The 54,148-nt window shown below is 73.1% G+C and carries 54 protein-coding genes, 1 tRNA gene, 1 pseudogene and 1 riboswitch (1 of these 57 only partly in view); of the genes and pseudogenes, 23 read left to right on the forward strand and 33 right to left on the reverse strand.

The genetic code is table 11. From position 1 onward, the window contains the following. Window positions 1–91: 91 nt before the first annotated feature. Both AB0L29_RS03380 and AB0L29_RS03385 read right to left on the reverse strand, forming a co-directional pair. Window positions 92–1,171, reverse strand: a complete 1,080-nt coding sequence (locus tag AB0L29_RS03380; RefSeq protein ID WP_365822825.1) for an NlpC/P60 family protein — start codon at window positions 1,169–1,171, stop codon at window positions 92–94. Between the two features lie 153 nt (window positions 1,172–1,324). After that, the gene (locus AB0L29_RS03385; protein ID WP_365822827.1) at window positions 1,325–2,137 is read right to left on the reverse strand and encodes a class I SAM-dependent methyltransferase; all 813 of its coding nucleotides are present in this window, start codon (window positions 2,135–2,137) and stop codon (window positions 1,325–1,327) included. Between the two features lie 215 nt (window positions 2,138–2,352). On the opposite strand from AB0L29_RS03385, the gene mshA reads away from it, so the two are divergent. Then, a complete protein-coding gene (mshA, locus tag AB0L29_RS03390; RefSeq protein WP_365822829.1) occupies window positions 2,353–3,690 on the forward strand; it encodes a D-inositol-3-phosphate glycosyltransferase in 1,338 nt (445 codons plus the stop codon). Beyond that, window positions 3,683–4,186: a YbjN domain-containing protein gene (locus AB0L29_RS03395; protein ID WP_365822831.1), complete on the forward strand. Its 504-nt coding sequence runs from the start codon at window positions 3,683–3,685 to the stop codon at window positions 4,184–4,186. Before mshA ends, AB0L29_RS03395 begins: the two co-directional genes overlap by 8 nt. Before the next feature lie 78 nt (window positions 4,187–4,264). Here the strand turns inward: AB0L29_RS03395 and AB0L29_RS03400 are convergent, their stop codons facing one another. Then, the gene (locus AB0L29_RS03400) at window positions 4,265–5,077 is read right to left on the reverse strand and encodes an AraC family transcriptional regulator (protein ID WP_365822833.1); all 813 of its coding nucleotides are present in this window, start codon (window positions 5,075–5,077) and stop codon (window positions 4,265–4,267) included. Between the two features lie 49 nt (window positions 5,078–5,126). Here AB0L29_RS03400 and AB0L29_RS03405 point away from each other — a divergent pair, with 49 nt between their 5' ends. Then, window positions 5,127–5,555: a DUF2000 domain-containing protein gene (locus AB0L29_RS03405; protein ID WP_365822834.1), complete on the forward strand. Its 429-nt coding sequence runs from the start codon at window positions 5,127–5,129 to the stop codon at window positions 5,553–5,555. 91 nt (window positions 5,556–5,646) lie between these two features. Here AB0L29_RS03405 and AB0L29_RS03410 read toward each other — a convergent pair whose 3' ends face one another. The 5 genes from AB0L29_RS03410 to AB0L29_RS03430 form a co-directional block, all read right to left on the reverse strand. After that, window positions 5,647–6,033, reverse strand: a complete 387-nt coding sequence (locus AB0L29_RS03410; protein ID WP_365822836.1) for a toxin-antitoxin system, toxin component, PIN family protein — start codon at window positions 6,031–6,033, stop codon at window positions 5,647–5,649. Beyond that, complete coding sequence (locus AB0L29_RS03415) at window positions 6,023–6,679, reverse strand: DUF433 domain-containing protein (protein WP_365822838.1); 657 nt, start codon at window positions 6,677–6,679, stop codon at window positions 6,023–6,025. Before AB0L29_RS03415 ends, AB0L29_RS03410 begins: the two co-directional genes overlap by 11 nt. An 85-nt stretch (window positions 6,680–6,764) precedes the next feature. Beyond that, entirely contained in the window at window positions 6,765–7,700 is a 936-nt protein-coding gene (locus AB0L29_RS03420; RefSeq protein WP_365822840.1) for a hypothetical protein, read from the reverse strand. Window positions 7,701–7,981: 281 nt separating this feature from the next. Next, window positions 7,982–8,113: a DUF397 domain-containing protein gene (locus tag AB0L29_RS03425; RefSeq protein WP_365822842.1), complete on the reverse strand. Its 132-nt coding sequence runs from the start codon at window positions 8,111–8,113 to the stop codon at window positions 7,982–7,984. Beyond that, a complete protein-coding gene (locus AB0L29_RS03430; protein ID WP_365822844.1) occupies window positions 8,076–8,990 on the reverse strand; it encodes a helix-turn-helix transcriptional regulator in 915 nt (304 codons plus the stop codon). Before AB0L29_RS03430 ends, AB0L29_RS03425 begins: the two co-directional genes overlap by 38 nt. Before the next feature lie 177 nt (window positions 8,991–9,167). Between AB0L29_RS03430 and AB0L29_RS03435 the strand changes: the two genes are divergently transcribed. Then, window positions 9,168–9,677, forward strand: coding sequence for an ATP-binding protein (locus AB0L29_RS03435; RefSeq protein ID WP_365822846.1), 510 nt, complete (start codon window positions 9,168–9,170; stop codon window positions 9,675–9,677). Window positions 9,678–10,034: 357 nt separating this feature from the next. Here the strand turns inward: AB0L29_RS03435 and AB0L29_RS03440 are convergent, their stop codons facing one another. The 3 genes from AB0L29_RS03440 to AB0L29_RS03450 form a co-directional block, all read right to left on the reverse strand. Continuing rightward, window positions 10,035–10,670, reverse strand: a complete 636-nt coding sequence (locus tag AB0L29_RS03440; protein WP_365823417.1) for a response regulator transcription factor — start codon at window positions 10,668–10,670, stop codon at window positions 10,035–10,037. Beyond that, the gene (locus AB0L29_RS03445) at window positions 10,670–11,893 is read right to left on the reverse strand and encodes a sensor histidine kinase (protein WP_365822848.1); all 1,224 of its coding nucleotides are present in this window, start codon (window positions 11,891–11,893) and stop codon (window positions 10,670–10,672) included. The genes AB0L29_RS03440 and AB0L29_RS03445 overlap by 1 nt, the downstream gene beginning before the upstream one ends. A gap of 92 nt (window positions 11,894–11,985) precedes the next feature. After that, complete coding sequence (locus tag AB0L29_RS03450) at window positions 11,986–12,648, reverse strand: DedA family protein (protein WP_365822850.1); 663 nt, start codon at window positions 12,646–12,648, stop codon at window positions 11,986–11,988. 205 nt (window positions 12,649–12,853) lie between these two features. Between AB0L29_RS03450 and AB0L29_RS03455 the strand changes: the two are divergent. Then, window positions 12,854–13,435 (forward strand): annotated as a pseudogene (locus AB0L29_RS03455) (site-specific integrase); the annotation flags it as partial. A gap of 676 nt (window positions 13,436–14,111) precedes the next feature. Here the strand turns inward: AB0L29_RS03455 and AB0L29_RS03460 are convergent. Next, entirely contained in the window at window positions 14,112–14,873 is a 762-nt protein-coding gene (locus AB0L29_RS03460) for a phosphoglyceromutase (RefSeq protein WP_365822852.1), read from the reverse strand. Window positions 14,874–15,055: 182 nt separating this feature from the next. Between AB0L29_RS03460 and AB0L29_RS03465 the strand changes: the two genes are divergently transcribed. Beyond that, complete coding sequence (locus tag AB0L29_RS03465) at window positions 15,056–16,318, forward strand: MFS transporter (protein ID WP_365822854.1); 1,263 nt, start codon at window positions 15,056–15,058, stop codon at window positions 16,316–16,318. 152 nt (window positions 16,319–16,470) lie between these two features. Here AB0L29_RS03465 and AB0L29_RS03470 read toward each other — a convergent pair whose 3' ends face one another. Both AB0L29_RS03470 and phoU read right to left on the reverse strand, forming a co-directional pair. Beyond that, window positions 16,471–16,626, reverse strand: coding sequence for a hypothetical protein (locus AB0L29_RS03470; RefSeq protein ID WP_365822856.1), 156 nt, complete (start codon window positions 16,624–16,626; stop codon window positions 16,471–16,473). A gap of 186 nt (window positions 16,627–16,812) precedes the next feature. After that, on the reverse strand, window positions 16,813–17,502 hold the full coding sequence (gene phoU / locus AB0L29_RS03475; RefSeq protein WP_365822858.1) for a phosphate signaling complex protein PhoU: 690 nt from the start codon (window positions 17,500–17,502) through the stop codon (window positions 16,813–16,815). Window positions 17,503–17,692: 190 nt separating this feature from the next. Here phoU and AB0L29_RS03480 point away from each other — a divergent pair, with 190 nt between their 5' ends. Both AB0L29_RS03480 and AB0L29_RS03485 read left to right on the forward strand, forming a co-directional pair. Next, window positions 17,693–18,985, forward strand: coding sequence for an ATP-binding protein (locus AB0L29_RS03480; RefSeq protein ID WP_365822860.1), 1,293 nt, complete (start codon window positions 17,693–17,695; stop codon window positions 18,983–18,985). Further along, window positions 18,982–19,662: a response regulator transcription factor gene (locus tag AB0L29_RS03485; RefSeq protein ID WP_365822862.1), complete on the forward strand. Its 681-nt coding sequence runs from the start codon at window positions 18,982–18,984 to the stop codon at window positions 19,660–19,662. Before AB0L29_RS03480 ends, AB0L29_RS03485 begins: the two co-directional genes overlap by 4 nt. A gap of 164 nt (window positions 19,663–19,826) precedes the next feature. Here AB0L29_RS03485 and AB0L29_RS03490 read toward each other — a convergent pair whose 3' ends face one another. Then, window positions 19,827–20,510: a DUF461 domain-containing protein gene (locus tag AB0L29_RS03490; protein WP_365822864.1), complete on the reverse strand. Its 684-nt coding sequence runs from the start codon at window positions 20,508–20,510 to the stop codon at window positions 19,827–19,829. Window positions 20,511–21,100: 590 nt separating this feature from the next. On the opposite strand from AB0L29_RS03490, the gene AB0L29_RS03495 reads away from it, so the two are divergent. The 6 genes from AB0L29_RS03495 to AB0L29_RS03520 all read left to right on the forward strand — a co-directional run bounded on the left by AB0L29_RS03495 (window position 21,101) and on the right by AB0L29_RS03520 (window position 27,480). Next, window positions 21,101–21,583: a CarD family transcriptional regulator gene (locus AB0L29_RS03495; RefSeq protein ID WP_003953493.1), complete on the forward strand. Its 483-nt coding sequence runs from the start codon at window positions 21,101–21,103 to the stop codon at window positions 21,581–21,583. A 296-nt stretch (window positions 21,584–21,879) separates the two neighbouring features. Further along, window positions 21,880–22,632: a 2-C-methyl-D-erythritol 4-phosphate cytidylyltransferase gene (ispD, locus tag AB0L29_RS03500; protein WP_365822866.1), complete on the forward strand. Its 753-nt coding sequence runs from the start codon at window positions 21,880–21,882 to the stop codon at window positions 22,630–22,632. Continuing rightward, window positions 22,622–23,119: a 2-C-methyl-D-erythritol 2,4-cyclodiphosphate synthase gene (ispF, locus tag AB0L29_RS03505; RefSeq protein ID WP_365822868.1), complete on the forward strand. Its 498-nt coding sequence runs from the start codon at window positions 22,622–22,624 to the stop codon at window positions 23,117–23,119. The genes ispD and ispF overlap by 11 nt, the downstream gene beginning before the upstream one ends. Window positions 23,120–23,234: 115 nt before the next feature. Continuing rightward, window positions 23,235–24,632 (forward strand): cysteine--tRNA ligase, encoded by a 1,398-nt coding sequence (gene cysS, locus AB0L29_RS03510; protein WP_365822870.1) that lies wholly within the window; start codon window positions 23,235–23,237, stop codon window positions 24,630–24,632. A gap of 101 nt (window positions 24,633–24,733) precedes the next feature. Next, window positions 24,734–25,669 (forward strand): 23S rRNA (guanosine(2251)-2'-O)-methyltransferase RlmB, encoded by a 936-nt coding sequence (gene rlmB, locus AB0L29_RS03515; protein ID WP_365822872.1) that lies wholly within the window; start codon window positions 24,734–24,736, stop codon window positions 25,667–25,669. 119 nt (window positions 25,670–25,788) lie between these two features. Next, entirely contained in the window at window positions 25,789–27,480 is a 1,692-nt protein-coding gene (locus AB0L29_RS03520) for a DoxX family membrane protein (protein WP_365822874.1), read from the forward strand. Window positions 27,481–27,757: 277 nt separating this feature from the next. On the opposite strand, the gene AB0L29_RS03525 is transcribed toward AB0L29_RS03520, so the two are convergent. The 3 genes from AB0L29_RS03525 to ugpC all read right to left on the reverse strand — a co-directional run bounded on the left by AB0L29_RS03525 (window position 27,758) and on the right by ugpC (window position 30,386). Further along, window positions 27,758–28,489 carry a nucleotidyltransferase family protein gene (locus AB0L29_RS03525; protein ID WP_365822876.1) on the reverse strand — a complete coding sequence of 244 codons (732 nt, stop codon included), beginning with the start codon at window positions 28,487–28,489 and terminating at the stop codon, window positions 27,758–27,760. A 90-nt stretch (window positions 28,490–28,579) separates the two neighbouring features. Continuing rightward, window positions 28,580–29,038 carry a hypothetical protein gene (locus tag AB0L29_RS03530; RefSeq protein ID WP_365822878.1) on the reverse strand — a complete coding sequence of 153 codons (459 nt, stop codon included), beginning with the start codon at window positions 29,036–29,038 and terminating at the stop codon, window positions 28,580–28,582. A gap of 259 nt (window positions 29,039–29,297) precedes the next feature. Beyond that, window positions 29,298–30,386, reverse strand: a complete 1,089-nt coding sequence (ugpC, locus tag AB0L29_RS03535; RefSeq protein WP_365822880.1) for a sn-glycerol-3-phosphate ABC transporter ATP-binding protein UgpC — start codon at window positions 30,384–30,386, stop codon at window positions 29,298–29,300. Window positions 30,387–30,623: 237 nt separating this feature from the next. Here ugpC and AB0L29_RS03540 point away from each other — a divergent pair. Next, window positions 30,624–30,697, forward strand: a tRNA-Thr gene (locus AB0L29_RS03540). A 122-nt stretch (window positions 30,698–30,819) separates the two neighbouring features. Here AB0L29_RS03540 and AB0L29_RS03545 read toward each other — a convergent pair. The 3 genes from AB0L29_RS03545 to AB0L29_RS03555 form a co-directional block, all read right to left on the reverse strand. Further along, entirely contained in the window at window positions 30,820–32,322 is a 1,503-nt protein-coding gene (locus AB0L29_RS03545; RefSeq protein ID WP_365822882.1) for an MFS transporter, read from the reverse strand. A 145-nt stretch (window positions 32,323–32,467) separates the two neighbouring features. After that, window positions 32,468–33,448, reverse strand: a complete 981-nt coding sequence (locus tag AB0L29_RS03550; RefSeq protein WP_365822884.1) for a zinc-binding dehydrogenase — start codon at window positions 33,446–33,448, stop codon at window positions 32,468–32,470. Window positions 33,449–33,514: 66 nt separating this feature from the next. After that, entirely contained in the window at window positions 33,515–34,675 is a 1,161-nt protein-coding gene (locus AB0L29_RS03555; protein ID WP_365822886.1) for an NAD(P)-binding protein, read from the reverse strand. Window positions 34,676–34,811: 136 nt separating this feature from the next. Between AB0L29_RS03555 and AB0L29_RS03560 the strand changes: the two genes are divergently transcribed. Then, window positions 34,812–35,507, forward strand: coding sequence for a pentapeptide repeat-containing protein (locus AB0L29_RS03560; RefSeq protein WP_365822888.1), 696 nt, complete (start codon window positions 34,812–34,814; stop codon window positions 35,505–35,507). Window positions 35,508–35,814: 307 nt separating this feature from the next. Here the strand turns inward: AB0L29_RS03560 and AB0L29_RS03565 are convergent, their stop codons facing one another. Continuing rightward, window positions 35,815–36,315, reverse strand: a complete 501-nt coding sequence (locus tag AB0L29_RS03565) for a hypothetical protein (protein WP_365822890.1) — start codon at window positions 36,313–36,315, stop codon at window positions 35,815–35,817. 468 nt (window positions 36,316–36,783) lie between these two features. Between AB0L29_RS03565 and AB0L29_RS03570 the strand changes: the two genes are divergently transcribed. Then, complete coding sequence (locus AB0L29_RS03570; protein WP_365822892.1) at window positions 36,784–38,196, forward strand: M1 family metallopeptidase; 1,413 nt, start codon at window positions 36,784–36,786, stop codon at window positions 38,194–38,196. A gap of 32 nt (window positions 38,197–38,228) precedes the next feature. Here AB0L29_RS03570 and AB0L29_RS03575 read toward each other — a convergent pair whose 3' ends face one another. Together AB0L29_RS03575 and AB0L29_RS03580 are read right to left on the reverse strand one after the other, a co-directional pair. Then, entirely contained in the window at window positions 38,229–38,756 is a 528-nt protein-coding gene (locus AB0L29_RS03575; RefSeq protein WP_365822894.1) for a GNAT family N-acetyltransferase, read from the reverse strand. A gap of 76 nt (window positions 38,757–38,832) precedes the next feature. Next, window positions 38,833–39,408, reverse strand: coding sequence for a TerD family protein (locus tag AB0L29_RS03580; RefSeq protein WP_365822896.1), 576 nt, complete (start codon window positions 39,406–39,408; stop codon window positions 38,833–38,835). A 159-nt stretch (window positions 39,409–39,567) separates the two neighbouring features. On the opposite strand from AB0L29_RS03580, the gene arfB reads away from it, so the two are divergent. Further along, window positions 39,568–40,005, forward strand: coding sequence for an alternative ribosome rescue aminoacyl-tRNA hydrolase ArfB (arfB, locus tag AB0L29_RS03585; protein WP_365822898.1), 438 nt, complete (start codon window positions 39,568–39,570; stop codon window positions 40,003–40,005). A gap of 243 nt (window positions 40,006–40,248) precedes the next feature. On the opposite strand, the gene AB0L29_RS03590 is transcribed toward arfB, so the two are convergent. Together AB0L29_RS03590 and AB0L29_RS03595 are read right to left on the reverse strand one after the other, a co-directional pair. Next, window positions 40,249–40,734, reverse strand: coding sequence for a GNAT family N-acetyltransferase (locus AB0L29_RS03590; protein ID WP_365822900.1), 486 nt, complete (start codon window positions 40,732–40,734; stop codon window positions 40,249–40,251). A gap of 118 nt (window positions 40,735–40,852) precedes the next feature. Next, window positions 40,853–41,344, reverse strand: coding sequence for a flavin reductase family protein (locus tag AB0L29_RS03595; protein WP_365823419.1), 492 nt, complete (start codon window positions 41,342–41,344; stop codon window positions 40,853–40,855). 461 nt (window positions 41,345–41,805) lie between these two features. On the opposite strand from AB0L29_RS03595, the gene cdgB reads away from it, so the two are divergent. Beyond that, window positions 41,806–43,467: a diguanylate cyclase CdgB gene (gene cdgB / locus AB0L29_RS03600; protein ID WP_365822902.1), complete on the forward strand. Its 1,662-nt coding sequence runs from the start codon at window positions 41,806–41,808 to the stop codon at window positions 43,465–43,467. A 119-nt stretch (window positions 43,468–43,586) separates the two neighbouring features. Further along, window positions 43,587–44,525, forward strand: a complete 939-nt coding sequence (locus AB0L29_RS03605; RefSeq protein ID WP_365822904.1) for a carbohydrate-binding protein — start codon at window positions 43,587–43,589, stop codon at window positions 44,523–44,525. Window positions 44,526–44,603: 78 nt separating this feature from the next. Here AB0L29_RS03605 and AB0L29_RS03610 read toward each other — a convergent pair whose 3' ends face one another. The 4 genes from AB0L29_RS03610 to AB0L29_RS03625 form a co-directional block, all read right to left on the reverse strand. Further along, the gene (locus AB0L29_RS03610; protein ID WP_365822906.1) at window positions 44,604–44,951 is read right to left on the reverse strand and encodes a peptidase inhibitor family I36 protein; all 348 of its coding nucleotides are present in this window, start codon (window positions 44,949–44,951) and stop codon (window positions 44,604–44,606) included. A gap of 132 nt (window positions 44,952–45,083) precedes the next feature. Beyond that, the gene (locus tag AB0L29_RS03615; RefSeq protein WP_365822908.1) at window positions 45,084–46,001 is read right to left on the reverse strand and encodes a 1-phosphofructokinase family hexose kinase; all 918 of its coding nucleotides are present in this window, start codon (window positions 45,999–46,001) and stop codon (window positions 45,084–45,086) included. Between the two features lie 118 nt (window positions 46,002–46,119). Continuing rightward, window positions 46,120–47,265 carry an N-acetylglucosamine-6-phosphate deacetylase gene (gene nagA, locus AB0L29_RS03620; RefSeq protein ID WP_365822910.1) on the reverse strand — a complete coding sequence of 382 codons (1,146 nt, stop codon included), beginning with the start codon at window positions 47,263–47,265 and terminating at the stop codon, window positions 46,120–46,122. Next, on the reverse strand, window positions 47,265–48,206 hold the full coding sequence (locus AB0L29_RS03625; RefSeq protein WP_365822912.1) for an ROK family protein: 942 nt from the start codon (window positions 48,204–48,206) through the stop codon (window positions 47,265–47,267). The genes nagA and AB0L29_RS03625 overlap by 1 nt, the downstream gene beginning before the upstream one ends. Before the next feature lie 107 nt (window positions 48,207–48,313). Between AB0L29_RS03625 and AB0L29_RS03630 the strand changes: the two genes are divergently transcribed. After that, complete coding sequence (locus AB0L29_RS03630) at window positions 48,314–49,597, forward strand: extracellular solute-binding protein (protein ID WP_365822914.1); 1,284 nt, start codon at window positions 48,314–48,316, stop codon at window positions 49,595–49,597. 58 nt (window positions 49,598–49,655) lie between these two features. After that, window positions 49,656–49,961 (forward strand): DUF3263 domain-containing protein, encoded by a 306-nt coding sequence (locus AB0L29_RS03635; protein ID WP_365823421.1) that lies wholly within the window; start codon window positions 49,656–49,658, stop codon window positions 49,959–49,961. Window positions 49,962–49,968: 7 nt separating this feature from the next. Here the strand turns inward: AB0L29_RS03635 and otsB are convergent, their stop codons facing one another. From otsB to AB0L29_RS03650, 3 genes are all read right to left on the reverse strand, one after another. After that, window positions 49,969–50,838, reverse strand: coding sequence for a trehalose-phosphatase (gene otsB, locus AB0L29_RS03640; RefSeq protein WP_365822916.1), 870 nt, complete (start codon window positions 50,836–50,838; stop codon window positions 49,969–49,971). 163 nt (window positions 50,839–51,001) lie between these two features. Then, window positions 51,002–52,405 carry a trehalose-6-phosphate synthase gene (locus AB0L29_RS03645; RefSeq protein ID WP_365822918.1) on the reverse strand — a complete coding sequence of 468 codons (1,404 nt, stop codon included), beginning with the start codon at window positions 52,403–52,405 and terminating at the stop codon, window positions 51,002–51,004. A gap of 72 nt (window positions 52,406–52,477) precedes the next feature. After that, complete coding sequence (locus AB0L29_RS03650) at window positions 52,478–53,422, reverse strand: glucosyl-3-phosphoglycerate synthase (protein ID WP_365822920.1); 945 nt, start codon at window positions 53,420–53,422, stop codon at window positions 52,478–52,480. 157 nt (window positions 53,423–53,579) lie between these two features. Then, window positions 53,580–53,748: riboswitch (SAM riboswitch) on the forward strand. 18 nt (window positions 53,749–53,766) lie between these two features. On the opposite strand from AB0L29_RS03650, the gene thrC reads away from it, so the two are divergent. Next, window positions 53,767–54,148 carry the start of a threonine synthase gene (gene thrC, locus AB0L29_RS03655; protein ID WP_365822922.1) on the forward strand. The gene runs 908 nt beyond the window's last position, so the window shows 382 of its 1,290 coding nt (coding positions 1–382); its start codon is at window positions 53,767–53,769; the stop codon falls past the right edge of the window.

Here is a 54,148-nt window from a genome sequence, read left to right on the forward strand (position 1 = left end):
GGGGGGCCCGGGGCCCCGCCGGGGGGGCCCCGGCCCCCCCCGCGCCCCCCGCGGCCCCCGGGGCCCCCCGGGGGGCGCCCGCACGGCGGGGTCACGCGTCCGGGCGCACCACCCCGAGTATCGGCATGGACCCCGCGCCCGTGACCGTCACCGCCCGCCCGGGCCGCGGGGCGTGCACGATCGAGCCGTCGCCGATGTACATCCCGACGTGGCTGGCGTCGTCGAAGTAGAGGACGAGGTCGCCGGGCCGCATGTCCTGGACGTCGACGCGTTCGAGCTGCTTCCACTGCTGCTGCGAGGTCCGCGGAACGTCCCGCCCGGCCGCCGCCCAGGCCTGTGAGGTCAGCCCGGAGCAGTCGTACGCCTTCGGTCCCTCGGCGCCCCACCGGTACGGTTTGCCGGTCTGGGCGAGGGCGTACTCGACCGCCTTCCTGCCCCGCTCGGACGCCTTGCCGGTGACCTCGTCGAGGACGCCGGAGTCCAGCCAGGCGGTCTGCGCCCGCTGGGCGGCCCTGCGCTCCAGCTCGGCGAGGCGCTCGCGCTCCTCCTTCGCCAGCTCGGACTCGAGCTTCTCGGCCGCCGCGATCCGCTTCTCGATCTTCTTCTGCGCCGCGGCCTTGGCCTTGCGCCCCGCCTCCAGCCTCCGCCACTGCGCGGCGGCGTCCTTCGCGTACTGCTCCAGGTCCTCCTGGGCACGGGTCAGCTCGCCGAGCAGGCCCTTGGTGGCGTGCTGGCCCTGCCGCACCCGGCGGGTGCCGTCGAGGAAGTCCTGCGGGTCGTCGCCGAGCATCAGGTACGCCTCGGGCGGCATCCCGCCCGCGCGGTACTGGGCGCGGGCCGCGACACCCGCGCGGTCCCTCAGCCCGGCCAGCTCCTCCCGGCCCTCGGCGGTCTTCTTCGCCAGCCTGACGATCTCGGCGGACTGCTTCCGCGCCTTCTCCTCGGCGGCGTTGTACTCGTCGGTGGCGACGGCCGCCGCGCGGTAGAGCCCGTCGAGCTTCTCGCGCACGGCCTCCAGGTCCGGGTCGGACGCGGCGGTCGCGCTCGCGCTCGCGCTCGGGGACGGTATGGGGCCGGGGCTCGCGAACGCCGTGCCCGGTACCGCCAGTACGGTGACCGCGCACACCACGGTCACGGCCGCCGTGATCAGGCCGCGCCTGCCCGCTCCCATGTCCCAGCCCCCAAACCGATTAACCGTCAGTAACTTCCGGTCGTGCGGGGGATGGTGTCATGCCGGCGCGCGAAGCGACAGAGGTCGTCCCCCCGGGTGTGTGACGAACGGCTCACGGAGATCGTTCCCCGCAGGCCGGAAGGAGCGGAGGACTCAGCCGCGCGGCGCCAACGCCTCCCACCGCACCGTCACTTCGCCCTGCCGCCACCGCGCCGGCCCGTCCGCCACGGGCCAGTCGGCCGTCAGGTCCCGCACCGCGCGGATCCAGCGCTGCCGGGCGCCGTAGGAGGCGTAGGGGGCGGCGGCCGCCCAGGCGCGGTCGAAGTCGCGCAGGAAGGCGTGCACCGGCTCGCCGGGGACGTTGCGGTGGATGAGCGCCTTCGGCAGGCGCTCGGCCAGGTCGGAGGGGCGTTCCAGGGAGCCGAGCCGGGTCGCGAAGGTGACGGTGCGCGGCCCCTCCGGGCCGAGGGCGACCCAGACGTGCCGGCGCCCGATCTCGTCGCAGGTCCCCTCCACCAGCAGTCCGCCGCGGGAGTCCCGCGTCGCGGGGGCCAGGCGGGCGCACAGCCCTTCCCAGACGGCGGCGACCTCGGCCTCCTCGTACTGCCGCAGGACGTTGGCGGCGCGGATGAGCAGGGGCCGTCCGGGGATGGGGACCTCGAAGCCGCCGTGCCGGAATTCCAGGCCCTCGCGCGCGTAGGGCCGGGCCGCCGCGACCCGCGCCGGTTCGATCTCGATGCCGACCACGCGCGCGCGGGGCGCGACGGTGCGGAGCCGGCCGAGCAGCTCGACGGCCGTCCAGGGGGCCGCCCCGTATCCGAGGTCGACCGCGACCGGGTCGGCGCTGCGCCGCAGCTCGGCGCCGTGCGCGGCCGCGATCCAGCGGTCCATGCGGCGCAGCCGGTTGGGGTTGGTCGTCCCGCGCGTCACCGTTCCCACGGGGCGGGAGGCGGCGCGGGATGTCATGCGTACGAGGGTATGCGGGCGCCGCCGGCCGCGGCCCCGCGCCTGTCGGACCCGGGTGCCACGCCCTCCGTCGTCGAACGGTTGAGCGATCCCCGGTAATGATTGGGCAAAAACCGCCCACCCGGAAATGGAGCGGCCCCCTCTGGCGTTGCACGTCTTCGGAGGGGCCGTACGCCCTGCGGAAGGCATGCCCGAAGCGAGGAGGAACGCCAACTGTGAGCCAGTACATCGGCAGGCTCGGACGGCGCTCCCCGGCCACCCCGCCGCGCCTGAGGCTGCACCGCAGGCCCCGCCGCGTGGCCATGCTCTCCGTGCACACCTCCCCGCTCCACCAGCCGGGCACCGGCGACGCCGGCGGCATGAACGTCTACATAGTGGAGCTCGCGCAGCGCCTGGCCGCGCTCGGCATCGAGGTCGAGATCTTCACGCGGGCGACCGCCGCCGCCCTCCCGCCGACCGTCCAGCTCGCCCCGGGCGTCCTCGTCCGGCACGTCGACGCCGGCCCCTACGAGGGTCTGGCCAAGGAGGACCTCCCGGCCCAGCTGTGCGCCTTCACGCACGGCGTGATGCAGGCCTGGGCCGGTCACCGCCCCGGCCACTACGACCTCGTCCACTCCCACTACTGGCTCTCCGGCCACGTCGGCTGGCTCGCCGCCCAGCGCTGGGGCGTCCCCCTGGTGCACGCCATGCACACCATGGCCAAGGTCAAGAACGCCAACCTGGCCGACGGCGACACCCCCGAGCCGGCCGCCCGCGTCATCGGCGAGACCCAGATCGTCGCCGCCGCCGACCGCCTGATCGCCAACACGGCCGAGGAGGCCGACGAGCTCGTACGGCACTACGCCGCCGACCCGGCCAAGGTCGCCGTGGTCCACCCCGGCGTGAACCTCGCCCGCTTCTCGCCCGCGGACGGCCGGGCCGCCGCCCGCGCCCGCCTCGGCCTGCCCCAGGACGCGCTGATCCCGCTCTTCGCGGGCCGCATCCAGCCCCTCAAGGCCCCCGACGTGCTGCTGCGGGCGGTGGCCGTGCTCCTCGACGAGCGGCCCGAGCTGCGCTCCCGCATCGTCGTCCCCGTCGTCGGCGGCCCCAGCGGCAGCGGCCTCGCCAAACCGGAGGGCCTGCACAAGCTCGCCGCGCGCCTGGGCATCGCCGACGTCGTACGGTTCCGCCCGCCGGTCGGCCAGGAGCAGCTCGCGGACTGGTTCCGCGCCGCCTCCGTCCTGGTGATGCCCTCCTACAGCGAGTCCTTCGGCCTGGTCGCCATAGAGGCCCAGGCGGCGGGCACCCCGGTGCTGGCGGCCTCGGTCGGCGGGCTCCCGGTCGCCGTGCGCGACGGACGGACCGGCTTCCTCGTCCAGGGGCACGACCCGGCCGACTACGCGCGCGTGCTGCGCGCCTTCGCCGACGACCCGCACCTCGCGCCCCGGATGGGCGCGGCCGCCGCCCGGCACGCCCAGTCCTTCGGCTGGGACACCGCGGCCGCCGCCACGGCGGACGTCTACACGGCCGCGACGCACGCGCACCGCCGTCACGTACGCTCGCACCATGGCTGAAGCGGAGCGGCGGGCGGCACAGGTCATCGAGGACGTCCTCAAGGACGCCGGGCTCGAATGGGAGAGCCCCGCGGACGGCACCTACGTCGTCAAACTCCCGGGCACCCACAAGCTGTCGACGACGGTCTCCCTCATCGCCGGCCGCCACTCCCTGTCGCTGAACGCCTTCGTCATCCGCCACCCCGACGAGAACGAGGCGGCCGTCCACCGCTGGCTCCTGGAACGCAACCTCAAGCTGTACGGGGTGAGTTACGCCGTCGACCGGCACGGCGACGTCTACGTCACCGGCCGGCTGCCGCTGTCCGCCGTCACCGCCGAGGAGGTCGACCGCCTCCTCGGCCAGGTCCTGGAGGCCGCCGACGGCAGCTTCAACACCCTGCTGGAACTCGGCTTCGCGTCCGCGATCCGCAAGGAGTACGCCTGGCGCGTCTCGCGCGGCGAGCCGACGCGCAACCTGGAGGCGTTCACGCACCTGCTGGAGCGCCCGTCCGACTGACGCCGGCCCGCTGACGCCGGCCCGGCTTGAGCCCGCCCGGCCGGAGGTCGTCCGGTCGGCGGCCGCCGGTGCCCGGCCTCAGGGCCCGCTCGTCCGGTAACGTCCCGGCGTCACCCCCACCAGCCTGCGGAAGTGCCGGGTGAGGTGGGCCTGGTCGTAGAAGCCCGTGGCGGCCGCGACCCGGCCCGGCGACCGGCCCTCCAGGAGCAGCCGCCGGGCGCGGCCCACGCGGAGCGACATCAGGTACTGGTGCGGGGCGATGCCGTACGCACCGCTGAACGCCCGCACGAGGTGGGCGGGATGGGCGTGCAGCAGCGCCGCGGCCTCCTCCAGGCCCAGCCCCTCGACGACCCGCTCGTCGAGCAGCTCGCGCAGCCGGCGCGCCAGCGCGGGATCGCGGCGCGGGACGCCGAGGGGGACCCGGGGCCGCAGATGGGCCCGCAGCCGCTCCCCGACGAAGACCAGCCGGCTCTCGGCCTCCAGCTCCTCGCCGGGCCGCGCGAGCGCGGCGTGCAGCTGCCCCACGCGCCGCCGCAGCAGCGGATCCCGCAGGTCGGGGCCGTCGACCGCGGCCCCGATGAGGTCGTGGGGCAGCAGCTCGCCGCCGAGGTACAGCACCCGCTTGCGGAAGCCGCCGGGGGTGGCGGGCGAGCCGTTGTGCGGGACGTGCGGCGGCAGCAGGGACACGGTGTCGAGCGGGGTGCCGTGCGCGTGCCGCTCCAGGTCGTACCGCACGGCCCCGTCGTCGACGATCAGCAGCGTCCACGCCTCGTGCACGTGCATCGGGTACGCGTACTCGGTGAACCGGGCGTGGAGAACCTCGACGACCCCCGGTACACGGGGCCGCCAGGCGGAGACGTCGTCGCCCCGCGCATCCCTGCGAAGGCCCATGCAAAGAACGTACAAGACGCCGCGGCCGGCCGGTCGGCACCCTCGGTGCATGAGCACTGAGCAGCCCATCCGCTTCGACACGAAGATCGCCGTCCTGCTGCGCGAGGACCTCGAGCCCTGGCAGCGCCTCAACGTCACCGCCTTCCTGGTCAGCGGCCTCGGCACCGACGTCCCCGAGGTGATCGGCGAACCGTACGAGGACGCGGACGGCGTGCCCTACCTGCCGATGTTCCGCCAGCCGGTCCTGGTCTTCGAAGGCACCAAGGAGCTCCTCAGGACGGCCCACGCACGCGCCCTGTCCCGCTCCCTGACCCGGGCCGTCTTCACCTCCGACCTCTTCACCACGGGCAACGACCGCGACAACCGCGCGGCGGTCGGGGCCGTGGGCACCGGGGACCTGGACCTGGTGGGACTGGCGGTGTACGGACCGAAGAACGCGGTGGACAAGACGACGAAGGGCGCACGGATGCATCCGTGACCCGGGGCGTGCCACCCCGCACAGGCCGCCGGTTTGCCCTTACGCCCGTCAGCGAGGTTCGCAGGACCCCGCCTCCACGGCCGGGTCCCCGTCAGGGCCAGGTGCGCTCGATGCGGTCGTGTCGCACTGCGTAGGCCGCCGGACCGCCCTTCTCGACGGCTCGGTGGATGGCATCACGGCGGGCGGCGAGCCGTTCGACCATCTCGGCGCTGCGGAGCTGCTGGTTGTCCAGGTAGAACAGCACCGCCCCGCGCTCCAGGACGGGCCGGATCTCCAGGTCCCGGGTCTTGATCCGCCCGTCCTTCGAGAGAGGGACCCAGGCCCGGTCGAGGCCGTGAGCGATCCATTCCTCGTCCGGGACGTCCTGCCCGTCGTCCGGGAAGACGTCTCCGATCCGGTGGACCGTCCATCCGCAGGCTCTCAGCCCTTCGGCGACCCGGCGCCCGAGGTTCCGGTCCAGGAAGAACTCAGGCGGCAAGGTGCACCACTGCTTGGCAGAGCGCGTCCACCTGCTCGGGCGTCATGTCGTAGTCGTACGCGATGTCCTCGACCGTTTCGCCGGCTTCCCAAAGGTCGGTGATGGCCTTGACCGTGACCCGGTTGGCGGCCACCACGGGGAGGCCGTGGCCGAACCGCGGATCGATCACCACGGGGACGGAATCCGGGTACTGCCTCAGCCGCAGGCTGGAGGGGAAGTCGTCGTCCGACTCCCAGGTCAGGTAACGGAGATAGTCGGAGACCACTTCCTGGATGGGCGCCTGGCCGTCGCGGGCCCTGCGGAGATCCCCCAGGCCGTGTTCGACGAAGATGTCCACGCCGTCCGTGGCGATCCGCTTGGACACGAGGCCGTAGGGGGTGTCGAAGGCGTCCCGTACGGCGGCGGCCGCCTCCCTGATCTCGCTCATGCGGAGCCCCAGGGAACGCAGGGAACGCAGGACGTGCGCCTCGGCCACCGCGATGAAGGGCACCGAAGGCTGCCCCTTGCGTACCGGCTCCACCTGGTGGACCAGAGGCGCCCCGGCGGCCCTGCCCTTCAGCCACGACGCGAGGGTCGACTGCGGGATCTCCAGATAGGAGGCGGTCTCCGTGGGCGTCAGAAGACCGTCCTTGAACCTGTCGACCATGTCCCACCTCCTCCTGGTGCCAGGTCCCGCATCGTCGCACATCAAGCCTCCCACCGGCGGGGCGAGCACACACCCGGCCACCGGCTCAGCCCGCCGCGCGCAGACGGTTCCCGGACCGGCAGTCGCGGCAGTGTCCGGGTTCCGGCGCGCGGAAGGCACGCTCGCAGCCGTCGCAGGTCTGGAAGGGCAGGATGGCCGGGCGTTCCACGGGACGCGCCGGCGGGGGCGGGGCGGGCAGGGGCGTCTCGCGCAGGCGGAAGGCGAGGATGCCCGCCGGGCGGGCGAGGAGGCGGTCGGGGAGCCCCGCGGTGAGCAGCTCGGTGATCCGGGGCGCCTCGACGCCGGCCGCGAGCCACCGGGCGACGGCCGGTGCGAGGCGTGCGGCCTCCCGCTCGGAGAGGACCAGCCGCGGATCGACACGGCGCAGGGCGGCGAGGACGGCGACGGCCCGCGGGTCGGCGTCGGCGAGCGGGACCGGAGCGTCCGTCTCCGCCTTGGCCTCGGCCGGTGCGGGCGTGTGCGCTGTCTCCGGCGCGGTAGCGGTCGTGGACGGGGTCGTGGTCACGGACGGGGGCGTGGCCGCCGTGGCGGCGGGCTGCTCCCGGGACCGGCTCGGCCTCGGCGGCCCGGGAGGCCCGTCCGGGTCCGGCTGCGGATCATCGCCGGGAACGCCGCCGGGAACGCCGTGGAAGTACGTCCGGGTCCGGATCCGCCCGGTGGGCAGCCGCTCGCGGCGGCGCTCCAGGTATCCGGCGGCTTCGAGCTCCCTGAGCGCCCGCGAGATGAGGATCTCGCCCTCGCTGAAGTGCTCGCACAGGGCGGCGATGCTCACGGGGGAGCCGTCGGGCAGGGAGGAGATGTAGGCCGCGACGCCGACGGTGACCGCGCTGCCGCGCCGTTGCGCGAGGGCGTTGGAGAGCACGGTGAAGTCGGCCGTGAGGCGGGTGCGGACGTGGATCACGCCGGAGGTCGGAGCTCCGGCGTCGGCGCGCAGGCGCGCGTTAGACTGCGGGTCAGCCATCGGGAAGGTTGCTGCTTCCTGATCGGTCAGGCCCTCGATCGGGATGCCAGTCCCGGCCGGGGGCCGTATCTGTTTGCGGTTGTCGCGGCGAACGTAACCGTCCGTATCCCGCCCGGGCAAGCCGGTCACTCGGACGGGTGACGTGGGCCTTCCGGCGGGGGAGGGTGGGTGGGCGGGTAGTCCTGTACCCGGTTCTTTAGGAGGCCGGTGGCCCGCCGGGCCCTCGCGGACAAGGACCCGGCGGACCGGGAAGACGGGCCCGTTACCGGTACCCGGCCGGCTCAGATCCGGTGCCGGCCGGCCTTCAACTCCCCTATGAACGCCGACCAGGAGCTGTCCTGGAAGGCGAGGGCGGGCCCGCTCGGCACCTTGCTGTCACGGACGGGCACGACGCCGGGGAACCCGTCGGCCACCTCTACGCAGTCGCCCCCTTCCTGATTGCTGTAGCTGCTCTTGCGCCACGCGGCGTCGCTCAGATCGGGACGGGACATTCGCTCCACGGTTGTAGCCCTCCATCACGGATCGGATCATGTCGAGTGACATGAGCGGGGGCAGGGCTTCCGCCCGTAGCCGATCGTAGGTGACCGCAAAGCGCCTGACCTCTGCCGGATCCTCGATCAGTTGGCCGTAATGCGCGCCCTCCGTGTAGGCGACCTCCGAGCCGTCCGGCAGCGTCAGAACCGTCAGGGAACCGCCCATCGCGTCGTGCGCCCCTTGGTCGAACGGCAGTACCTGCACGACGATGTGGCGTTCCGCTGCCGCCTCAAGCAGCCGTTCCAACTGCGTCCGCATCACGGCATGTCCGCCGATCGGACGCCTGAGGACCGCTTCGTCCAGGACCACCCACAGCTCCGGACGCTCGTGCGAGCCGAGCCGCTCCTGTCGTCCCATTCGCGCGGTGAGCCGTTCTTCCAACTGCTGCTCGTTGCTGAGTGTCAGACCGACGCTCAGAACGGCACGCGCATACTCCTCGGTCTGGAGCAAACCTGACACCAGATGGGCGGCGTACTGCCTGATCTCCACCGCCCTCTCCGAATACGCGATGAACTTCCGCGACCAGTCCGGGAACGCCTCCCGGTACACGTACGGCCACAACTCCACCAGCAGGTTGTCCGCCCCGAGGGCGGCGTCCAGCGCCCGTGCCAGCTCCAGCGTCGGTTTGGCTCCGGAGGCCCGCTCGATCTGCGTGATCCGCGTGCCCACCACGTGTGTCCTCCGGCCGAGTTCCTCCTGGGTCAGTCCGGCCGCCGTGCGGAGTCTGCGCACCCGCGAACCGAACAGCGCCGCCATCGACGTACTGGGGTCAATTCCGTTGGCCAAGGCGTTACTTCCGTCCTTTACGAACCGAAAGGTAAGGCTGCGTCACCTTCCGAGCGTAGAGCCGCCCGACGACTCTTGAGCGCGGAACGTGACGACTCGCGTACACAGCGGGACATCCAGGACTCGACAGGCAAGGACGGGCACGCCGTGCTGACAGCAACGACCACCTCGGGTGAGGAACCCCGAAGGAGCACCGAAGCCCCCGTGGCGGACCCCGCCGAACACCCGGAGCTCGCGGCGCAGTTCACCTCCTCTCCCCGAGGTGCGCGGCTCGCCCGGCGCCTGGCCGTGCGGCGCATGGAGGAGTGGGGGTACCCGCCGGTGTCGGACGCGTCGTGCGCGGTCGCCCTGGTCGTCGGCGAACTCGCCGCGAACGCCGTTCGGCACGGCCGGGTGCCGGGGCGCGACTTCCTTCTCCGGCTCCGCCTGGACGAGGCGTCGGGCCTGGTCCGGATCGAGGTCGCCGACGCGGCCGCCGAGAAACGGCCACCCGTCGCCCCGCCCACGTCGTCCCCCGACGGAGAATCGGGCCGTGGCCTGCTCCTGGTGGACGCCCTGGCCGTGCGCTGGGGCTCGACTCCCCGCCACCCCGTGGGCAAGACGGTCTGGGCGGAGGTGGAGGTCTCCTGCACGACAGGTGGACGTGCCGACTGCTGAGGGCCGACTGGATTCCCTACGCCTGACCTGTGCTGGTGGGGTCGCCCAGGCTGGTCGGCTCCTCATGCGGTGGAGGCTCGTCCTGAGGCTGCGTGACGTTCATGATCACTTCCGCCGTGTCGTCCGTCAGCAGGTCGTCGAGGATGGATGGGAATGGCCTGGTTGCCCTCTGCCCACCGACGGCCCACGGCATGAGCCGGAAAACCCGCGGATCCGGAACCCGGCCGCACAGGCGCACCCGGGGACCCCGGGGCCGTCCACCGCGGCCCGGAGGCCGGACCAGGGAGCATGGGGCGGTCCGGGCGAGGAGCGCGCGCGTGACCTGCGACCGACGTCCCTGATCTGAGACCGGCGCCCCTACGACTTCAGATACCTCAGGACCGCCAGGATCCGCCGGCTGTAACCGGTGGTGTGGGGCAACTCCAGCTTGTCGAAGATCGCGTTGAGGTTCTTCTCCACCGCGCTCAGCGAGATGTGCAGCTTCTGCGCGATCGCCGTGTTGGTGTGCCCCTGGGCCAGGGTCTCCAGAACGCTGCGTTCGCGGGGCGTGAGACGGGCCAGCGGATCTGCGTGCGTCGTGCGGATGACCAGTTGCCGCACCACCTCGGGGTCGATGGCGGCGCCCCCCGCCCGGATGCGTTCCAACGCGTCCAGGAACTCCTCCACCTGGGCGACGCGGTCCTTGAGGAGGTATCCCACCCGTTCCGCGTGGGAGGCCAGCAGTTGCACCGCGTAGGTGCGCTCGATGTGCTGGGACAGCACCAGCACGCCGACCTTTGGCCACCGCTCGCGGATCTCCAGCGCTGCGCGCAGTCCCTCGTCGGTGTGCGTCGGTGGCATCCGGATGTCGAGGACGACGACGTCGGGCTGGCGCGAGGCCGTCTCCTCCAGCAGGGGACCGGCGTCGCCGAACGCGCCCAGGACCTCGTGTCCCTCCTCGACGAGGAGCCGGACCAGCCCTTCGCGCAGCAGGGTCGAGTCCTCGGCGATCATCAGGCGCACGGCAGCTCCGCGGTGATGGTGGTGGGTCCCCCTTCGGGGCTGTCGACGCGCAGGACGCCGTCGAGCGCGGCCGTCCTGCTGCGCAGTCCGCTCAGCCCGCCGCCCGCGGGGTTCGCGCCGCCCTTGCCGTTGTCCTGGACCCGCACCGTGAGCACTCCTTCGCGGAGCACCACCCGCACGGAGACAGCCGTGGCACCGGAGTGCTTGGCCGCGTTGGTCACGGACTCCGACACCACGAAGTACGCTGCGGTTTCCACCGGTTGCGGCAGTGGCCCACCGACGTCGAACTCCGTACGGACGGGGATGCCGCACCGCTCGGACACTCCGCCCAGGGCTTCCTCGAGTCCCAGACTGTCCAGCGCCGAGGGATAGATCCGCCAGGTCACTTCGCGCAGCTCCGCGAGGATGTCCCGGGACTCCTCGTGCGCCTGGCGCAGCAGGGCGTCCGCCTGCTCGGGACCGCGTCCCCTGCGTGCCCGGCCGAGCAGCATGCCCAGCGCCACCAGCCGCTGCTGGATCCCGTCGTGGAGGTCCCGCTCGATGCGCCGGCGTTCGGCATCCACCGCCTGCACGACCGCCGCCCGGCTGGTGGCCAGTTCGTGGATGCGCCGCTCCAGCAGTTCCCGTTCGGAGGGGCCGAAACACTCGCGGGCGATGCGCGCGTCCAGGGCGGCGAGCGAGCGGAGCCCCTGGACGTCGAGGAAGAGCAGCACACTGCCGAGGAGCACCTGCATCAGCAACTCGTCCCAGCGCAGGCTTCCCTGGGCCGTTCCCCTCACGAGCAGCCCCGCCAGGACGATCCCGACACCCAGCAGTCCGAGCACGACGCCGCACAGCAGCCCTGTGTAGCTGCGGACCGCCAGGTAGCGGAGGATCTTCCGGTCGGACGCCTTGTAGTGCTCGGGAAAGCCGTCGCCGAAGAAGACGGCCCGGCGCATCCGTTCCAGGGCCGTCAGCCGACGGGCTCCGGCCATGACGATGCCGAGGGCACTGGTCCGGGTGGGCGGCCACAGCAGGAAGGGGCCGAGGGCGGTGCCGACCACGAGGAAGTGGAGGAAGCCGAGCAGGGCCGTGAGGCAACCGAGGAACGTACCGACGCTCCGGCGCGGCCAGGAGGCCGGCGGGACTGCTGCGGCATCGCCCCCGCCGGAGTCGTCCCGGCCCGGTGCGCGCGGCAGGTGACGGGCGGTGATACCTGCGGAGTCCCCCTGCACGAGGGCCGAGCCTAGCGGGGCCGCACGGCCGGAACAAGATCGCTCAGGCCGCGGGCGGGACGGGGCCACTTCGCGAGCGCGGCTGCTGCGAGTCATGAAGTGCGGCGGTGCTGGGCCTGGTTGCGGCCGCGCAGCCGTACGGCGACGTATGCCGCGACGGCGACGACCACCAGGACCAGCACCGCCTTGGAGAGGATCCCGACGTAGCCCTCCACGATCTCCCACCGGTCGCCCAGCCAGTAACCGGCCATCACCAGGACCGAGTTCCAGATCAGGCTGCCGAGCGTGGTCAGCATGACGAACACGGGCAGGGGCATGCGCTCCACCCCGGCAGGGACGGAGACGAGGCTGCGGAAGATCGGCACCATGCGGCCGAGGAAGACCGCCTTGGTGCCGTGTTTCGCGAACCACTGCTCCGTGCGCTCCAGGTCGGAAACCTTCACCAGCGGCAGCTTCGCCCAGATCGCGTGCATGCGGTCACGGCCGAAGAGCATGCCGATCCAGTAGAGGACCACGGCTCCCGCGACCGAGCCGAGCGTGGTCCAGAACAACGCCGAGGCCAGGGTGAGGACTCCCTGCCCGGCGGCGAACCCGGTCAGCGGCAGGATCACCTCGCTCGGCAGTGGCGGGAAGAGGTTCTCCAGCGCGATGGCCAGGCCGGCTCCGGGACCACCCATGGTGTCGACGAGGTCCGCGGCCCAGCCCGCGATGCCGTCGGCGGGTTCGTGCGGCAGGGCCAAGGACGTGAGGCGCATCTGAGTCTCCCAGCTCGCGGGTCGGCCGGGGCAGGCGCCCCGACTGCCCTCCAAGCTAGAAATCGCAGCTCAAAGGCGGTATGCGGTTTGCCGTCCGGTCCGGTGCGGTTTTCCGCACCGCTCACCCTGCGGAAAACCGCACCCGTGGGGACCGGGCACCGTGCCGGACGGGACCAGGACTTGTCGCCGACAGCCGGGACGGCGCTGCGGGCTACGCCAGGGCGAGATCCTGGGCGTGGCCGTCGATGCCATCGACTTCGAGTCGGACACGCTCCACGTGGTCCAGCAACTGAAGCTGAGCCGCAGCAAGGCCGTGTTCGCGCCTCCGAAGGGCGGCAAGCTGCGGGACGCGCCGCTGCCCAGCCCCGTCGCCGATGCGCTCCGGGCGCACATGAAGCGGTTCCCGCCGGTCGAGATCACCTTGCCGTGGAAGGTCGCCGACGGACCTCCGGTGACCAAGCGGCTCATCTTCACCGGGCCCCGTGGCGGGCACGTCTGGCATACGTCGCTCAATGGGGAGGCGTGGAAGCCAGCGCTGGCTGCGGCGGGTGTCATCCCTGTGCCCGAGCAGGGTCGGCCGTACGCCGAGTCCCGCGAGAACGGCATGCACGCCCTCCGCCACTTCTACGCCTCGGTACTCCTGGACCCGGGGGAGAACATCAAGGCCCTCGCCGAATACCTGGGCCACTCGGACCCGGGCCTGACGCTCCGCGTCTACGCCCACCTCATGCCGTCCAGCCAGGAGCGCACCCGCAAGGCAGTGGCGTCCGTCTTCGGTTGCAGGTAACGGATCTCTTCGAAACGATCATCGCTACAGTTCGGCGATGGCAGCGAAGAGCAATCTCAGCTCGGGCTCAGGCCCACAAAACTTGATGGAATTAGCTACGTCGTGAGACATTGCATTGCAATGTCTGAGTAGCTTGAGGTGGCTCACGTAGGGCCTAGGGCGCCTCGGACGACCGAGGACCTGGATCCGGCGGCAACCAGACCCAGGCCCCTCGCAGTCAACGAGCCCGGTCGCCTAGCAGCAGACCGGGCTCGCTGCATGTACAGCTCCCGGTCGCGACCGTCCTCGCGCGTGACTCGCTCATCGAGCGAACTGCATCACGCCGGTAGCGATGGCCACCACGAGGCCTGCCCCCGTAAGCCAGACCTGCCACCTCTCAGCACTGGTCCACCTACGAGGTTCGTCCTTCTCAAGGCTCACCTCTACCGCCTCCCTTCTCCTCCAGCCGGCCCGCCGATCGGGCCGGAGCCTTGGAACTCACGCGCATCTACGCGGAGTTCAGGGGAGGTTCAGGTGAGGCGCGAACAGCATACCGGGCACATCGCTATTCACCGAGGCGCGCGAGAGCCCTTGACAGCGGCCCCGCATCCCTTTCACGGCCCAGCGACGGCCCCAGTGCAGAAACAAGCTCCCTACCTACGGAAAAGCCGCAGGTAGGGAGCTTGATCAGTACTGCTTACTTCTTCTTGCCCTGGTTCTTGACCGCCTCGATCGCCGCCGCGGCGGCCTCCGGGTCGAGGTAGCGGCCGCCCGGCGTCACCGGCTTGAAGGCGGCGTCCAGCTCGTAGTACAGCGGGATGCCCGTCGGGATGTTCAGGCCCGCGATGTCGGCGTCGGAGATGCCGTCCAGGTGCTTGACCAGGGCGCGCAGGCTGTTGCCGTGGGCGGCGACCAGGACCGTGCGGCCGGCCAGGAGGTCGGGGACGATGCCGTCGTACCAGTAGGGGAGCATGCGGACGACGACGTCCTTGAGGCACTCGGTGCGCGGACGCAGCTCCGGCGGGATCGTCGCGTAGCGCGGGTCGTCCGCCTGGGAGAACTCGGCGCCGTCCTCGAGCGGCGGCGGCGGGGTGTCGTACGAGCGGCGCCACAGCATGAACTGCTCCTCGCCGAACTCGGCGAGCGTCTGGGCCTTGTCCTTGCCCTGCAGGGCGCCGTAGTGACGCTCGTTCAGGCGCCAGGAGCGGTGGACCGGGATCCAGTGGCGGTCGGCGGCCTCCAGGGCGATCTGCGCCGTGCGGATGGCGCGCTTCTGGAGGGACGTGTGGACGACGTCGGGCAGCAGGCCGGCGTCCTTCAGCAGCTCACCGCCGCGAAGCGCCTCCTTCTCGCCCTTCTCGTTCAGGTTCACGTCCACCCAGCCGGTGAACAGGTTCTTCGCGTTCCACTCGCTCTCGCCGTGGCGGAGGAGGATCAGCTTGTACGGTGCGTCGGCCATGGCCCCGAGCGTAATCGAACCCGCTGTTCGCCCGCGCGCCCCGCCCGCAGGGCGGACGGTTGACAAGATCCGTCAACTGAATGGCTCCCCCGGCGCGGGCGCTCGTAGGTTGGTTTCCGTAAGGCGTGCTCACTGCTCCAGCCGCTTACATTCGGACCGTTTGCACCCGTGGGGGGAACTTCATGCCGTACGCCCGTGCCGGACGCGCCGTCCGGGAGTCCGTCTCGGGGCTGCCCCGGGCGTTCTGGTGGCTGTGGACCAGCACGCTCGTCAACCGGCTCGGCGGCTTCGTCGCCACCTTCATGGCGCTGTACCTCACCCTCGACCGCGGCTACTCCGCCTCGTACGCCGGTCTGGTCGTGGCCCTGCACGGGCTCGGCGGGGTCGTCTCCTCGCTGGGTGCCGGGGTGATGACCGACCGGCTGGGACGGCGGCCGACCCTGCTCGTCGCCCAGGTGTCCACCGCCGTGTCCGTCGCGCTGCTCGGGTTCGTGCGCGACCCGCTCGCCATCGCGGCCGTCGCCTTCCTGGTCGGCATGGCGAGCAACGCCTCCCGGCCGGCCGTGCAGGCGATGATGGCCGACATCGTCGAGCCCGAGGACCGCATCCGGGCCTTCTCCCTCAACTACTGGGCCATCAACCTCGGCTTCGCCGTCTCCTCCACGGCCGCGGGCTTCATCGCCGAGGTCAGCTACCTGTCCGGGTTCCTCCTGGAGGCGGGCATGACGATGGCCTGCGCGATCGTGGTCTTCCTGAAGGTACCGGAGTCCCGGCCGGCCGGGCCCCGGGGACAGTCCCCGGACGACGCCGTCGGCCTGGGCACCGTCGTGCGCGACGGGCGTTTCATGGGCGTCGTCGGCCTGTCCTTCCTCATCGCGCTGATCTTCCAGCAGGGCTCGCTCGGCCTGCCCGTGGCCATGGGCGAGGCCGGGTTCAGCCCGGCCGACTACGGCATGGTCATCGCCGCCAACGGCGTGCTCATCGTGGTGCTGCAGATCCCGGTGACCCGTTTCATCGAACACCGCGACGCCCGGCGGCTGCTCGTGGTCTCGTCCCTCCTCGCGGGGTACGGCTTCGGGCTCACCGCCTTCGCCGGGTCGGTCGGCGTCTTCGCCCTCACCGTCTGCGTGTGGACCCTCGCCGAGATCGTCAACGCCCCGACGCAGACCGGTCTCGTCGTCCGCCTCTCCCCGCCGCACGGCCGGGGGCGCTACCAGGGCGTGTACACCATGTCCTGGTCGGTGGCCTCCCTGGTCGCCCCGCTGATGTCCGGCTTCGTCATCGACCGGTTCGGGGCCGAGTGGCTGTGGGGGCTGTGCGCGGTGGTGGGCACGCTGGCGGCGGCCGGGTACGCGGCGCTGATGCGGGGCCTGCCGGCGTCGGAGCCGGACGCGCTCCCGGCCCCGGCCGAGGCCGGGGCGCGGCGGGACTCCGCGCCCGCATAGAAGCCCGTATAGAAGCGGAGGGACTCCGCGCCCGCGCAGGCCGGAGGCCCCCGCGCGGGCACGCCCACCCGGCCACCCGGGCGGGCGCACGCCGAAGGGCCCCGGCGCCGCCGGGGCCCTTCACCGTCGTACGGGATCCGCCGCCGTCGGGGTCAGCCGCACTGACAGGGACTGCCCGACTGGCACCCGCAGCCGCAGCCCGAGCCGCATCCGCAGGCGCTCACCAGGGTCAGGTTCCTGATCTCGACGGGCTCCTCGGTCCGGCGTTCCTGCGCGGGGTCGGGCGTCGTGCCGGGGGATTCGCTCATGGTCCCTCCTCAAGGCTGGTGCCTGTGCCCATTGGACGCCCGGCCCGCTGGGCGCATCAACGGCGCACAGGGGCTTGCGCGCGCCCGGGACGGCCCGCGGCCGACCCCGTTCCGAGCCCCCTCCGAGCCCTTCACGAGCCTTTCCGGCCCCCGCCCGCCCGGCTCAGGCGCCCTCGTCCGCCCGGCTCAGGAGCCCTCGACGCCCGTCGCCGGCTGGATCTCCGCCTGGAGGTCGTCCGCGTGCTCGCCGGTGACCAGGTAGACCACCCGCTTGGCGACCGAGACCGCGTGGTCGGCGAAGCGCTCGTAGTAGCGGCCGAGCAGCGTCACGTCGACGGCCGTCTCGATGCCGTGCTTCCAGCGCTCGTCGATCAGGTGCTGGAAGAGGGTGCGGTGCAGCAGGTCCATCGCGTCGTCGTCCTGCTCCAGCTGCAGCGCCAGGTCCACGTCCTTGGTGATGATCACCTCGGCCGCCTTCGCCATCAGGCGCTGCGCGAGCTGGCCCATCTCCAGGATGGTGGCGTGCAGGTCGTGCGGGACCGCCCGCTCGGGGTAGCGCAGCCGGGCGAGCTTCGCCACGTGCTGGGCGAGGTCGCCCGAACGCTCCAGGTCGGCCGACATGCGCAGCGAGGTGACGACGATCCGCAGGTCCGTCGCCACCGGCTGCTGCCGCGCCAGCAGGGCTATCGCCCGGGCCTCCAGGTCGTGCTGGAGCTGGTCGACCTTCTGGTCGGCCTCGATCACGCTCTCGGCCAGCTTCAGGTCGCCGTCGAGGATCGCCGTGGTGGCGCGCCCGATGGCCGACCCGACCAGCCGGGCCATGTCCACCAGACCGTCGCCGATCGAGTCCAGTTCCTCGTGGTACGCGTCCCGCATCAGGGTTCCCTCTCGTGCGTCGACTTCGGGGTGCTCGCACCCCACGCTCCCACGGTGTGCCCCGTACGCGTCCGTTTCCGTCACCCCAAATGAACCATCACTGGCTCCGAGGTGAACTCTGGGCGACGAGTGTTCGAGCTCGCGGTCCGACGGCTGTGGCCGGGCCCCATGCCATGCCTAACCTGGACGCATGGACGTGAACGCGGCGGTCGCCGCAGCGGCAGCGATCGCCGGAGTGCTCACCGGCGTGATCGCCATGCTCGCGTTCCGCTGGAGCGAGCGTGAGCAGAAACGCCCCACCCGCACCTCCCTGCACACGGACCCGGTGCTTCCGCCGGGTGTGGACACCGTCCTGTCCGTACTGCGCTCCTCCGCCGTCGTCCTGGACGAGGCCGACACCGTGGTCAAGGCCAGCTCCGCCGCGTACGCCCTCGGACTGGTCCGCGGCGGCAGGCTCGCCGTCGAGCCCATGCTGCAGATGGCCCGGGAGACCCGGCGGGACGGGGAGATACGGCAGGTCGAGCTGGACCTCCCGCGGCGCGGGACCGGGCGGGGCGAGGCCCTGGCCGTCTCCGCGCGCGTGGCCCCCCTCGGCTCCCGGCTGGTGCTGCTGCTCGTCGAGGACCTGACCGAGGCCCGCCGCATCGAGGCGGTACGGCGCGACTTCGTGGCGAACGTCAGCCACGAGCTCAAGACGCCCGTCGGCGCCCTCTCCCTGCTGTCGGAGGCCGTCATGGACGCCAGCGACGACCCCGAGGCCGTGCAGCGCTTCGCCGGACGGATGCAGATCGAGGCGACCCGCCTGACCAACCTGGTGCAGGAGCTCATCGACCTCTCCCGGGTGCAGAACGACGACCCGCTGGAGGACGCCGAGCCGGTCCGCGTCGACGAACTGGTCGCCGAGGCCGTCGACCGCTGCCGGCACGCGGCCTCCACCAAGCAGATCACCATGGCCGCCGCCGGCACCGCCGACCTGGCGGTGCGCGGCAACCGCGGCCAGCTCGCCGCCGCCCTCGGCAACCTCGTCGAGAACGCCGTCAACTACTCCCCGGCCCGCACCCGCGTCGGCATAGCCGCCCGCCGGGTGGCCGCCCCCGGCGGGGACATGATCGAGATCGCCGTGACCGACCAGGGCATCGGCATCTCCGACAAGGACAAGGAGCGCATCTTCGAGCGCTTCTACCGCGTCGACCCCGCCCGCTCCCGCGCCACCGGCGGCACGGGACTGGGTCTCGCGATCGTGAAGCACGTGGCCGCCTCGCACGGCGGGGAGGTCACGGTGTGGAGCGCCGAAGGCCAGGGCTCCACCTTCACCCTGCGGCTGCCGGAGGCCGGTGCGGCCCGCGACCGCGCACCGCAGCGGCCCGCCCGGGCAGAACGCGCAGGAAGCGCGGGCCTCGATGCCGAGGCCGGGCGGCCCACCCCCTCATCCCCTGATTCCACCGCGTACGCAACGCTTCCCGCCCCGGAGGTCCATCCGTGACCCGTGTGCTCGTCGTCGAGGACGAGGAGTCCTTCTCCGACGCCCTGTCGTACATGCTCCGCAAAGAGGGCTTCGAGGTCGCCGTCGCGGCCACCGGGCCCGACGGACTCGACGAGTTCGAGCGCAACGGCGCCGACCTCGTCCTCCTCGACCTGATGCTGCCCGGCCTGCCGGGCACCGAGGTGTGCCGTCAGCTGCGCGGCCGCTCCAACGTCCCCGTCATCATGGTGACCGCCAAGGACAGCGAGATCGACAAGGTGGTCGGCCTGGAGATAGGGGCCGACGACTACGTCACCAAGCCGTTCTCCTCGCGGGAGCTGGTCGCCCGCATCCGCGCGGTGCTGCGCCGCCGCGGCGAGCCGGAGGAGGTCGCCCCGGCCGCCCTGGAGGCCGGCCCGGTCCGCATGGACGTCGACCGGCACGTCGTCACCGTGGGCGGCACCAAGATCGACCTGCCGCTGAAGGAGTTCGACCTCCTGGAGATGCTGCTGCGCAACGCCGGCCGGGTGCTGACCCGCATGCAGCTCATCGACCGGGTCTGGGGCGCCGACTACGTCGGCGACACCAAGACCCTCGACGTCCACGTCAAGCGGCTGCGCGCCAAGATCGAGCCGGACCCGGGCGCGCCGCGCTACCTCGTGACGGTCCGCGGCCTCGGCTACAAGTTCGAGCCGTAGACGGCCCGCACCACCCCGTACGACGCGGAAGGGCGGGACCTCCCCGGGGGCGTGGCCCGCGGCCGGCGCGCGCGCCGCCGCGCTGGGCCTCCCCGCGGCGCGCGGGCCCCGCACGGGCGCCTCCCCCGGCGGGCGCCCCCCCCCCCCGCGCCCCCCCCCACGGCTCAGTGGCCGGCGGCAGGCGACTCGTGCCCGTCGGCCGGCGCGCCCGCGGACGCGCTCGCCGACGCCGCGTCGGTCGGGGTGCCCGAGGTGGCGGGGGACTCGCCCGGCGACGCCGACGCGCCTTCGGACGCGCCTTCGGACGGGCCGGCCGACGCGCCCGGCGCGGCCGGGACCTCGGTCGGGCCCCAGGAGGAGAAGTAGCCCTCGGCCGGGACGACGAAGGCGTCCAGGCTCACGGCGCCGGTCCTGCTGAAGGTGAAGGTGACCTTCTGCGCGTCGCCGTCCCGGACGGCCTCGCGGCTGCTGGGCAGGACGGCCGAGGCGTTGTCCCTGCCGCCCAGGATCAGCGAGCCGCCGGCCGGGACGACCAGCTCCTTGCCGCCCTTGGCCGGCTTGAGCTCGGCGCTCTTGCCGGTGCCGGGCAGGGTGACCGACTCCAGCGTCTGGTCGGTGCCGCCCGCGTTGAACACGGTGGCGGCCACCACGGCCGGGCCCGTCGACTCGCGGTCGGGCTGGGTGATGACGATCGCGTTCTGGATCTCGATGTCGCCGGCGGTCGCCGCGGCGTTGTCCGGCTTGATCTGCAGGGTCTGGGCGTTGTTGCCGGCGCTGCACGCAGCGAGCGGGAGGATCGAGAACGCGATGGCGGCGGCGAGGGCGCCGCGTCGAAGGCTGCTGCTCACGGCGGCGGCAACTCCTTGACTCGAGCGAGGCGGCGGCGAAGTGTAAAGCCGCCCTAAGTGTCTGTCAGCGGCCATAGGTTACCGAGCCGTGCCCTCCCGGCTGCACCCGACCCCCCGACGCCCCCCGATCCCGCCCGCGTCACAAGTGACCGGGCAGTCACATTGGCCCCGGACTCGTCCGTCATTCACATAAGCGTCTCCGGGAGCAGCGCGAAATTTCCGTGGCGGAATGCGCGGGCGCCCCGTGGAATTGATCACCCGCCGCCCGGCCGGACGCCGCGTGATCAATTCCGGGATTCGGCCGGAACCCGGCTCGGGCCGCCGAACGGAGTAGCGGAAGTCGCACGCATGGAACCGGACATTTGGGGATGTTTCACCGTTCGGCGGCGCTCGCGGATGCGTGTAGCGTACGCGTTTCACTCACCCCGAAGAGCGGCTCCCACCTGCGAATACCTTCTTCCGCTCGCCTCGCGCAGCACGTCCCTGTCGCTGTTGTCAAGCCCCGAGATATGCCCTGACCTGCGAAAACGCCATTCAGAAGACGCCGTATCCGTGTTACTCTGGATAGCCACGGAAGGGGTACCTGTCACATGACGTTCAAGGTTGGCGACACCGTGGTCTATCCCCATCACGGGGCCGCGCTGATCGAGGCCATCGAAACTCGCCAGATCAAAGGCGTGGACAAGACCTACTTGGTGCTGAAGGTCGCCCAGGGTGACCTGACGGTGCGTGTGCCAGCGGACAATGCGGAGTTCGTCGGCGTGCGTGATGTGGTCGGTCAGGACGGACTGGACCGGGTCTTCGAGGTGCTGCGCGCACCGTACGCCGAGGAGCCCACGAACTGGTCCCGCCGCTACAAGGCAAACCTGGAGAAGCTCGCCTCGGGCGATGTCATCAAGGTCGCGGAAGTCGTGCGTGACCTGTGGCGCCGCGAGCGCGAGCGTGGACTCTCCGCCGGTGAGAAGCGCATGCTCGCCAAGGCGCGCCAGATCCTGGTGAGCGAGCTGGCCCTCGCGGAGAACACCAACGAGGACAAGGCCGAGGCCCTGCTCGACGAGGTGCTCGCCTCCTAGCCGAGGCGAGGCTCGTTCGTTCAGCACACTGAAATGCCGCGGTGCCCGATGACGTGTCTGCTGTCGCCGGGCGCTGCGGCATGTTCGTACGCACACGCCGCACCACGGGGGAGACGGGTCGTCCTTCACGCCCCCGCTGTCCGGCGTACCGGTACCGGGCGGCCGGCTCGACCAGTGTCACGGAAGGGTCCGGTCAAGGCCTCGCGCCCGCGATCCCCCGCGCGCCGTAACCGGAGCAGGGGGTGCCCCCAGGGCCATACCCACGTAGGCCAAGCGCACAAACCTGACAGGAACCGATGTCTGACGATTCGCGTCCTTCGCCGTCGGCGGCCCGTACGGCAGCCGTGATCCCGGCCGCCGGCCGAGGCGTACGCCTCGGGCCGGGCGCCCCCAAAGCGCTGCGCGCGCTGGGCGGCACACCCATGCTCATCCACGCGGTGCGCGCGATGGCCGCGTCCCGCCACGTCTCCCTCGTGATCGTCGTGGCCCCGCCCGACGGCGCCGGCGAGGTGAAGTCGCTGCTCGACGCGCACGCGCTGCCCGAGCGCACCGACTTCCTCGTGGTGCCCGGCGGGGCGACGCGGCAGGAGTCCGTGCGGCTCGGCCTGGAGGCGCTGCCGTCCGGCCACGACATCGTGCTGGTGCACGACGCGGCCCGGCCGCTGGTGCCGGTGGACACGGTGGACGCCGTGATCGAGGCGGTGCGCGAGGGGGCCCCGGCCGTGGTCCCGGCGCTGCCGCTCGCGGACACCGTCAAGGAGGTCGAGCCCGCGGCGACGCCGGGCGACCCGGAGCCGGTGGTCGCGACGCCCGGGCGGGAGCGGCTGCGGGCGGTCCAGACGCCGCAGGGCTTCGACCGGGCCACGCTCGTACGGGCGCACGCCGAGGTCACCGACGACGTCACCGACGACGCCGGGATGGTCGAGCGGCTCGGGCTGACCGTGGTCGCGGTGCCGGGCCACGAGGAGGCGTTCAAGGTCACGCGCCCCCTGGACCTGGTGCTCGCGGAGGCGGTCCTGGCCCGCAGGAGGCTGAACGATGGCTTCTGACCAGGCCGTCCTGCCGCAGGTCGGCATCGGGACCGACATCCACGCCTTCGAGGAGGGGCGGGAGCTGTGGTGCGCGGGGCTGAAGTGGGACGGGGAGGGGCCCGGGCTGGCCGGGCACTCCGACGCGGACGTCGTCGCCCACGCCGCCTGCAACGCCCTCTTCTCCGCGGCCGGGCTCGGCGACCTGGGGCAGCACTTCGGCACCGGCCGGCCCGAGTGGTCCGGCGCGTCCGGCGTCGCGCTCCTGACGGAGGCCGCGCGGATCGTGCGGGAGGCCGGGTTCCGCATCGGGAACATCGCGGTCCAGGTCGTCGGCCCCCGGCCGAAGATCGGCAGGCGCCGGGACGAGGCCCAGAAGATCCTGTCGGAGGCGGCGGGAGCGCCGGTGTCCGTGTCCGGGGCGACGACGGACGGGCTGGGCTTCCCGGGCCGCGACGAGGGCCTGATGGCGGTCGCCACGGCGCTGGTGGTCCGCACCGGCGGCTGACCGGCGTCGCGCCGGCCGCGCCGGGGACCTCGCCGAAAGGGGCGAACGTCACGAATGCGTCCCCCTTGAGCCGAAGGTCGCGAGGCACTCGGCGCGGCCCACTACCCTGGGACTCGTGACTATTCGCCTGTACGACACCAGCGCCCGGCAGATCCGTGATTTCACCCCGCTCAAGCCGGGTTGTGTCTCGATCTACCTGTGTGGCGCCACCGTGCAGGCCGCACCGCACATCGGGCACATCCGGTCGGGGCTGAACTTCGACATCATGCGCCGCTGGTTCGCCCACCGCGGCTACGAGGTGACGTTCGTCCGCAACGTCACCGACATCGACGACAAGATCATCGCCAAGGCCGCCGAGCAGGGCCGCCCCTGGTGGGCCATCGGGTACGAGAACGAGCGCGCCTTCGCCGACGGGTACGCCGCGCTCGGCTGCCTCCCGCCCACCTACGAGCCCCGCGCCACCGGCCACGTCACCGAGATGGTCGAGATGATGCGCGTCCTCGTCGAGCGCGGGCACGCCTACGAGGCCGACGGCAGCGTCTACTTCGACGTCCGGTCCTGGCCCTCGTACCTGGAGTTGTCCCGGCAGGACCTGGACGAGATGCGCCAGCCCGCCGAGGAGGGCATCACCGGCAAGCGCGACCCGCGCGACTTCGCCATGTGGAAGGCCACCAAGCCCGGCGAGCCCGACTGGGAGACGCCGTGGGGCCGCGGCCGCCCGGGCTGGCACCTGGAGTGCTCGGCGATGGCGCACAAGTACCTCGGCTCCGCCTTCGACATCCACGGCGGCGGGCTGGACCTGATCTTCCCGCACCACGAGAACGAGATCGCCCAGGCCAAGGCCTTCGGCGACGACTTCGCCCGGTACTGGGTGCACAACGCCTGGGTGACCATGAGCGGCGAGAAGATGTCCAAGTCGCTCGGCAACTCGGTCCTCGTGAGCGAGATGGTCAAGCGGTGGCGGCCGATCGTGCTCCGGTACTACCTGGGCACGCCGCACTACCGCTCGACCATCGAGTACAGCGAGGAGGCCCTGCGCGAGGCCGAGTCGGCGTTCGCGCGGATCGAGGGGTTCGTGCAGCGCGTGGTGGAGAAGGCCGGCGTCGTCGAGCCCGCCGCCGACGTGCCGCCCGCCTTCGCCGAGGCCATGGACGACGACCTGGGCGTCCCGCAGGCGCTCGCCGTCGTGCACACGACGGTCCGGCAGGGCAACTCCGCGCTGGCCGCCGACGACAAGGAGGCCGCCGTGGCCCGCCTCGCCGAGGTGCGGGCGATGCTCGGCGTCCTCGGGCTCGACCCGCTCGACGCGCAGTGGGCCGGCGAGACCGACCGGGGCGAGGACCTGCACGGTGTCGTCGACACCCTGGTGCGCATGGTGCTCGACCAGCGGGAGGCCGCCCGGGCCCGCAAGGACTGGACGACCGCGGACGCCATCCGCGACCAGCTCAACCAGTCCGGTCTCGTCATCGAGGACAGCCCGCAGGGACCGCGCTGGAGCCTCGGCCCGCGCTGAGCGCGGCGCGGGATCGCGAAGATCGATCGTGCCGCCCGGGGAGCCGGGCGGCACACTGCATGAACACGTACGTACGAACACCTCACGGAGACGGGTAGCTCATGGCCGCGAACAACCGCCGCATGTCCGGCAAGAAGGGCGCGCAGGTCGGCAGCGGCGGCAAGCGGCGCCGGGGCCTGGAGGGCAAGGGACCGACCCCGCCCGCCGAGATGCGCAAGGGACACGCCAAGCAGCGCGCCGCCCAGGCCAAGGCCCGGCGCGCCCAGAGCCGCGCCAAGGGGCCCCGCGCCAAGGGCACCTCCGAGCTCGTCGTCGGGCGCAACCCCGTCGTCGAGGCGCTGCGCGAGGGAGTGCCCGCGTCCACGCTGTACGTCCAGCAGTTCATCGACAACGACGAGCGGGTGCGCGAGGCGCTCCAGCTCGCCGCCGAGCGCGGCGGGATCAACCTCATGGAGGCGCCCCGGCCCGAGCTCGACCGGATGACGAACGGGCTGAACCACCAGGGGCTCGTGCTCCAGGTCCCGCCGTACGAGTACGCCCATCCGCAGGACCTCGCCGACGCCGCCGCCGACGAGGGCGAGGACCCGCTGATCGTCGCCCTGGACGGGGTGACCGACCCGCGCAACCTGGGCGCCGTCGTGCGCTCCGTCACCGCCTTCGGCGGGCACGGGGTCGTCGTCCCCGAGCGGCGGGCCGCCGGCATGACCGCCGGTGCCTGGAAGACGTCCGCCGGCACGGCCGCCCGTACGCCCGTCGCCCGGGCCACGAACCTGACGCGGGCTCTGGAGGCGTACAAGAAGGCCGGGATCATCGTCGTCGGGCTCGCCGCCGACGGGGAGGTCGAGCTCGGGGAGCTGGAGGCGCTGGCCGGACCGGTCGCCATCGTCGTCGGCAGCGAGGGCAAGGGGCTGTCCCGCCTGGTCGGCGAGACGTGCGACTTCCGGGTGCGGATCCCGATGCCCGGTGGCGCCGAGTCGCTCAACGCCGGTGTCGCGGCGGGGATCGTGCTGTACGAGGCGGCCCGCCGCCGCGCCTGAACCCCTGTTCGGCAGCCTCACCCCTGCGGGGTGTTCCGGGTGGTCCGGGCCGCGCTTGACGCGGTCCGGACAGATCCGGCGGGTCAAAGCAGTGTCCTAACTCCACGTCACTCGGTTAGATGAGTGTGGACACCAGAACACCCCGCACACCCACGGGGGACCGCTCGTCGGGACTCGACGACGCTCCCGCGCTGAGCATGGTGAAGGTGCCGAGCGATCCGGCGCAGGTCATCGTCAGTCACGTGAGCTTCCGCGTGCAGCTGGGCGCCTCGACGCGGCGCATCCAATCCCCTCGGATCGCGCGGCACGTGACTGCCGCCGAGGACACCGCCCGCCTCCCCGTGGTGAGCGCCGCCGGCACCCCCGCCGCCCGCCGCCGGCCCGTCGTCTGGAGCGGCAGGTCCGCCCCGGACGACACCGGCGCCCACCGGCTCCTGCAGTCCGTGCGGACCCAGAGTGTCCGCCACGCCGGCGAGCCGCTCCCCGACGGCGGAGGCACCCGGGTCATCCCCCGCGTCGACACCGGCCACGACGGCGCGGGCCACGACGGCGCGGGCCACGACGGCGCGGGCCACAAGGACGGGCTCGCCACGACCGTCGAGACCCCCGTCGTCGGCCCCCAGCGCACCCACGGCTCCGGTGGGACCCGGCTGCTGCCGCCGATGCGCACCGTCGGCAGCGCCTACGACGAACCCGCCTACGCGGACGACGACTTCGAGGACACCGGCGCCCACCCGGCGGCGGACGACGGGAGCGGGGCGCCGGCCAGGCGGCACGGCGACGACCCGGCACGGCACGCCTACTACCCCGGCCGCCGCATGAACCTCGGCGGCGTGCTGCTGCCGCTGCGCGTCTTCCTCGGCTTCATCAGCCTCTACGCCGGCATGGGCAAGCTGTGCGACCCCGTCTACTTCGACGGCGGCGAACGCGGCTCCCTGGTCAAGTGGCTCAACACCCTGCACCCCTGGGAGGTCGCCGAGCCGCTGCGCCAGTTCGCCCTGCAGCACCCGGTCGGCTCCGGGCTCGTCATCGCCTTCCTGCAGGTCATCGTGGGCGTGCTGACGGTCCTGGGCTGCTGGCAGCGGGTCGCGGCCGTCGGCGGCGCGCTGCTGTCGGCCGCGCTGCTGGTCACCGTCAGCTGGAAGAGCGTCCCCGCCTACGAGACCCCCGACATCATCTACCTCGCCGCCTGGTCGCCGCTGATCATCGCCGGCGCGCCCGTCTACTCCGTCGACGGGCGCCTCGCCGCGAGCGCCTGGCGCCGCCTCGGCCCCCGGGCCGACCTCTGGGACCTGCGGCGCTACGTGCTGCGCCGCGGCGCCCTCGTCACCGCCGTCGTCACCGGGCTCACCCTGCTGACCGGCTCGCTGCTCGGCGGTGCCGTCCGGGACGCCGACCGGGTGGTCGTGCCCGGACCCGGCGAGGCCCCGCGCAACGAACTGCCCGGCTCCCCGCTTCCCCAGGAGCCCGGCGGGCGGACCGGCAGGAAGACGCCGTCGGCCACCGCCACCTCGCCCACCCGGGGTGCCACGTCGGGCGCGGCCACCCCGTCCACCGGCGCCGCGACCACCCCGGGCGCGGCCCGGGAGAGCGGCACCGCCACCGGCGGCGGCGCGCCCAGCCAGACCCAGGGCAGCGCGGGCCAGGCCCCGCCCCAGCAGTCCTCCCCGGTCGGCCAGGCGCCGAGCACCAGCTCCGGCCCGACCTCCGGCGGCACCGGCGGCTCGACCGGCGGGTCGACCGGCGGCAGCGGCGGCGAGGGCTCCTCGTCCTCCGGGCAGCCGGGACTGGTGGGCGGCCTCCTGGGATAGGAACCGGCCCGCCCGCCGCGAGGGCGTACGACGACGGGGTCCCGCACGGACGACGTGCGGGACCCCGTCGGTGTGCCCGAGCGGTGCGACGACAGGCCCTGGGGCCTGTCGTCGAACTCCCCGCCTGCCCCGCGACGCCCTGCACGCACTCTCGCCGCACCGGGCGCAGGCCCGAGTACATCCGGGTACGAGGGCCGGCGCCCGGCACGCCGGGAGCACGCACCCGACGCCGCGGGGCCCGCCCTCCGGGCGGACGACGGGAATGTGACGACAGGCCCTAGCGGCCGAGGGCGGCCAGTTCCTTCGCCGCCTCGGTCAGGTCCTTCGCGGTGTCGATGGCGCGCCAGTAGGAGCCCTGCGGGATGGGGAAGCCGGCCAGGCGGCGTTCGCGGGCCAGGTGCGGGAACGTGGTGCGCTCGTGGTCGCCGCGCTCCGGGAGCAGGCCGGCGAACTCGGGGGAGAAGACGTACACGCCCGCGTTGATCTCGAAGGTGGACGGCGGGGCCTCGATGAAGTCGGTGATGTGACCGAAGCCGTCGGTCCGCACCGCGCCCCACGGGATGCGCGGGCGGGCCAGGGCGAGGGTCGCGACGGCGTCCCGCTCGGCGTGGAAGTCGGCCATGTCGCGCAGCGAGAAACGGGTCCAGATGTCGCCGTTGGTGGCGTACCAGGGCCGGTCCGGGTGCGGGAGGTGCGCGGCGGCGTACTTGAGGCCGCCGCCGCGGCCGAGGGGCTCGTGCTCGACGACGGTGGTGACGGAGACGGGCAGGTCGGCGGTGTCCAGCCACTTCTGCAGGACCTCGGCGAGGTGACCGCAGGAGACCACCACGTCCGTGACGCCCTCCTCGGCGAGCCAGGAGAGCTGATGGCCGATGATCGGCGTCCCCGTGCCGGGGATCTCGACCATCGGCTTGGGCCGGTCGTCGGTGTAGGGGCGCAGCCGGGAACCCTGGCCGCCGGCCAGGACGACGGCCTGGACGGGGCGGGACGCAGCACTCGGATCGGTCATGACCGAACTGTACGTGGCGTCCCGCCCGCGGCCGCGGCGCAAGCCTCTCTTCCCCGGCCGTCACGGCCCTGGGGACCGGGGAGGGCGCGGTCAGCCGTGCGCGGCGGCGACGCCCGAGGCGAAGGAGGTGTCGCAGACGGGGCGCGCGAAGGACTGGGCGCGCGTCGGGCCGTACACCCGGACCGCGGCGCGGCCGAGGGCGCGGGCGATCGACGTGCAGTGCCGGGCCAGCGAGGGGCGGCCGTTGACGGCCTGCTGGAGGTGGGTGAGGGCGACGCCCGGGTCCTCCTCCTGCAGCTCGGTCAGCAGCTGGTCGCGCAGCACGTCCTGCGGGGCGCGCTCGGCGGTCCGCGAGGAGCCCTTTGCGGCGGAGGTGTCCGCCGCGGTCAGCACCGGGCTGTCGGAGGGGCTCCCCGACCAGTCGACCCGGGTGACCGCGAGGGTCCCGGAGAGCACCAGGACGACGGGCAGGACGAGGGCGAGGGAGCGGCCGATCCGGCGGGCGGGGCCCCGGCCGCGTCGCGTCTGTGGGGTAGTGGAGTGCTTCACGCGTGTGAGGGTAGCGTCCAGTAGTGATTTGGAGACATTCAGTCACCGGTTCGGGGGACGGGGAAGCACCTGATCCTGGGTGGTGTGTTGACGCACGCTGCTCGAAATGACCGGTGTGCCGGGGTATTTGTCGACAACGGGAAGGGCCCCGCAGCCGTCTGCGGGGCCCTTTTCGTCATCCTGGGTGAATTACCCGGGGTCGGATGTTTCCTTGTGCCGCCTTGCGCCGGGAGCCGGAGCGTGCTCAGCCGGAGCGCGCTCAGTCGGACAGGCGCGCGCCCGTGGAGGTCGAGAAGACGTGGGTCTCGCCGGAGCGCGGCACGACGTGCAGCTGGCTGCCCTTCTCCGGGACCTCGCGGCCGCCGACGCGGACGACGAGGTCCTTCTCCTCGCCGCCGACGTTGGCGGTGCCGTAGACGTACGCGTCGGAGCCCAGCTCCTCGACGACGTTCACGGTGACCGCGACACCCAGGTCGGCGTCGGGGCCGGCCACGTCGAAGTGCTCGGGACGGACGCCGACGGTGACCGTCTTGTCGGTGGTGGAGGACAGCGCGTCGCGCTGCACCGGCACCACCGAGTTGCCGAACTTCACGCCGCCGTCGGTGATCGGCACCTCGATGAGGTTCATCGCCGGGGAGCCGATGAAGCCGGCCACGAACAGGTTGGCGGGCTTGTCGTACATGTTGCGCGGGGTGTCGACCTGCTGGAGCAGACCGTCCTTGAGGACCGCCACGCGGTCGCCCATCGTCAGGGCCTCGACCTGGTCGTGGGTGACGTAGACCGTGGTGATGCCCAGGCGGCGCTGGAGCGAGGCGATCTGCGTACGGGTGGAGACGCGGAGCTTGGCGTCCAGGTTGGACAGCGGCTCGTCCATGAGGAACACCTGCGGCTCGCGCACGATGGCGCGGCCCATGGCGACACGCTGGCGCTGACCGCCGGAGAGCGCCTTCGGCTTGCGGTCCAGGTACTCGGTCAGGTCGAGGATCTTCGCGGCCTCCTCGACCTTCTGCCGGATCTCCGCCTTGTTGACGCCGGCGATCTTGAGCGCGAAGCCCATGTTGTCGGCGACCGTCATGTGCGGGTAGAGCGCGTAGTTCTGGAACACCATGGCGATGTCCCGGTCCTTGGGCGGCAGGTGGGTGACGTCGCGGTCGCCGATGCGGATGGCGCCGCCGTTGACGTCCTCGAGCCCCGCGAGCATCCGGAGCGAGGTGGACTTGCCGCAGCCGGACGGGCCGACCAGGACGAGGAACTCGCCGTCCGCGATCTCGATGTCGAGGGCGTCGACGGCGGGCTTGGTGGAACCCGGGTAGATCCGGGTCGCCTTGTCGAACGTGACAGTGGCCATGGTGAACGGTCCCCTTCTACCGGCAGGAACGTGCCGGACGATCCGAGTAGGAAGGCGGTGCCACGACGGGTGTTCCGTTGTGGTGTGGTCCACGGGAGTGAACTGGCTCAGGACGGTACCTGCCGTTCACCTCGTCTGTCAGTACCCGGGCCCCTGTGAACTTCGTGGAAATTCTCGACGGGGCCCCGGGGGGACCTGGGTACACTGCACGGGCACCCGGGCGCCGTCCGGGCGCAGGCCTCCTTAGCTCAGCCGGTCAGAGCAGCTGTCTTGTAAACAGCAGGTCGTCGGTTCGAATCCGACAGGGGGCTCCCTCACCACCCGGGCCGGACCCGCTCCGGCCCGGGCTCGTCCGTGCCCGCGGGCGGTCCGGACGGCGGTGCCGTCGACGCCCCGCGGCCCGTCGGGCCCCTCCCCGCTGCTCCCCGCCGCCTCAGGCCACCGGTTCCGGCGCCGGCTCGCGCGCCGGGGCGCCGTGTTCCGGGGCCCCGGCCGTCACCATCAGGCTCGCGACCAGGCCCGCCAGCAGCATGATGCCGGCGGCCCACCAGAGGGCGACCGTGTAGCCGTGGACCAGGCCCTCCCGCATGACGCGGGCCTGCTGTGCCGGGTCGTTCAGGTGGGCGGTGACGTAGGCCGCGCCGCTGGTCGTGGCGATCGTGTTGAGCAGGGCCGTGCCGATGGAGGCGCCGACCTGCTGCGAGGTGCTGAGGGTCGCGGAGGTCACGCCCGCGTCCTGCGGGGCGACACCGGCGGTCGCGGTGGAGAAGACCGGGATGTAGGTCAGGCCCATGCCGAGCCCGACCAGGATCAGGGCGGGCAGGACCTCGGTGGCGTACGAGGAGTCCACCGTCATCCGCGTCAGGAGCAGCATGCCGCTCGCGGCCAGGACCATGCCGGGGGCCAGCAGCAGGCGCGGGGGCACGCGGTGGAGCAGCCGGGCGGAGATCTGGGTGGAGCCGGTGACGATCGAGGCGGTCAGCGGCAGGAAGGCGAGGCCCGCCCGGACGGGCGAGTAGCCGAGGACGGCCTGCAGGTAGTACGTCATGAACAGGAACAGGCCGAACATGGAGACGACGGCCAGCATCATCGTCAGGAAGCAGCCGGCGCGGGTGCGGTCGCGGACGATGTGCAGCGGCAGCAGCGGCCGGGGGACCCGGGACTGCCACCACACGAACACCGCCAGGAGGGTGACGCCCGCCGCGAACGGGCCCAGGACGAACGCGTCGGTCCAGCCCCGCGACTCCGCCTCGCCGAAGCCGTACACGAGGAAGACGAGGCCGCCGCAGCCGAGCAGCGCACCGGGTACGTCGAGGCGGGCTCCGGCGGGGGCGGCGCGGCCGTGCAGCAGGGTGAGGGCGCCGACGACGGCGATGATCGCGATGGGCACGTTGACGTACAGGCACCAGCGCCAGCTCAGGTACTCGGTGAGCAGGCCGCCGACGATGAAGCCCGTCGCCGAGCCGCTGCCGGCCAGGGCGCCGTAGACGCCGAAGGCCTTCCCGCGTTCCCTGGGGTCGGTGAAGGTGGTGGACAGGAGGCTGAGCGCGGAGGGGGCCAGGACGGCGGCGAAGGCGCCCTGCAGGGCCCGGGCGCCGAAGAGCATGCCCGGGCCGGTGGCCGCGCCGCCGAGTGCGGAGGCGGCGGCGAAGCCGACGAGCCCGAGGACGAAGGTCCGCCTGCGGCCCACCAGGTCGGTGATCCGGCCGCCGAGCAGCAGCAGCCCGCCGAAGGCCAGGGTGTACGCGGTGATCACCCACTGGCGGTCTCCGTCGGACATGCCCAGGTCGCGCTGCGCGGAGGGGAGCGCGATGTTCACGATGGTCGCGTCGAGGACGACCATCAGCTGGGCGAGCGCGATGATCACCAGGCCCCACCAGCGGCGGGGGTCGGCGTTCGCGGGGGTGGCGGCTTCGCCTGGCCGGGCGGCGTTCATTGCGTCAGAAGACCATGAAGGGGGACGTACCGCATCTTCGGTTCCGGCGTTCGGGGCGGGTCCCCCGGGCCCGGCGTTCGGGCGGGTCCCCCGGGCCGGTCCCGCTTCCCGCGACCGGTACCGGTCCTCCTGCCGGCCGCCCCCGTCAGGGCTCCAGGACCACCTTGCCGGTCGTGCCCCGCGTCTGGAGGGCGCGGTGCGCGGCGGCGGCCTCGGCGAGCGGGAAGCGCTGCACGGCCGGGACGAGCCGTCCCGCGGCGGCCTCGGCGAGGGCGCGCAGCTCCAGGGTGCGTACGGGGTCGGGGCCGCCGGCCTTCCGCATCATCACCGGGCCGAGGACCTGCTCGGAGACGCCGTCGACGAGGTAGGGCCCGCCGTCGTGCAGCCCTTCGGCGGACCAGCCGAAGACGATGTGCCTGCCGCCGGGGCCGAGCAGGGCGACGGCCTCGCGGGCCACGGTGCCGCCGACGCCGTCGAAGACCACGGTGGCCGCCCGGCCGCCCAGGAACGCGCGGACCTTCCCGGGCCAGGCCGGGTCCGTGTAGTCGACGGCGAGGTCGGCGCCGTTGGCCCGCACGCGCGCGGTCTTCTCCGGGCCGCCCGCGAGCCCGACGACCGTGGCGCCGGCGTTCTTGGCGTACTGGACCAGCAGGGTGCCGATGCCTCCGGCCGCCGCAGGCACGACGGCCACCGCGTCCGGGCCGAGCTCGGCGAACTGCAGGATGCCCATCGCCGTGCGGCCCGTGCCGATCATGGCGACGGCCTGGGCGAAGTCGAGGTTCTCCGGGATCTCGTGGAGGCGCCCGGCGTCGGTGACGGCCAGTTCGGCGTAGCCGCCCGGGGCGAAGCCGAGGTGCGCGACGACCCGCCTGCCCAGCCAGTCGCGGGGGGCGCCCTCGCCGAGGGCGTCGACGACGCCGGCGACCTCCCGGCCGGGGACGGTGGGCAGGGCCGGCAGTTCGGGCAGGGGGCCCCGCACGCCCTCGCGCAGGGCCGTGTCCAGGAGGTGGACGCCGGCCGCCCGGACGGCGACGCGGACCTGGCCCGGACCCGGCCCGGGGTCCTCGACCTCCTCGTAGACGAGGTTCTCGGCCGGGCCGAAGGCGTGCAGGCGGATGGCGTGCATGTGGGACCCCCCCGTTCTTCGGGTCTGTGTTCTTCGGGTCTGTGTCGCGCCACCCACCCTCCGGCCTCAAGCGTGCTTGAGGTCAAGCTCGTGCCGGCCGAGCGCCAGGGAGACTGCCGTCAGGGCGCTGTTGAAGGACACCTCCGCCAGCACGCCGGGGGCCGCGACCTGGTCGCCGGCCAGGTAGACGCCGTCGCCGCGGTCGACGGCGGGCCGGTCGCGCCAGCTGGTGCCGGGCGGGTCGACGGCGCCCGTGCGTCCGTCGGCCACGGCCTCGCGCCGCCAGGTGACGCGCTCGCGCCAGCCCTCGAAGGCGAGGTCGAGCAACTGCTCGGCGCGGGCCGTGCCGTCCGCCTTGGACTCGTGCGGGGCGATCGGGATCTGACCCTGGATCAGCTGTTCGCCGGCCGGGGCGAGGGTGCGGTCCTGGGCGGTGAACCGCTCGATCCAGCCCGGGGCGTCCAGGTCGGACACGGCGAAGGCGTCGCCGCGCCGGGTGCGCACGGCGAGGTCGACGAGGACGGTGCGGCCGCCGGGCCAGACCAGGGAGTCGTCGCCCAGCAGCCGGCGGGCGGCGGCCAGGGAGGTGGCCACGACGACCGGGGTCCCGGTCGGGAGCGTGTCGACGCGGGACAGGGTCTCCATCCGCACGCCCAGGTTCCAGGCGCGGGCGGCCATCCGGTCGATCAGGCCGCCCCAGCCGCCGCGCGGGTAGTGCGCCTCGGGCGGCAGCCTGGTGGCGCGGCGCAGGCGCTCCTGCACGAACGCCGCGGACAGCGAACCCGGGTCGTGGTGGAAGAGGGCCACGGCGGCGTAGTGGGCGGCGGCGCGGGCGCCCTCCTCGCCCGCGACACCGGTCGCCCAGGTCGTGAAGTCGACGTCCACGGGCGCCGGCGGGATGCCGCGCCGCAGCAGCTTCAGCATCGCGAAGGGCGGGGTGCGGCGCAGCGCGCCCTTGTACCGCAGCCGCAGGCGGGCCGCCTCCAGGGGCGGGAGCGGGGCGAGCGGCCCGAGGAGGCCGCGCTGCTTGAGCCAGACCCAGTGCGGACCGCCGTTGTAGAGGGCGTGGGGGCCCTCGTTCGTCCGGTAGGGGCCCTCGGCGGTGCGGGCCCGGCCGCCGAGGGTGTGATGGGCTTCGTACACGGTGACCTGGGCTCCCGCCTCGGCGGCGGTGATGGCCGCGGTCAGTCCGGCGAAGCCGCCGCCGATGACGGTGATGCGGTGCATGGCTGGGGGTCTCCCTCTGTCGCGGTCGCCTTCCGGTTCTTCTGCCGGTACGACCGAGGGAGCAGCCCCGAATGTGACATCGGCGGCGTCTTCGCAGGTCGGGGGGATTGTCAGTGGCGGGGGGCAGCATGGGGGCATGGCGAGGAGAGCGGCGGTCGGGACCGGGACGTCCGGCGGTACGAGGGTGAGGGCGGCGCGGCGCCCCCAGGTGCGCCTGCCACCGCTGGAGCCCCGCGGGGGCGGCGGGCTGGAGCCGGACGGGGACTACGACGGGCTGGAGTTCCGGGAGGCGGACCTCGCCGGGCAGGACGGGGCGGGGGCCCGCTTCATGGACTGCGCGCTGACGGGGTGCGTGCTGGACGGGACACGGCTGCACCACGCCCGTGTCCTCGACTCGGTCCTCACCGGCCCGCGGGGCGTCGGCACCGACCTCGCCGAGGCGACCCTGCGCGACGTCGAGGTGACCGACGCCCGCCTCGGCGGCGCCCAGCTGCACGGGGCCGTCCTGGAGCGGGTGCTGATCCGCGGCGGCAAGATCGACTACCTGAACCTGCGCGGGGCCCGGCTCCGGGACGTCGTCTTCGAGGGCTGCGTCCTGATCGAGCCCGACTTCGGGGGAGCGCGCCTGGAGCGGGTGGAGTTCGCGGACTGCGCGCTGAAGGGGGCGGACCTCACGGCGGCGACCCTGACCGACGTGGACCTGCGCGGGGCCGCTTCGCTGGAGATCGCACGGGGGGTGGACCGGCTGGCCGGGGCGGTGGTCAGCACGGCCCAGCTGCTGGATCTGGCGCCGGTGCTGGCGGGGGAGCTGGGGATCAGGGTGGAGGGGTGACGGGGTGACCGGGTGACCGGGTGACCGGGTGGGGGCGTCCTCCGGGAACGCGTCGGCGGCGCGGGCGCGGGACGAGGCGGTGCCCCTGCGCGCCGGGGTGAGCGGGCCGGGCGGGGAGGCGGTACCGGCTTCCGGCGCGCCCCGCCGGGCACCGGCTGCCCCTGGGTGTCCCGGTGGGTCCCGCCCCGGGCACCGCGCCGGACGGCCTGCGGCCGCCGGGCGGGGTCTTCCGGACGCCGGCCGGCCCCGCGGAACCCGGGGGACCGTAGCCCCGGGGCCCGTGGTCCCGGGACCACGGACCCCGGGGCTACGGAACCCTGGGGAAACGCGCCTGCAGCGTCCAGATCGCCGGGTTCTCCGCGAGGTCCTCGTGCAGGTCGCACAGGTCGGCGACGAGATCGTGCAGGAAGTCGCGGGCCTCGCGGCGGAGTTCGGCGTGGGAGAAGGTCAACGGGGGCTCCTCCGCCGGCATCCAGTCGGACTCGATGTCGACCCAGCCGAAGCGGCGTTCAAAGAGCAGCCGGTCGGTCGACTCGGTGAAGTCCAGCTCGGCCCGCTGGGGGCGGGAGGCCCGGGAGCCCGCGGGGTCCCGGTCGAGGCGTTCCACGATGTCGCACAGCGCCCACGCGAAGTCGAGCACCGGCACCCATCCCCAGGCTGTGGAGATCTCCCGGTCCGACTCGGTGTCGGCGAGGTAGACGTCACCGCAGAACAGGTCGTGGCGCAGGGCGTGGACGTCCGCGCGGCGGTAGTCGGTCTGCGGCGGGTCGGGAAACCGGTTGGAGAGGGCGTAGCCGATGTCGAGCACGCAGGTGATGGTGTCACGGCCGCCGGACTCGCCGTCACGGCGCCCGGGCCGGCCGGCATCCGTACCGCCGTGGCGGCACCCGCCGGTCCTTCGCGCCCGCCACTGCGCCCGCCGCTGCGCCCGCCGCCGCCCGTCCGCGCCGGGCCTGCCGCGCGTGCGCCGCAGGCGGGTTCCGGCGTCGCCCCGCCGGTGGACGCCGTCGCCTCGCCGGTAGGCAGGGCACGGGCGACGTTCCGGCCGCCGGGGCCCTGGGCGATCCGGGCCGGGACGCCGCGTTCGCGTCCGGTGAGCGCGGGGCGCGGGTGCGGGCCGCGCTCACCGGACGCGACGCGCCGATCGCGGGCACCGGTGTCGCGGGCGCCCCGTCCGAAGCCCTCGGGTGAGAAGTCCGCGCAGGCCGTCCCGCCGCCGGGCGGGGAAGGCCGCTGGACGGGCAATTCCCGCCCATACGCCTCATATGATCACGGGATGCGCCTGCGCCGCCTGCTCCCGTCCGCCGCCGCCCTCGCCGTCCTGACCGCGTGCGGCGGCGGCGGTGGCGGCGGTGGTGGCGGCGGTGGCGGCGACGGCGTCCACGGCACCCCGGGCGCGGCCGGCGTGCGCGACCCGTACTTCCCGAAGGCCGGCAACGGCGGCTACGACGTCACCCACTACGGCCTGCACCTGGCCTACGACCCCGCCCGGCACCACCTCAGCGGCACGGCGACGATCACCGCCCGCGCTACCCGGGACCTGTCCGCCCTCAACCTCGACCTCGCGGGCCTGCGGGTCGAGCGGGTCACCGTCAAGGGCAGGACGGCGTCCTGGAAACGCGCCGGCCAGGAGCTGACCGTCCGCCCGCACGACGACCTCGCCGACGGCACGACGTTCCGCGTGACCGTCCGCTACTCCGGCGCCCCGCGGACCGTCACCGACCCGGACGGCTCGCAGGAGGGCTGGCTGCGCACGGCCGACGGAGCACTCGCGCTCGGCGAGCCGACGGGGTCGATGGCGTGGTTCCCCGGCAACCACCACCCCTGCGACAAGGCGGCGTACGACCTGCGGGTGACCGTCCCGGAGGGCCTGGAGGCCGTCTCCAACGGCGAGCTGACCGGCCGCAGGACCGAGCGGGGCCGTACGACGTTCACCTGGCACACCGCCGAGCCGATGGCGAGCTACCTCGCCACGGTCGCGATCGGCCGGTACGCCCTCACCCGCACCACCACCGACGGCGGCCTGCCCGTCCACACGGCCGTCGACCCGGGGCAGGCGGAGGCGAGCCGGGCGGTCCTGGCCAGGATCCCCGAGGTCCTGGCCTGGGCGGAGGAGAACTTCGGCCCCTACCCCTTCTCCTCCGCCGGCGCGATCGTCGACCGCCCGGGCGACGCCGGATACGCCCTGGAGACCCAGTCCCGCCCCTTCTTCCCCGGCGCCCCGGACATCGTGCTCCTCGTGCACGAACTCGCCCACCAGTGGTACGGCGACTCCGTCACACCGCGGACCTGGCGGGACATGTGGCTCAACGAGGGCTTCGCCACGTACGCGGAGTGGCTGTGGCAGGAGGACCACGGCGGCGACACCGCGCAGGAGACCTTCGACGCGCTGTACGCGGGTGCCGGTGACGGGATCTGGGCGTTTCCGCCCGCGCGGCCGACCAGCGCCGCGCACATCTCCGATCCCCCCGTCTACCAGCGCGGGGCGATGGTCCTGCACGAGATCCGCCGGACCGTCGGCGACGACGCCTTCCGCGCCATCGTCCGCGGCTGGGCCGCCGCCCACCGCCACGGCAACGCCTCCACCGCCGACTTCACGGCGTACGTGGAGGAGCAGGCCCCGGACGAGGACTTCGACCGCGTCTGGCGGGACTGGCTGTACGGCGAGGGGAAGCCGCGGCGGCGCTGACGGCGGCGCCGGCCCGCCGTCGCCGCGCCGGGTCAGGCGCGCTCCGCCGCGAGCGGCTTGCGCAGCACCGCGCACGGGCGCCCGAGCCGGCGGTCCTCGCGGTGGTCGATGACCTCGTAGCCGAGGGCCGTCCAGAAGGCGAGGGCCCCGGGGTTGTCGGTGAGGACGGCCAGGCGCACGGCCGTGCGGCCCGCGCGGCGGAAGCGGTCCTCGACGAGGGAGGCGAGGCGGCGGCCGTGGCCCTGTCCGTGCAGGCCCGCGTCGATCATCAGCAGGCCGATCCACGGATCCGGGTCGGCGGGGTCGGGGTGGCGGGCGAGGGTGATCGCGATCCCCGTCAGCCGGCCCCGGTCGTAGGCGAGCAGCACCTCGGCGCCCGGGACCGCCGCCTCGTCGGCCAGCACGGCCGCCACCTGCTCCGGCCGGACGTCGCCGGGGTCGGGGAAGTCGCCGCTGAGCGCGTGGTACTCGCGGTTGGAGGCGTACAGGGCGGTGAGCTCGGTGAGCAGGGGGGCCGGGAGGGCACCGCCGGGGCCGGCGGTGAGCGGTTCGAGGATCACGCGGGCAACCTACCGGCCGGCACGCCGGGGCCCCCGGTCTTTTCACGGCCGGGGGCCCGGAGGCGTCGGGTGTCCGTCAGACGTTCACGCCGAAGTCCTGGGCGATGCCGACCAGGCCCGAGGCGTAGCCCTGGCCGACCGCGCGGAACTTCCACTCGGCGCCGTTGCGGTACAGCTCGCCGAAGACCATGGCGGTCTCGGTGGCCGCGTCCTCGGACAGGTCGTAGCGGGCGATCTCGGCGCCGCCGGCCTGGTTGACGATGCGGATGTAGGCGTTGCGGACCTGGCCGAAGTTCTGGCCGCGGTTCTCCGCGTCGTAGATCGAGACGGGGAAGACGACCTTCTCGATGTCGGCCGGGAGCGCGGCGAGGTTGACGTTGATCGCCTCGTCGTCGCCGGCGCCCTCACCGGTGCGGTTGTCGCCGGTGTGGACGATGGTGCTGTCCGGGGTCTGCTTGTTGTTGAAGAAGACGAAGTGGGCGTCCGAGTAGACCTTGCCCTGCGGGTTGACCGCGATCGCGGACGCGTCGAGGTCGAAGTCCGTGCCGGTGGTGGTGCGGACGTCCCAGCCGAGGCCCACGGTGACGGCGGTCAGGCCCGGAGCCTCCTTGGTGAGCGAGACGTTGCCACCCTTGGACAGGCTTACAGCCATTGTTGGGAGTCCCTTCCCTCGTTGCGTACGAGCACGAAGCTACAGCTACCTCAATGAACGCGGTGAGGGGTGCCCGAGGTTCCCCGTGTCTTTACTTTCTTTACCGAATGGCGGTGCCGCGGGATATTCGGGTGACGTGGACCGGTCACAGCCGGGAACATGGACGGCATGTCCGGTCCCCCTGTCATCCGCGGCTCGGTCTCGCTGCCCGAGGCCGAGCTCATGTGGCGTTTCTCGCGGTCGTCGGGGCCCGGCGGGCAGCACGTCAACACCAGCGACACCAGTGTCGAGCTGCGGTTCGACCTCGCGCGCACCGAGGCGCTGCCCGAGGTGTGGAAGCGGCGGGCGCTGGAGCGGCTGGCCGGGCGCCTGGTCGACGGGGTCGTCACCGTCCGGGCCTCCGAGCACCGCTCCCAGTGGCGCAACCGCGAGACCGCCGCCGTGCGCCTGGCCGCGCTCCTCGCCGAGGCCACCGCACCACCGCCCAGGCCCCGCAAGCCGACCCGGATCCCGCGCGGCATCAACGAGCGCCGGCTGCGGGAGAAGAAGCAGCGCTCCCAGACCAAGCGGGGGCGCTCCGCGCGGGACTGGACGTAGGAGCGGTCACCGCCCTGCCCGTCACATCCGTGACCCGTGACCCGTGACCCGCGGTCCGTGATCCGCGACCCACGATCCGCGGTCCGCCGGGTGAGCGGTGACGGACCGCGACGAGGGGGTGCGACCGATGCGGCGCACCGGGAGCACGCACCGGACGCCGCTCCTTCTCCCGCCGGGACCAGCCGGGACCAGCCGGGACCAGCCGGGACCAGCCGGGACCAGCCGGGACCAGCCGGGAGGACCCTAGGGCTGCGGCACCCCGGCCGGCAGGTCCAGCACGCCGACCGTCTGGCCTCCGCTCGTCTCCCCGTTCGGGCGGACGCCGAGCCCCAGGTAGAAGCCCTCGGGGCCGTCGGGGCCGGGGTGCCAGGTGACGTACAGCCGCGTGCCGCCCCGGCGGCGGATCTCGGCGGCCACCGACTCCACCGCGAAGCGGCCGTAGCCCTTGCCCTGCTCCCCGGCCGCGATGTTCAGCCGCCACAGGCCGGAGCGGACGAGGGTGCCGTCGCCGTGCCAGTCGATGTCGAAGAAGGCCATGAGGAAGCCGACCGGGCGGTCGCCGTCCACGATCAGGCGGGGCCAGGCGACACCGGGGTGGACGTACGCCTCGGCGAGGGACCGCACGACCGGTTCGACGGCGTGCTCCTGGTCGGGACGGATCCGGATGCCGAGGGCGGCGTCGAGGTTGGCGGGTGTGATCGCCTCGAGGCGGGGCGCGGGTGTCGTCACGCGGGCACCCTAGACGGGAGGACCGGCGCACGGCCACGGCGTTCCGCATGCCCGCCGTCGCCGACCGGGCCCCGCCGGCCGTGCCCGTGCCCGCTCGGCCGCCGGTGCGGCCCCGCGGTCAGCCCAGTTGCCGGTACCTGCCGCGGAAGTACGTCAGCGGGCCGCCGTCCGCGCTCGGCACCCGGGCCGTCAGCACGCGGCCGATCACCAGCGTGTGGTCGCCGGCCGTCACCCGCTGCTCGGTGCGGCACTCCACGGTCGCCAGGGCGCCGCCCACCAGCGGGGCGCCGGTGTGCTCGCCGCGGGTGTACGGGATGTCCCGGAACAGCAGGCGGTCGCTGACCCGGCCCTTCATGGCGAAGCGGCCCGCGATGTGCCGCTGGCTCTCGGAGAGGACCGAGACCGCCCACAGGGGCTGCTCGGCGAGCAGTTCGTCCATGCGGGAGCCCTCGCGCAGGCTGACCAGCGCCAGCGGCGGATCGAGCGAGACCGACATGAACGCGGTGGCCGTCATGCCGACGTCCTCGCCGTCGGGTGCCCCGGGGTCGTCCGGGTCGAGCGGCGGCTCCTGCGCGGTCACCAGGACCACGCCCGCGGCCAGCCGGGACATCGCGGCGCGGAACTCGTCGTTGCTCACCCCCTCAGCATGCCCGGCGGCGGGCGAAGGGATCGTCGGCGAAGGGGCGGGGGAGGTGTTCGGCACACCCGGAACGCTAGTCTCCGCCCCGCGGCCGCCGCATCGGACCTCGGCCCGAGCGAGGGCCTAGGACTCGCGGCGGACTCGCGGCGGATCCACGGCGGGCCGGCGGCGGACCGGCGGGTCGGCGGCGGGCTCACGGGCACACCGCCACAAAGATTGCGTTCGGTAAACGCACCGGAAAACGCAGAAACATCACCTAATTGTTCACGTTTCGCTGTGACTTGAGTCACAAGAGACAAGAATTGTTGACCCTGTGTACCGAGTGGGCAGCGCGCTGTGATTCAGTGGCGGGGAAGCTGCCGGAGCACCACCCGGAAAAGGCGCCGAAGAGAACCCTTGATTCGCTGCGAGGTCTCGGGGGGAGGGCGAGCATGGAGACCGAGTCGGAGCCCTACGTCCGTCTTGCGTCCCTGCGACAACTGCACCAGGTCATGGCCGACATGAACACGGCCCGCAGCCTGGCGGACACCCTGCAGACCGTCGCCGACGGCGTCGTCAAGGCCCTCGGGTACGAGCTGGCCTGCGTCAACCTCGTACGCCCCGACGGCGACCTGGTCGTCGCCGCCTTCGCCGGGAACCCCGCCGCCGAGGCCCTCATCACGGGCCGGGTCGGCTCCCGCGAGTCCTGGGAGCGGCGCCTGAGCATGGGCGAACACTGGGGCGACCTGGTGTTCATACCCCACACCGAGGGCTGGGTCCTCGACGACGACGACGTCCCGCAGTGGTACACCGACGGTCCCGCGCCCCGCTTCGAGGACGAGTGGCACCCGGCCGACCGGCTCTTCGCCCCGATGTACGCGCCCGGCCCGCAGGGCGGCGGCTCGTCCGGCGAACTGGTCGGCGTGCTGTCCGTGGACCGGCCGCGCAACGGCCGCCGGCCCGGCGCGTGGGGCCGCGAGGCGCTCCAGATGTACGCCTTCCAGGCCGCCATCGCGATCAGCAACGCCCGGCTGCGCGCCAACATGCAGCGCGCCCTGGTCCGCCTGGAGCGCGAGCAGCAGGCGCTGCGCGCCAGCGAGGAGAGCTTCCGGCAGGCCTTCGAGTACGCCCCCTCCGGCATGGCCATCGCCGAGATGGGCGGCGACCAGCACGGCCGGATCCTGCGCACCAACGACGCCCTGTGCCGCCTGCTCGGCCGCCCCGCCTCCGCGATGCGCCGCTACGCCTTCTCCGACCTCGTCCACCCCGAGGACATAGGCACGCTGCTGCGCACCTCCGCCGAGGGGGGACGGGCCGAGCTCAGGCTGGGCCGCCGCGACGGCACCTACGTCTGGGTGTCGCTGCGCAACTCCGTCGTCGCGGACGCCGCCGACGGCCCCCGCTTCCTGCTCACCCACGTCGAGGACATCGAGGAGCGCAAGCGCCGCGAGCTCCAGCTCGCCCACCGCGCCTCCCACGACTCCCTCACCGGCCTGCCCAACTCCGCCGAGCTGCGCGCCCGGCTCTCCGCCCGGCTCTGCCGGCGCCCCGCCGCGCCGCACCCCGCCGAGGCCGAGTCGCTGGACGCGGCGTACGGCCAGCCCGCCTTCGACGCGATCGGGCACGACTTCGACTTCCCGCCGGGTGTCGAGGCCTACGACGCCTACGACCACCACGTGCACACCGTCGCCCCCGCCGACGACCGCGACGACGGCACCAAGGGCCTCGCCGTCCTCTTCTGCGACCTCGACGGCTTCAAGTCGATCAACGACCGGTTCGGGCACAACGCGGGCGACGCCGTCCTCATCGAGGTCGCCCGCCGGCTCAGCGACGGCGTGCGCGACGGCGACACCGTCGCCCGGCTCGGCGGCGACGAGTTCGTGATCCTCGCCGACGGGCTCGGCCGGGCCGACGCCCAGGACCTCGCGGTCCGCCTGCGCAACGAGATCATCCAGCCCATCCGGGCCGAGGGCCGGGCCGTCCGGGTGGGCGCGAGCTTCGGCATCGGCTGGGCGCACTGCGGGATGACCGCGGACGAAGTGTTGAAGTCCGCTGACGAACGGATGTACGTCGAGAAACGATCTCGTCCCAAACAGCACAGACGCGCGGGGTAACCGCAGGTCAGCGAGTCGATGCGGTCTGAGTCACCCGTTTGGGTCACGTGGAGCGGGTAGGCTCGCTCTCTCACCACCCCAACCGCATCCGCACCGCACCTGACTGAGGAGACCAAGGGATGACGCCCGGCACCAACGGCGCGAGCACGCCCGAGGACGACGACCCGTTCGGCTATCTGTACGCCGACGGACAGGCCAACGGAGCCCAGCCGCCGTCCGGTGGCTACGGCTACCCCCACTCGGTCAACCGGGTGCGCACGGTCGGCACACGCCAGTACGGCCAGCAGCCCCCGGCGGGCCAGACGGCCGCCTACGGCCAGGCGTCGCAGCAGCAGGGCGCGTACGGCCGCCCGAACGCGCACTACGCGGCACCGGAGACGCTGCCCGGCGGCGCCCCCGCCGTCCAGCAGCAGCCGTCGCACGGCCGCGGCGCGGGCGGCGGCCGCGGCCGGGGCCCCAACACCAAGGGCCTGCTGATCGGCGCGATCGCGGTGGTCGCCGCGGTCGTGATCGGCATCGGCGTCGCGATGATGAACGGCTCCGACGAGGACAAGCCGGACGACCAGGCGGGCGGCGCCGCGCCGACGCAGTCCCAGAGCTCCGAGCCGAGCCCGTCGAGCACTAGCTCGGTGTCGGCTTCGGGTGAGCTCCCCGAGATCGATGCGAAGGCACTCCGCCTCGACGGCGGGACCTCCCTAGCCTCGGACGTGAAGGGCGCGAAAGCTGACGGTGGGATTTACGTGAGCGGCTTCAACCATGTCGGAGCCAAGCTGACTTGGACAGTCAGCGGTATTGAAAAGGCAGGAGAGTTTCGGCTGTACGCGCGTTACAGCATTCCCGGTGCCGACGCCAACGCGACGCTGTCGGTGAACAATAAAGCGAACAGTCAGCCACTCGGTTTGAAGAACTTCATTGGCTCCCCGAAGGGAGACTATGAGAAGGGCTGGCAGACCACATGGGCTCCGGTGACCCTAAACAAGGGGACCAATGTCATCGAGATAGCCTGCAATGAGGGCAATCAGTGCGATGCACTCTTCGACCAGCTATGGCTGGAATGAAAGCGCGGTGCTCCGCCCGTGACGGGCGGAGCACCGTCGGTACACCTCGGCTTGGCCACCGGTATGAGGGCCGCGGTACTACCTCGCGTAGACCGCAATCCCCGTAACGGTGCTACCGGTGTTGTCTGAGTAGGTGTTCGGCTGCAGAGTCACTAGCCGGGTGCCAGCGCCGCAGCCGGTGGTGATGTGCCAGAACTCTATGCGATAGGACGTCTGGTTCGAGACGGACCGGGCAGTGGTGAAGGGATAGCAGCCGGGCGTTACGGAGAGGACGGTCCTGGTTCCAGTCCTGTTCGTCCCCGACCATCCGCAAACCTTCCCTTCCGGGCAGGTATTGGGATCGGCCGCAGCCGGTGTAACAAAGGCACCGCCCAGCAACGCGCCGGTCACAGTCACCGTTGCCAGGATTTTCCTGAGCATGCTCATATGAGGTTCCCTCTATCTCTCGCTATTGATTTAGCGAATGGGTGACTATCTGATCATCCGGCTGACATGAGGGGAAGGGTGTTTCTTGGCCAAGCTGCTAGGTGGGCATATCCGACGAAGGTTTCAAAGCTTTCACGCCGCCGTCACCGACACTCGCGTCATGAGTTTCTCGTAGGTCGCCCGATCGAACTCGCCCGCTGTCGGCGCCAGTACCGTCGCGGCTGACAGCGTGACGGCGCGGGCCAGGCGGTCCGGCCAGGGCAGGTGTTCCACCAGGCCCGACAGCAGGCCCGCCACCGCCGAGTCGCCGGCGCCGGCCGGGTTGCCGCGGACCCGGACGGGCGGGGTGGCGCGCCAATGGCCCTCGGGGGTCGCGGCGAGCAGGCCGTCGGCGCCGAACGAGGCGACCACGGCGTGGGCGCCCCGGCGGCGGGCGTCCCGGGTGGCGCGCAGCGGCTCGTGGGAGCCGGTCAGCTCGGCCAGTTCGTCGGCGTTCGGCTTGATGAGGTCGGGGCGGGCGGCGACGCCCCGGCGCAGGGGTTCGCCGCTGGTGTCCAGGAGGACCGGGACCCCGGCGGCCCGGGCCGAGCGCACCAGCCCCGCGTACGCGCCCACCGGCACGCCCGGGGGCAGGCTGCCGCACAGGGCCACCGCCGAGGCGCCGGCCAGCAGGTCCCCGTAGACCTCCTGGAAGGCCGACCACTCGGCGGGCGTGACGGTCGGACCCGGCTCGTCGAACCGGGTCGTGTCGCCGGTCCGCCCGTCGACGACAGCGATGGTGCGGCGGGTCGCGCCGGTCACCGGGACCAGCGCGTCCACCAGCCCGGGAACGGCGGCCAGCCGCTCCTGGACGACACGTCCCGTGGCACCGCCCGCGAAGCCCGTGACCGTCACCTCGTGCCCGAGGGCGGCCAGGACCCGGGCCACGTTGACGCCCTTGCCTCCGGGGCGCTCCCGCACCTCGGAGACGCGGTGGGAGGTGTGCGGACGCAGGGCCCTCACGTGGTGGGTGACGTCGAGAGCGGTGTTCAGCGTGACCGTGAGGATCACCTGGGCCGGCCTCCCCCGATGAATGTGCTAGCCGTATGTTCCGGAAGCCCGATCATGCCAAAGAGGCGGCGGCCGGCCCAGTCCTCCGGCCGGCCACCGTCTCGCAGTACGGCACGGATCAGGCCAGGCGGGGATCGACCACCCAGGCGCCCCGGCGCATCACGCCCTTGAGGTCGAAGTTCTCGTCCAGCACGACCAGGTCGGCGTCCTTGCCGGGCTCCAGGGAGCCGATGCGGTCGGACAGGCCCAGCAGCCGGGCCGGGGTGGCGGACAGGGCCGCGACCGCGTCCTCGACCGGCAGGCCGTCGACCGTCACCGCCCGCTTGAAGGCACGGTCCAGGGTGAGGGTCGAACCCGCGATCGAGCCGCCCTCGACCAGGCGGGCGACGCCGTCGGCGACCTCCACCTCCAGCGGGCCGAGCATGTAGCGGCCGTCGCCGAATCCGGCCGCGTCCATCGCGTCGGTGATGAAGGCGACCCGGTGCGCGCCCGCGTGGTGGAACGCCAGCCGCAGGGCGGCCGGGTGCAGGTGCGTGCCGTCGTTGATCAGCTCGACCGTGACCCGCTCGTCCTCCAGGAGGGCGGCGATCGGGCCGGGGGAGCGGTGGCCGAGGGGCGGCATCGCGTTGAAGAGGTGGGTGGCGACGGTCGCGCCCGCCTCGACCGCCTCGGCCGTCTGCTCGTAGGTGGCGTCCGTGTGGCCGATCGCCGCGATCACGCCGTGCTCGGCGAGCAGCCGGACGGAGTCGATGCCGCCCGGCAGTTCGGTGGCCAGGGTCACCATCTTCGCGTGGCCGCGCGCCGCGTCGATCAGCTTGCGGACCTCCGCCGGGTCCGGGGCGCGCAGCAGCTCCTCGGAGTGCGCGCCCTTGCGGCACGGGGAGATGAACGGCCCCTCGAAGTGGATGCCGGCGATCTCGCCCTGTTCGGCCAGCTCGCTCAGCAGGCCCGCCTGCTGGGCGAGGAAGTCCATGTCGCCGGTGACGGTCGAGGCGACCAGGGTGGTGGTGCCGTGCAGGCGGTGGGTGTGGATGCCCTTCAGGACGTCCTCGGCCGTGCCGGAGGTGAAGGACGCCCCGCCGCCGCCGTGGTTGTGCAGGTCGACGAAGCCGGGGACCAGCCAGTGACCCCGCAGGTCGACGACCTCGGCGTCGGGCGGCGCCGCTTCGGCGATCCGGGTGCCCTCGACGACCACGCGGCCGTCGGCGACGATCCCGGCCGGCAGCACCACCCGGGCACCGGCGAGAACCTTGGTGGGGGCCATCAGGTGGTTACCTCCGAGCGGTCGGTGGCGTGCAGGAGATCCCAGGCGAGCAGTCCCGCGCCCAGGCACCCGGCGGTGTCCCCGAGGGCCGCCGGGAGGAGGGACGGCAGTTTCTGGAAGGTGACCCGCCGCCGGACGGCCTCCCGCAGCGGTGTGAACAACGTTTCCCCGGCTTCGGCGAGCCCGCCACCGATGATCACGGTGCGCGGGTCCAGCAGGGTGAGCGCGGTGACCAGCCCGTCGGCGAGCGCGTCGACGGCCGCCTGCCAGACGGCCGCGGCCCGCGGGTCGCCCGCCCGGACGGCCTCGGCGCAGCCGGCCGCGTCCGCGTCCGGGTCCCCGCACGCCGCGGCCCAGGCCTGGCCGACCGCCGCCGCGGAGGCGTACCGCTCCAGGCAGCCGCGCTGCCCGCACGGGCAGGGCGCGCCGGAGGGCCGTACGACGATGTGGCCGATCTCGCCCGCGAAACCGTGCGCGCCCGCCTCCACCCGGCCGTCGACGCCGATGGCGCCCGCGATGCCGGTGCCGAGGGCCACGAACAGGAAGCGGTCGGTGCCCCGGCCCGCGCCGACCCGGCCCTCGGCGAGTCCGCCGGTGCGCACGTCGTGGCCGAGGGCGACCGGCGCGTCCAGCCGCTCGGCCAGCAGGTCGCGCAGGGGTACCTCGTGCCAGCCGAGGTTGGCCGCGTAGACGGCGGTGCCCCGCGCCTCGTCGACGATGCCGGGGACGGCGACGCCGGCCGCGGCGGCGGGCTCGCCGAAGCGCCGCTCGCCGTGGGCGCGCAGCTCGGCGGCGAAGTCGAGGATGCCCGCGACGACGGCGTCGGCTCCGTGCTCGCGCCCGGTGGCCCGGCGCGCCCGGTGCAGCAGCTCGCCCCCCGGCCCCGCCAGGGCGGCCTTCATCCCGGTGCCGCCCACGTCGAGGGCGATGACATGTCTCACGGGGGACAGTGTGACCCGGGGACCCACAAGAGGTCTAGTCCACTTGCGTGGTGTAGACCTTATGTCCGACGATTCGAAAGTTTCCGCGACGGATTTCGCACGGCAAGATGTGGGGCAACAAAGTGCAGCGGCGTACGACAGGAACGATCGCGGTGGTGTCCGCACTGGGCATGACGGCGGTCCTCGGGGGCTGCGGTCTCGGCGGTGCCTCGGACGACGTGACGCTGAAGCTGGTCGCCGCCGACTACGGCGACAGCGCGGCCAACAGCTCCGAGAAGTACTGGGACCGTCTCGTCGAGGAGTACGAGGCCGAGCACCCCGGCGTGAAGATCGACGTCAGCGTCCACTCCTGGAACGACGTCGACCGCGAGGTCAAGGAGATGGTCGCCGCCGGGAATCCGCCGGACATGGCGCAGATCGGCGCGTACGCCGACTACGCGGCCAAGGACCTGCTCTACAAGGCCGACGATCTGCTCTCCATACCCGTCCAGGCCGACTTCGTCTCCCAGCTGTCCGGCGCGGGCGAGGTCAACGGCGTGCAGTACGGCATGCCCTTCGCCTCCTCCACGCGCGTGCTCTTCTACAACAAGACGCTCTTCGCCGAGGCCGGGATCACCCCGCCCAAGACGTGGGACGAGCTGGCCGCCGCCGCCAAGGCGCTCAAGGCCGAGGGCGTGAAGTACCCCTACGCCCTGCCGCTCGGCTCCGAGGAGGCGCAGGCCGAGACCCTGCAGTGGATGCTCAGCGGCGGGGGCGGCTACACCGACGACATCGGCACCTACGCCATCGACTCCCCGCAGAACGTCCAGACCTTCGCCTGGCTGAAGGACGAGCTGGTCGCCAAGGGCCTGACCGGCCCGGTCGCGCCCGGCAAGCTGAACCGGGCCGACGCCTTCGCCGCCTTCGCCGACGGCGACGTCGGCATGCTCAACGGGCATCCCTCGCTGATGGACATCGCCGCCAAGAAGGGCGTGAAGTTCGGCATCGTGCCCACGCCGGGGATCGAGGGCGAGAGCCGGGTCACCCTCGGCGTCGCCGACTGGATGACGGCCTTCCGGAAGAACGGCCACCGCGAGCAGATCGGCGACTTCCTGGACTTCGTGTACAGCGAGAAGAACGTGCTCGACTTCTCCCGCCGGTACGACCTGCTGCCGGTCACCACGTCCGCGTCCGAGACGATGGCCGCCGCCGAGGGGGACCGGCACCTCAGGACGTTCCTCGAGGAGCTGCCGTCCTCCGAGCTCTACCCGGTCGACAAGACCTCGTGGGCGGAGGTCAGCACCCGGATCAAGGAGGGGATCGGCCGGGCGGTCGCGCCCGGCGGCAGCCCTTCGGACGTCCTGGGCCAGATCCAGGCGGCGGCGACGCGGGCGGAGAACGCCCAGCAGTAGTCCCCGGCGGCCCCCGCTGTCGGCGGCGGGGGCTACCGTGCCGGACATGGACCCCGACATGGACCCCGGCACCGACCCCGGCACCGACCCCGACACGGACCCTGTCGCGGATTCCGGCACCGGCCCCGGTACCGACCGGGAGCGGCTCGGCCGCAGGGAGCAGGACATCCTCGCGCTCGAACGCCGCGGCTTTCCCGGCCCCGGCGCGAAGGAGCGGGCGATACGGGAGGAGCTGGGCCTGGCGCCCGTGCGCTACTACCAGCTCCTCAACGCGCTGCTCGACGATCCCCGCGCCCTGGCCCTCGACCCGGTCACGGTGAACCGGCTGCGCAGGGTGCGGGAGGCCCGCCGCGCCGAACGCTGAGCGCGTCTCAGCCGAGCCGCGCCGCGAGCCCCGCCAGCAGGCGCACGACGCCCTCGGGCCCGTCCACCACCAGGTCCGCCCGCTCCCGCAGCTCGGCCACCTCGTCGCTGCCGCTGCACACCAGCAGGCCGGGGGTGCCGTCGGAGCGGAGCCTGTCGACGGCGGCGAAGGCGGGCAGGTCGCCGAGGTCGTCTCCGGCGTACAGGACCGACTCGGCGCCGATCTCGCGGGCGTGGTCGAGGAGGGCGACGCCCTTGTCCACGCCCGGCGGGCGCAGTTCCAGGACCATCCGGCCGGGCTCGACGATCAGGCCGTGCCGGGCGGCCAGGCCGGTGAGGGGCTCGCGCAGCGCCTCGAACGCGGCCTGCGGGTCGGCGGCCCGGCGGGTGTGCACGGCCACCGCCCGGCCCTTCTCCTCGATCCAGGTGCCCCGCCAGGCGCCGATCCGGTCCAGGAACCCCGGCAGCTCGGCGCGGACGGCGGCGACGCCGGGGTGCGGGGCCGGGGCGCTGACGGTGCCGGTGACGGCGTCCCAGCGCTCGGCGCCGTAGTGCCCGAGCACGACGAGGTGCTCCAGTCCGGGGACGCCCGCGAAACCGCCGTTGCGCACGGCGACCCCGGCGGGCCGGCCGGTGACCACCGCCACGGCGGCCACCTTCGGGGCGAGCGCGGCGAGCGCGGGCACCGCGTCCGGGTGCGCCCGCGCCCGCTCGGGGTCGGCCACGATGGGCGCGAGCGTGCCGTCGAAGTCGAGGCCGATCAGCGCCTTGCCCGGCCGCGCGAGAAGAGCGTCCAGCCCCTCCCGCCCGGCCCGCGTGGCGGGCGTCGGCAGGGATGCGCTGGCGTTCGGGTCGGTGAAGTGCGTATGGCTGCCCATACGGCGAACCTATCCAGGCGACGCGGGCTCACGCATGGCCGCGCGCGGGGGGTGCGGACGGCCGTGCCGCGCGGACAGCACGGCCGCGCGGCACCGGCCGGGGACGGCACCGGCCGCCGGGCCGGTCCCTCCACCCGGGGCCAGCCGTCCGCGCATCCGCGCGTCAGCGCGTCAGCGCCTCCAGCTGGTCCAGGAACCACCGGCCGGGCGGCAGCGCCGTGGCCGCCGCGGCCAGGCGCTTGGTGCGCTCCGCCCGTTCCTCCGGGCGCATCGACAGCGCCTCGTGCAGGGCGCGGGCGGTGCCGGTCACGTCGTAAGGATTGACGGTGAGCGCGTCCTCGCCGAGCTCCTCGTGCGCGCCCGCCTCACGCGAGAGCACCAGCGCGCAGCCCGCGTCGGAGACCACCGGGACCTCCTTGGCGACCAGGTTCATGCCGTCCCGGACGGGGTTGACCAGGGCCACGTCGGCCAGCCGGTACGCCGCCAGGGAGCGGGCGAAGTCGTCCTCGACGTGCAGGACGACCGGCTTCCAGTCCGGCGTCCCGTACTCCTCGTTGATCTCCTGCGCCAGACGCCGCACCTCGGCCGTGTAGTCCCGGTACACGGCGAGGTCCTGCCGCGAGGGGTAGGCGAAGGCGACGTGCACCACGCGCTCGCGCCACTCGGCGTGCGAGTGGAGCAGCTGCCGGTAGGCCAGCAGGCCGCGCACGATGTTCTTGGACAGCTCGGTGCGGTCGACCCGGACGATCGTCCTGCGGGCGCCGCCGCCGGGTGCGGTGCCGATCTCCTCGCGCAGCGCCGCCATCCGCTCCTCGACGTCCGCCTCGTGCGCGCGGCGGCGCAGGAAGTCCCCGTCGGCCCCGAGGCCGTGCACGCCCACCCGGGTGCCCCCGAGCCCGCCCGCGAACTGCTCGCAGCACGCGGTGAACGCGTCCGCCCAGCGGCGGGTGAGGAAGCCGAGCCGGTCGGCGCCCAGCATGCCGCGCAGCACCTGGCCGGCGATGTCGTCGGGCAGCATCCGGAAGTACTCCGGCGGCGCCCACGGCGTGTGCGAGAAGTGGCCGATGCGCACGTCCGGGCGCAGCTCGCGGAGCATGCCCGGCACCAGCGTCAGGTGGTAGTCCTGCACGACCACCGCCGCGCCCGGCGCCGCCTCCTCGGCCAGCGCCTCGGCGAAGGCCCGGTTGTAGCGCTCGTAGGACGTCCACTGCCGCCGGAACTCCGCGTCGAAAACCGGCTCCAGCGGCGTCTGGTACAGCATGTGGTGCACGAACCACAGCACGGAGTTGGCGATGCCGTTGTACGCGTCGGCGTGCACGTCGGCGGGGACGTCCAGCATCCGCACGCCGTCCTCGCCCACGCCCCGCCGGACCGCCTCCCGGTCGCCGTCGGACAGCGCCGAGCACACCCACAGCGCGCCCGCGTCCGGGCCGATCGCCGACAGCCCGGACACCAGCCCCCCGCCGCCCCGCCTGGGGTGCAGCGAACCGTCCTCGCGCACCTCGTAGGAGACCGGGCCACGGTTGGAGGCCACCAGTACCTGCGCAGCACCGTACGTTGAAGCCATACGCCTCAACCTAGCCACGCCCCGCCCGCTCAAACGTACGGACCGGCCGTACGCGACCGGAAACACATCCGGTCAGGCGGCCCTGCGCGCCCGGTACTCGGCTATCTCCGCCATCGGCGGCCGCTCCTCGGTGTCCACGGAGTAGGTCCTCGGCTCAAAACCGTCCTCGCCCCGCTCGAACTGGGTGAGGGAGGGCCGGATCAGGTGGCCCCGGGCGAGGCGGAGCTGGGCCGTGCGGTAGATCGCGGCGGCCATCCGGCCGAGCGCCTGCCCGTCCTGGTGCCGGTGCCTGCGCACGCCCACGTCGACCTGGGCGAGGGCGTCCAGGCCCACCAGGTGCAGGGCGTCGACCAGCATGCCGAGCTCCACGCCGTAGCCGACGGGGAACGGCAGCCGTTCCAGCAGGGAGCGGCGGGCCGCGTACTCGCCGCCGAGCGGCTGCACGAAGCCGGCCAGCTGCGGCCAGTGCATGTTCAGCAGCGGCCGGGCCATCAGCTCGGTGACCCGGCCGCCCTGCCCGGCCGCGCCGCCCAGCGGGCGGTCGTACATGGCCTTCACCAGGTCGACGTCCGGGTCGGTGAGCAGCGGGCCCACGATCCCGGAGACGAAGTCGGAGGAGAACTCCCTCAGGTCGGCGTCGACGAAGCAGACGACGTCCCCGGTCGTGGCCAGCAGGGAGCGCCACAGCACCTCCCCCTTGCCGGGGACCGCCGGCAGGCGCGGCAGGATCGCGTCCCGGTGCACCACCGTCGCGCCCGCGGCGGCGGCCACCTCGGACGTGCGGTCCGTGGACCCCGAGTCGACCACGACGAGCTCGTCGACGAGCGGGACCTGCTGCACGAGGTCGTGACGGATGGCGGCGACGATGTCGCCGACCGTCTCCTCCTCGTTGAGCGCGGGCAGCACGACGCTGACCGACTGGCCCGTGGCGCGTTTCGCGGCGAGGATCTGGTGGAGCGGCCGGTCGGTGACGGACCAGGAGCGGGTGCTCAGCCAGCGCTCGACTTCTTCCAGCACGGTCTGCGGCTCCTCACTGTTCGGATCACGGGATCTTCGTGTGATCCATCTCGCGGTTCGGACGACTATCTCAACTGTCCTGGCCGTCGGTTACAGTCTTGGACAACGCGGATGACCATCGCATGTCGGGGGTCACCGCCGTTTCACAACCACATACAGCTCATCCAGAGGGGCAGAGGGACACGGCCCGATGAAGCCCCGGCAACCCTCCAGCCGGTTCTCGTTCCGGCCGCTGTGCGCGCACGGCGGACCGCTCGGCGAGGCTCCCGGCTAGGGAAGGTGCCAAATCCGTCTCACGACGAGATGCGTCGTGAGGAAGATGAGGAGAAAGGGCCTCGCCTCACATGGCTGTGCAGACCGTTGCAAGCACCACCGATTCCGCCGCCTCCGTCGACCTGGGCCCCGCCGCGGCGCTGTCCTGCCGCGAATGCGGCCACCGCGTCCCCCTCGGCCCGGTCTTCGCGTGCGAGGAGTGTTTCGGCCCGCTGGAGATCGCCTACGACTTCTCCGCCCACCGGCCCGAGGAACTGCGCAGGCGGATCGAGGCGGGCCCCGCGAACATCTGGCGCTACGCGCCGCTGCTGCCGGTCCCGGCCGACGTGGCCGGCAAGCCCAACCTCAACCCCGGCTGGACCAAGCTGGTCAAGGCCGACAACCTGGCGCGCGAGCTCGGCGTGACCGGCGGGCTCTACGTGAAGGACGACTCCGGCAACCCGACGCACTCCT

The organism is Streptomyces sp. NPDC052701, from assembly GCF_040678355.1.
GTDB lineage: Bacteria > Actinomycetota > Actinomycetes > Streptomycetales > Streptomycetaceae > Streptomyces.

What these genes read in the sequence shown, in the direction of transcription:
- AB0L29_RS03430 (WP_365822844.1), bottom strand. Translation starts at nt 8,990, where the DNA reads ATGGCGGCGCTGTTCGGTTCGCGGGTGCGCAGACTCCGCACGGCGGCC.
- AB0L29_RS03415 (WP_365822838.1), bottom strand. Translation starts at nt 6,679, where the DNA reads ATGGTCGACAGGTTCAAGGACGGTCTTCTGACGCCCACGGAGACCGCC.
- AB0L29_RS03525 (WP_365822876.1), bottom strand. Translation starts at nt 28,489, where the DNA reads ATGACCGATCCGAGTGCTGCGTCCCGCCCCGTCCAGGCCGTCGTCCTG.
- AB0L29_RS03395 (WP_365822831.1), top strand. Translation starts at nt 3,683, where the DNA reads ATGGCTGAAGCGGAGCGGCGGGCGGCACAGGTCATCGAGGACGTCCTC.
- ugpC (WP_365822880.1), bottom strand. Translation starts at nt 30,386, where the DNA reads ATGGCCACTGTCACGTTCGACAAGGCGACCCGGATCTACCCGGGTTCC.
- AB0L29_RS03480 (WP_365822860.1), top strand. Translation starts at nt 17,693, where the DNA reads ATGGACGTGAACGCGGCGGTCGCCGCAGCGGCAGCGATCGCCGGAGTG.
- rlmB (WP_365822872.1), top strand. Translation starts at nt 24,734, where the DNA reads ATGGCCGCGAACAACCGCCGCATGTCCGGCAAGAAGGGCGCGCAGGTC.
- AB0L29_RS03570 (WP_365822892.1), top strand. Translation starts at nt 36,784, where the DNA reads ATGCGCCTGCGCCGCCTGCTCCCGTCCGCCGCCGCCCTCGCCGTCCTG.
- AB0L29_RS03450 (WP_365822850.1), bottom strand. Translation starts at nt 12,648, where the DNA reads ATGCGCCTCACGTCCTTGGCCCTGCCGCACGAACCCGCCGACGGCATC.
- AB0L29_RS03555 (WP_365822886.1), bottom strand. Translation starts at nt 34,675, where the DNA reads ATGCACCGCATCACCGTCATCGGCGGCGGCTTCGCCGGACTGACCGCG.
- cdgB (WP_365822902.1), top strand. Translation starts at nt 41,806, where the DNA reads ATGGAGACCGAGTCGGAGCCCTACGTCCGTCTTGCGTCCCTGCGACAA.
- AB0L29_RS03465 (WP_365822854.1), top strand. Translation starts at nt 15,056, where the DNA reads ATGCCGTACGCCCGTGCCGGACGCGCCGTCCGGGAGTCCGTCTCGGGG.
- AB0L29_RS03595 (WP_365823419.1), bottom strand. Translation starts at nt 41,344, where the DNA reads ATGTCCCGGCTGGCCGCGGGCGTGGTCCTGGTGACCGCGCAGGAGCCG.
- arfB (WP_365822898.1), top strand. Translation starts at nt 39,568, where the DNA reads ATGGACGGCATGTCCGGTCCCCCTGTCATCCGCGGCTCGGTCTCGCTG.
- ispF (WP_365822868.1), top strand. Translation starts at nt 22,622, where the DNA reads ATGGCTTCTGACCAGGCCGTCCTGCCGCAGGTCGGCATCGGGACCGAC.
- AB0L29_RS03385 (WP_365822827.1), bottom strand. Translation starts at nt 2,137, where the DNA reads ATGACATCCCGCGCCGCCTCCCGCCCCGTGGGAACGGTGACGCGCGGG.
- AB0L29_RS03470 (WP_365822856.1), bottom strand. Translation starts at nt 16,626, where the DNA reads ATGAGCGAATCCCCCGGCACGACGCCCGACCCCGCGCAGGAACGCCGG.
- AB0L29_RS03405 (WP_365822834.1), top strand. Translation starts at nt 5,127, where the DNA reads ATGAGCACTGAGCAGCCCATCCGCTTCGACACGAAGATCGCCGTCCTG.
- AB0L29_RS03440 (WP_365823417.1), bottom strand. Translation starts at nt 10,670, where the DNA reads ATGATCGCCGAGGACTCGACCCTGCTGCGCGAAGGGCTGGTCCGGCTC.
- AB0L29_RS03380 (WP_365822825.1), bottom strand. Translation starts at nt 1,171, where the DNA reads ATGGGAGCGGGCAGGCGCGGCCTGATCACGGCGGCCGTGACCGTGGTG.
- AB0L29_RS03420 (WP_365822840.1), bottom strand. Translation starts at nt 7,700, where the DNA reads ATGGCTGACCCGCAGTCTAACGCGCGCCTGCGCGCCGACGCCGGAGCT.
- AB0L29_RS03550 (WP_365822884.1), bottom strand. Translation starts at nt 33,448, where the DNA reads ATGCACGCCATCCGCCTGCACGCCTTCGGCCCGGCCGAGAACCTCGTC.
- AB0L29_RS03645 (WP_365822918.1), bottom strand. Translation starts at nt 52,405, where the DNA reads ATGGCTTCAACGTACGGTGCTGCGCAGGTACTGGTGGCCTCCAACCGT.
- AB0L29_RS03580 (WP_365822896.1), bottom strand. Translation starts at nt 39,408, where the DNA reads ATGGCTGTAAGCCTGTCCAAGGGTGGCAACGTCTCGCTCACCAAGGAG.
- AB0L29_RS03545 (WP_365822882.1), bottom strand. Translation starts at nt 32,322, where the DNA reads ATGAACGCCGCCCGGCCAGGCGAAGCCGCCACCCCCGCGAACGCCGAC.
- ispD (WP_365822866.1), top strand. Translation starts at nt 21,880, where the DNA reads ATGTCTGACGATTCGCGTCCTTCGCCGTCGGCGGCCCGTACGGCAGCC.
- AB0L29_RS03635 (WP_365823421.1), top strand. Translation starts at nt 49,656, where the DNA reads ATGGACCCCGGCACCGACCCCGGCACCGACCCCGACACGGACCCTGTC.
- AB0L29_RS03520 (WP_365822874.1), top strand. Translation starts at nt 25,789, where the DNA reads ATGAGTGTGGACACCAGAACACCCCGCACACCCACGGGGGACCGCTCG.
- AB0L29_RS03610 (WP_365822906.1), bottom strand. Translation starts at nt 44,951, where the DNA reads ATGAGCATGCTCAGGAAAATCCTGGCAACGGTGACTGTGACCGGCGCG.
- AB0L29_RS03605 (WP_365822904.1), top strand. Translation starts at nt 43,587, where the DNA reads ATGACGCCCGGCACCAACGGCGCGAGCACGCCCGAGGACGACGACCCG.
- otsB (WP_365822916.1), bottom strand. Translation starts at nt 50,838, where the DNA reads ATGGGCAGCCATACGCACTTCACCGACCCGAACGCCAGCGCATCCCTG.
- phoU (WP_365822858.1), bottom strand. Translation starts at nt 17,502, where the DNA reads ATGCGGGACGCGTACCACGAGGAACTGGACTCGATCGGCGACGGTCTG.
- AB0L29_RS03460 (WP_365822852.1), bottom strand. Translation starts at nt 14,873, where the DNA reads ATGGCCGACGCACCGTACAAGCTGATCCTCCTCCGCCACGGCGAGAGC.
- AB0L29_RS03560 (WP_365822888.1), top strand. Translation starts at nt 34,812, where the DNA reads ATGGCGAGGAGAGCGGCGGTCGGGACCGGGACGTCCGGCGGTACGAGG.
- AB0L29_RS03495 (WP_003953493.1), top strand. Translation starts at nt 21,101, where the DNA reads ATGACGTTCAAGGTTGGCGACACCGTGGTCTATCCCCATCACGGGGCC.
- AB0L29_RS03630 (WP_365822914.1), top strand. Translation starts at nt 48,314, where the DNA reads ATGTGGGGCAACAAAGTGCAGCGGCGTACGACAGGAACGATCGCGGTG.
- nagA (WP_365822910.1), bottom strand. Translation starts at nt 47,265, where the DNA reads ATGGCCCCCACCAAGGTTCTCGCCGGTGCCCGGGTGGTGCTGCCGGCC.
- AB0L29_RS03400 (WP_365822833.1), bottom strand. Translation starts at nt 5,077, where the DNA reads ATGGGCCTTCGCAGGGATGCGCGGGGCGACGACGTCTCCGCCTGGCGG.